The sequence below is a fragment of the Lysinibacillus sp. G1-3 genome (assembly GCF_056322905.1).
On record NZ_JBWHYQ010000002.1, the window covers coordinates 173014 to 230684 of the forward strand.

The following is a 57671-nucleotide window of genomic DNA, read 5'->3' on the forward strand; positions in this document are numbered from 1 at the left end:
ATACACAACCCTTTGATTTAATTCTACTTGATGTCATGATGCCAAACCTTAATGGATTTGAAGTTGCCAAAATGATCCGAAGTCAGTCAAACATACCCATTATTATGTTGACGGCTTTAGAAGAAGAACAAGATCAAATGAAAGGCTTTGATATAGGGATTGATGATTATATAACGAAACCCTTTTCATTTCATGTGCTGATCAGACGAGTACAAGCAGTTCTAAGAAGAAGTTGTAATCAAAATAGCGATAATCATTTAAATTTTAATGAACTGAATGTCGATTGCGACGGATATAAAGCTTATGTAAATAAAGTTGAAATACCGTTAACAACAAAAGAATTCGAAATTTTACAACTACTACTTCATAATGAAAAAAAGGTGCTTACTAGAGAAATTATTGTAGAAAAAATTTGGGGATATGAATATTCAGGAGAAACAAGGATGATTGATACACATATAAAAAATTTAAGAAAAAAGTTAAATATACCTTATATTAAAACGGTAAAGGGTATTGGATACAAAATCGATGAATAGGATTGTAAACATCATGAAGATGAAACGAATAACGTATAAGCTCTTTATGATCACTTCGCTCATATTGTTATCTTTTGCAGTCTTGATTTATTTAACGTTATACTTCTTCCTTCCAACATTTTATCAACAATATAAAACGAATCAACTCCAATCTGGAATTGAGGAAATAATTGATGAATCTAAAAATCTAACATTACAAAGTGCGAAACCACTTTTGGATGAGTACACAAAAGAAAACAATGCCATCATTTACTTACAAACTAAAGAAGGAACTTATATATATTCGCCTTCTTTTTTTATTCAGGGGAATTCGCAACGATCAATGCTTACTGCAAAAACAGCACCAATACAAAGTGCAGAAAGCTTTAATAATGCATTTAATGTTACTTTGCCCATTCAATTCCTAGATAAAGATAATTTAATGGTTACTGTATTTGCGACATTTCAACCTATTGATGAAGCGTCGCAGGTCTTAGTACGTTTTCTACCTTTTATAAGTATCATTGTAGTGATTATTGGATTGGGGAGTGCCTATTTATATTCAAGGTTCATTACAAAACCGCTCATCTATATTAATGAAGGTGCGCAAAAGATGGCCAACTTGGATTTTTCCGAAAACATCGTCGTTCGTTCAAATGATGAATTAGAGGAACTATCCAATAGCTTGAATGAGATGTCGAATAACTTGCAACGAACTATGCTCGATTTACAAAAAGCAAATGAGCAATTAAAAGATGATATTGAAAGAGAGCGAAAAATCGAAACAAAACGCCGAGAATTTTTCGCAACAGTTGCACATGAATTAAAAACTCCGCTTACTGTTATGAAAGGATATATAGAAGGGATGATTTATAATATCGGTCCTTATCAAAATCGTGACCTTTACTTAGAAAAAAACCACAAAATTATCGAAGGAATGGAACAACTAGTTCGAGAGATTTTAAGCATGTCTAAATTAGAACAAGATACCTTTAAATTGCAATTGGAGGAAGTCAACCTTTTAGAATTATTAGATTCAATAACGAAAGATCTCGGTTTTTTTGCTTCTCAAAAAGACATTCGGATTATAAAACAAATTTCTCCTAACATGAATGTACGCACAGATCGAGATTTATTAGAAAAAGCTTTCAAAAACATCATCCATAATGCGATTACGTATTCACCGCATGGAGAAACAGTATGTATAGACGTAACTGATCTCCAAAAAGAAAATCAGATTCAAATACAAGTGATGAATACAGGTGTCACAATTAAAGAAGAGGAAATACAACAATTATTTGAGCCATTTTATAGAATCGAAAAATCTAGAAATCGAAATACTGGTGGGAGCGGACTAGGTCTTTATATTGTAAAGCAAATATTTGAATCACTTTCTATTACCTTTTTAATGAATAATACCCAAAATGGTGTTCAATTTTTAGCTACTATTCCTAAAGGAAGATCATAGTATATATTTGGACTTAAACAACGCCGTCTAGGTAAATAAATATCAGTCAAAAGAGTGTCAAATTGTATAGGTATTTGACACTCTTTTTTATTGTTGTGAAAAAGTATAAAACGAATGTCATTTTGTCAAAAATAAAAATTGACTGGACACTAAATGGTGTCATATAATTAAGACACCATTTAGTGTCCTATTCAAAAAGGGAGAGGAGATTTTGAGCGAGAAAAATCTAGAGCGTGATGTTTATGCTGCGATTGCTGACCCAACAAGACGTCAATTAATACGCTTGTTGGCTGATGCAGAAGAATTACCTCTTCACGAATTAACGGCTCATTTTCAAATGGGGCGTACAGCAGTTTCTAAGCATTTGGCTATCCTGAAAGATGCTGATCTTGTAATTGCTCGAAGGGTTGGTAGAGAAACGAGATATCGATTGAATGCCAATCCGTTAAAGGAAATTCAAGATTGGATATCTTATTACGAAGGATTCTGGAAAGAAAGAATGGCTAAATTAAATCTACTATTGGAGGAAAAAAAATGAAAGCAGATGTATCGTTAGATTACCAATTTACAAGTTCAATCGAGAAAGTTTGGAGCGCATTAACGGATTCAGACACTCTTGAAAAATGGATATGGAAAAATGATTTTAAACCAATCGTAGGGCATAAATTTCAATTCCGAGCTGAGCCAAACGAATGGTGGGATGGAATTGTCAATTGTGAGGTGCTTATAGTGGATGAGCCACATACACTATCTTACACTTGGGCGAGTGCCGGAGAAATCACTACTGTTACGTGGACGTTGACACAAGGTGAAGATGGTACAACTAAACTACATCTTGATCAATCTGGATTTAGTGAAGCAACGAAAGCTCGTCAAGGAGCAATCGAGGGAGCTAAATATGCTTGGATTAACAATGGTAATCAGCTTGAAAAAGTGTTAGCAGAACTATAATTCATTTTTATCGTTTATATAAATAAACCGTTCTTCTACAATTGACGCTTTTCCGAACACGGGAAGCGTCATTTTTAACTTATTTCAGAAGAAGTTGCCACGCATTTATGCCGAGGCTTAATTGATTGGCACTTCACTTCAAAAACACAGCAAATACTTCTGAAGTTATGCTAACATGACAATACTAGATTGAATGGAGAGTATCCGATGAAAATAAATCAATTAATTGCTAACAATATTAACCGATTAAATGTCGACTTACCGGAAGATCAATCATTAGGAATTGCTGGATTGTCTGGATCTGGTAAAACTACATTTTGCCAAGCAATTGGCGAAGAATCCAAAAAACGTCTCGTTTCTTTATTACCAAAGGCTGAATATCAATATTTATTCCCGAATATTATGGAAACGAATTTTAGTGCCATTAAGATGCAAGAAATGCCTTTAGTCCTTTTTCTCGGGAAATCATCCATTTCTGCCAATCCACGTTCGACGGTTGGTACTCATACCGGCGTTTTTAAAGAGATTCGTGAAAAGCTGGCAAATAAATTTGATCTTTCGCCAGAAGTTTTTTCTTTTAATAATGCATTAGGCTGGTGTCCTGCTTGTAAAGGACGTGGTACGACTAAAAATGTCGAATGTAAAAAGTGTGAGGGAAAACGTTATAATCCAGAAGTTGAGCATTATAAGTTTGAATTATGGGGTCAACCACATAGTATTTCCGATATTAACAACTTGAGTATAGAAGCGATTTATTCCCTTTCAGAGGAATTAGCAATTAGCGAAGAAAGACAACGTATTCTCACAAATATTATCCAAATGAATATTGGTTACTTAACGTTAAATCGGATTATGGGGACTTTGTCAGGTGGGGAATTAACACGACTGTACTTAGCAGAATTTATGGCAGCTAGTGAAAATACGGTCATTATTATAGATGAAATTTCTGTTGGTCTTGATCATCAAACGCTGTTGAAAATTTTAGAGCAGATTAAACAATTGGGCTATAAAAACCAAATTTGGCTTATTGATCATTCTGATACAGTGCTAGATACAGCAGATGAGCAGCTGTTCTTTGGACCTGGTAGTGGTAAATACGGCGGTAAAATTGTCGAAGTATCACCACGTCCAGAACCAGTCTATTGGGAACGAAATCAAGCAATGCCTACAGACTATTATCAATTTCATGATCTTTACTGTCGTAACATTGAAATGGCTAACATACAGATTCCAAAAAATAGACTCGTAACCGTTACAGGTGAGTCTGGCTGTGGGAAATCGACTCTGGTCAATGAGTGCATCGCTAAGGATTTCCAAAAACGATATCCGAAAGATAAATTGGTAATGGTAGGACAAGACCGCAACCAATCAATTACTAGTCGATCAACGGTTGCAACGTTTCTTGATATTAAAAAGAAAATGACGAAATACAGTGACGAAATTGATGATATTTTCCAACGTTCCATTGAGGACATTATCGAGGAGCTTCCAAATGAAGATATCGCTCATAAACGTTTAAGTTTATTAATTAAGCTTGGACTTGGTTATTTAACGTTAGAAAGAAAAACACAATCCTTATCGACAGGTGAATTTCAATGTGTTCATTTAGTGTCTGAGCTGTTTTCGAATGCCAGAAACCCCCATACATTATTTATTTTTGATGAACCTTCAAAAGGTTTATCACAAAATATTTTAAACCAATTCATTGATAGTGTTAGGGATATTTTGCGAGATGAATCTGTCTCTATTATGATGATTGAACATAATGCCTATATGATGGAAAGCTCTGATTTCATCGTCGATTTTGGTAAAAGACAGCCAGAACCTGTTAGACATCTTGATGTTGTCAGTCATGATGATTATTTTAGTCAACATAACAAACTAAATAGTGTAGCTCCATTGCATATATCTTCAACACTAAATTCTAAAAATGGCATTCATTACTTAGAAGAGAATCATATTAGCTATTTTAAAAATGCCGAAAACATTTATAAAGGTGGTATTTTAAAAAGCTTATCATCGATGGCCCGATTAATTTATGGTGAATACGAATCCGCAACTATTGCACCTGTCGTCGCCATTGATCTAGAAAGACACTTATATAGTCAATATAGTTTTTTATATGAAATAGGTGGTCTCATCAATCATATTGTGGCGTCACATTCGACGAATAAAGATACAAGAAGCTTCGATTTCTTTAGTCAGGAAAATCATTGCCCAAGCTGTTCTGGACGTCTGCAAATTGAAAAATTTGATTTTGATTTGGTCATTCAGGACAAAACAGTGCCATTTTGGGATGGCTTATTACATCAAGACGTGATGGAAGTATTAAAATATTATCAATATCCTAAATTGCAATTCCTCTTTGATGAGATAAAAAATGAACTGGGTCAAGATATTAGTAAAAGCTACAATGACATGACAGCAGAAGAAAGACATACATTCCTTTATGGTTATTGGGAAAAATCATTTTATGATAAAGCAACGAAGTCTTCGAAAAAATGGGAAGGGTTTAATTTGATCCTTGGACGTTATATGGTGATTTCGAAATCAATTATTAAAGAGCAAATGAAAGCATCGAAAGAGATGATTGCCTGTCCAATCTGTCAAGGAGCGGTGCTAAACCATAAGAAACCACTAACATTTGGGGACACTGATATTCGTGAGCTTATCCATCAACCGATCGATCAGGTCATAAAAACGATTGGCAATTTACCAGAGCTTGAAAAACTAAAAGCAATTGTTGGTGGCGCTATGACACTAACAGAAGATGTCTCCGTACTTCCTAGAGAAACACAAGTGTCGTTAAAAATGCTGGAATTAGAACTCGCAAGCTTTGCTGGGTATGAAATAGTCCTACAAAATGTTTTACCATTTTGGGACAAAATCCAAAATAATATCGAAGCTATAAGCAGCAAAAATCAAATTACAATTTGTGATTTCGCGCATATTGACGAAACGAGAGAAGCTATTATTGATCAGTATTTTACGAATGGAAAATACAAAAAATTAACGTATGTTTATGAAGCATTTGGCTACAAAAAAATTGTTACACAAATTAATAAAATTAAAGCAAGTCATAAATGTCCATTCTGTAATGGGAAGAAGGTCATTTCTGAAGATAATCTCCATGATGGTGTTTATAAATTATCAGTACCATGTGTTCGCTGCTATGAAAGTGGTATCAATGACGAAGGGCGTAAGGAAATTGTCGATGGCATAGGCGTGCAAACATGGCTAACCGGCAAAGTAAGCGATGTTGTTGCTGAAAACTTACGAACGGAGGGTGTTGCTAATATCCCTATTTTCAATCGTATTCGAGAGTTAAATAAACGAGAGATGATGGCGGTTTATCAATGCCTTGAGCAAAATAATTAATTAATGCAAGCTATATTTTAAAAGATTACTACATAAAAACTCATTTGCAATAATAAATGCAAATGAGTTTTTATGTTATCCTGAGAAAGTGCTTGTAAAAAAGTTAGTCGAATAAAAGGGGAAAGATAGGAATGACAGAATTGATGGACTGGAAAAATAATGCTCAATGGCATCGTTTTATTGCTTCATTTAGCGGAGGAAAGGATAGTGTCTTAGCTTTATATAAAGCAATGCAGGTTGGAGAAGCGGTTGGACTAATCGTCATGATGGAAGAAGAAGGAAATCGTTCCAGATCTCATGGCATGCCTCCGGAACTCATACGTGCTCAAGCTAATTCTATAGGTTTACCGGTTTATACTGCAGCAGCAAGCTGGACAGATTATGAAAAAGTATTTATGAGCCTTTTAGAAAAAGCTAAAAATGAAGGTGCAGAAGTTTTAGTCACAGGTGACTTAGATATGCCTGAACATGGTTGCTGGCATGACAAGGTTACGAAGAATGCTGGATTAAAACTAGGCATGCCTTTATGGGAAATGGATCATCGTGAAGCTGTCGATGAATTTATAAACCTAGGATTTGTTACAATCATAGTCACTGTAAATTTATCATTAGGGATGCGAGAGGATGATTTAGGACGAACATTAACCCCTGAATACGTGAAGGAGCTTGAAGCACGCGGTATTGACCCTTGCGGAGAAGGTGGAGAATTCCATACTACAGTATTAGACGGACCAATTTTCAAACATCCTATTCCAGTTCGTAAATGTGATGTTATTAGAAGCGGAGAATATGCTTTTTTGCCTTTGGAACTTGATTAAAATGTAAGAAAAAATTATTTTAAAGTATTAAAAGACTTATAAAGTTGGATTATGGACTGCAGAGAAATCTAAAATAAGAGCCTTACTACATGTTATTGTAGAAAGGCTCTTTCATGTTGTTAATCCATATTAATTTACACAACAGATTAGTTAAAAAACTATTTTTTAAAATTATCTTAATTTATATTTATAACAATGGAGAGTATGATCGATTTAATTCAGTCCTATTCTAAGTATTGGGATTGATTTGATTTATATAGCTACTGATCATATGTTCAAATAGCTGATTATTTAAGTACTGATACACTTAGATTAACTAAACTATTAAAAGGGTCACTGGTGGAAAGTAACCCTTAATGAATGGGAGGTATATCGGATTAGTTTGTATAATCCTAAACATTATGAGCATGAAAGGTGGTTTTCGGTATTAGTAATAACCTATGAAGCTAGTACCAACAATAATCAATAAAATGAATAGAACTACGATTAGCGCAAATGATGAACCATAGCCAGAACCAGAACCATTACCGCAATATTCAGACATAGTAATTTCCCTCCTTTCAATACTCTATAATATGAATTGTTGTTAAAATGATTAGCGATATTTATCTATTAAAACATAAAAATAATAAAATTAAATATCCTGACATTTATAAAAAGATGATTCAATTCTTCATCCGTGAAAATGTATATTTCTTTAGCATCCCCTTAATCAAATTCTAATTTTTTTGTATTAAAGTTATATCATACTGATTCGGTTAAACACTTTCTTCACTCGCTAGTACATTGGCATGAGCAAAATTTGGTGAAACTGTAGATATCAAAGTAAGTATTAAAGCGCAAATAAAACAGTAAACTTTTTAATTGCAACAATTCTCTTTTTGTATTTTTGTAAAATAATATACATACAGATAATAAAAAAGTTGTATTTCCATCATTTTAAATAACCTACACATTAATGCATAATATATATAAATTGAATGTGAGGTGTATTATTTGTATTTCTCGAATATGCAATTTTTAATGTTGATATTTGCTTTTATTATTGTGATTTTAAGCTTTATTAAAGTGTATCAAATAAAAAAAGAGTATTTGATTAAGCATAAGGAACTAGAAGTGGAATTGGAAAGAGTTGAATTAGAAAGACAAAAAATAAACATCGAGGATATAAATGGCAAAATCTGAAGGGATACGTTTGGCAGAGGATGATTTGTTTTTAGTTTAATGCAAGTTTAATTCATGAAAACCAACCATGTATAAAATCTTGTATACACAATAAAAAGTTGTTCAAATGAAAGGCAGTAGTAACAAGGGTTTATCCGTTGTCGTTACTGCCTTGTTCTAATGATCCGAATAATCCTTATGATCATGAATGGTACGAAAATGACGAAGATTATACTTTTTAATATTTCTAGATTTTATCTAGGATCAAGGAATCAAGGATAGCCTTAATCAGTTGTTCTTTTTAAATTGTACAAAAATATTCACCAAAATAATCAATAATGGGTGCAATACAAAGGCTATTGCTATTTGAGCATATGAAGCATTGAAATATTCTGCATCAATCTCGAGAAGATATATGTTCAACAGCATAAATAGAGTCAATGCAGCCATTACAGTGTATCGAATGGCATTTTGAGAATTGATAATTGAGCCACAAATAGTTAACAGTGTAGAAAAAAATAGAAGTACCTGTAGGGTGATGGCTTCATCCACTGCATATAAAACGGGTATATCAGAGGTAATCAATAAACGATAGGCGAAAGCACCCAGTAAAAAAACGTGCCAAATATGAGTAATAAATTAGAAGTAAGGTTTTTTCATTTTTTCACTCTTTTTTAGAATTTAAGTTGTTGTTTTGTTTTGGGAAATGGGTCTTTACTATATTGACGATTGGCCAGATTTTGAGCATACTATCGATGGTCAAATATAGACGAAACGAATTCAATGGGATACACGAGAATTAATAGAAGAAAAATCAAACGAGCCTTTTAGCGAAGTATTTGTTATTTTCATCAATAGGAAACGGTGATTGAATATACATATTATAAACCGGTACTAAACAGAATAGTTTTTAAGTCAGTACAAATTGTATTGAGTTTTTTAGAGGAGGGAGGCATATGAAATGGTATTGCCTAAAACTAAAAGAACGAAAAAAGGCATCTCATCCATAGATGAAACACCTTTTCTTGAAGTTATTGAGCTACTCGTTGAATAAAGGCGTCTAATTGTACTAATGTGACATTATCGTTAACCCCGAAAGTATTGTCACCTTTACCAACCGTAATTTTATTGGAAGCGAGAATAGATACATAATTGTAAGCCCAATGCGCACTTGGAACATCCACGAATTGTACTGCTGATCCTTGTTGTTTTAAATGGAATGCTTCCACTAAAACTTTCGATAATTGACCACGTGTCATCGGAGAACCTGGATTGAATTTTCCATTTTCATCACCCGTAAAAACGCCGATTTTTTTAAGTGCTTCTGCAGCACCCGCATATTTAGACGATGGTGTTATATCTGGAAAACTTGAATTCGTGTTACTAGTATCTAACTTTAACTGCTTAGCTAGTTTAAGAGCTACCTCTCCACGCGATGCATAAACGCTAAAGTCGATTTCTGCATCTTTTACTTCTCCTTCAGAGAAGTTTGCTACGCGTTTTGCCCCTACGTAACGAGATCCCCAGTAATAAGGATCATTAAGTTTGTCAATTTTTACTCCAGAACTTGTAGTAGCTGAAATAAAATTGTTGTCACCTATGTATATGCCAACATGAGAAACGCCGCTTCCCGAAGTATTGAAAAATACAAGATCTCCAGACTTCAACTGAGCTTTCGCAATCGAAGTACCTTGCTGATATTGAGAACTCGATGTACGTTGTAGTGAAATGCCCAATTTAGAAAAAACGATTTGTGTATATGCTGAGCAATCTATACCTGTCTTAATATCCGTTCCTCCATATTGATAAGGTACACCTATATATGATTTTGCTGTATTAGTGATATCTGCTACTGTTGCTGCTTTCGCATCATGAACACCCATGCCTGTGAAAAACATAAACGATGCAAAAATGGGAAGTAACCATTTTTTCTTCATGTAAACTTACTCCTTTCAAAAAGCTTTCAGTTTTTAATAAAGTAAGAATAGCATGAAACAGCCATGAGTTATTTTTCAATCATATTACCGATTACCGTTAAACAGCAAAATTGAAACCTTAATTTTAACTGTGTAAAACTTCTGCAATAATCATGGGCAATTTTACTAAAAAAAATTTAAATAAATGGTTATAGAGGATTTAAAGGGTTAATTTAGTGCTTTCATCCAACATAAAATCTTTAAGTGATTCATTGTTTTTCCACATCTAATCCTAATTAGTGCTTTATGGCATTGTTGGTCCTCTTCAGTTTAACGCCTCGTTTATTAGCTAGATTTTTATACTTATAAACGAAGACTTTCTTTACAAGCTAGTTCACAAAGGGCGAAATAGCACCTTTCATCCCCATTGTATTTTCATAAAGACAACTGGACATTCTCCATACATTTTTCATATTTTTTATTTATACTAAATAATTGAAGTGTTTAATTAGATAAGGAAGGATTGGTGAATGGCTTTGGCAGGAGAATTGAATTTATTTCTTTCCTTTGCAGCGGGGTTATTGTCGTTTATTTCCCCTTGTTCATTACCACTTTACCCAGCATTTCTTTCGTATGTTACGGGGATGTCCTTTAATGAACTAAAGGATGACAAAGGAGTATTTCATCGTAAAGCTTTGATACATACACTTTTATTTTTATTTGGTTTCTCTATTATATTTTTGGCTTTAGGTTTATCTACATCATTTATCGGTTCTCTATTTATTATGCATAAAGATTTACTGAGACAAATTGGTGCTATTATTATCGTGATATTCGGTTTGATCATTTTAGGCGTTTTTAAGTTCGATTTTTTACTTTCAGATAAGAGATTACAGTTTACGAAAAGACCTAAAGGATATTTTGGTTCTATTCTAATCGGTGTTGGCTTTGCTGCTGGATGGACTCCGTGTACTGGTCCAATTCTTGCTGGAGTTATTGCATTAGGCATATCTGATCCTAGTAGAGGAATTTTATATATGCTATTTTATGTACTTGGTTTCTCTATTCCGTTTTTAGTTATGTCACTATTTATTGGGAAAATGAAAATGTTTCAAAAACGAAGTGCTCTCTTTATGAAAATAGGTGGTGTGTTAATGGTGATTATGGGAATCATGTTATATTTTGATATGATGACAAAAGTGATAGCATTTTTAACACCGTTTTTAGGAGGATTTACAGGATTTTAGTCGATATAAAACGCGGGGGAAGGAGGAGTATGCAATAAGGTGAATAAAATCTCTACTAAATTAGCAGCTAGTTTTTTTGTAGTTGTGCTAATCATGGAATTATTTCTTATGTTTTACCTACATCGAAATATTATTAAGTCGAAAGTTGAAGAAGAACTAGCCAGTTTATTAGCAAATGGAGAAAATCATAGAGATGTATTACTCGAGAATTATTCAGAAATGACTATAAAGCATATCGTGTTAATGGAAAAGAATAAAGATCGAGAAGTCATGATCACAGATAAAAATGGGCGTATTATAGGTCGTTCCACTTTAAATAACACAATAGTAGAAGAATACCTGCCTTTAGTAAAAAATCTAAGTAAAACAAAGGATCAAATACTAGTAGCAGACTGGCGAAACTCTCCATATATAGTCAGCGTGCACCCTTATAAAATAAATAAAGATCAATCTGGTTATGTGGTCATGTTTCAAAGTACAAGTGCTATCAAAGAAATGGTTCATAATTTGAATAAACACTTTTTCATATCTGGTATTACTAGCATTGTTGTACTTCTTGCTATATACGCATTATTATCGAAAGTCTTAACGAGACCTTTATTGCGTATGAAAGCGGCTACTGAAAAATTAAGTCATGGCGACTTTAATGTAAGTCTTGCCAATGTAGGAAAAGACGAACTTGGTGAGTTAGCAAGATCGATTCAGAAGTTAGCCGATGATTTAGAAAGGTTACAAAAAGAAAGAAATGAATTTCTGGCATCAATAGCGCATGAATTAAGCACACCCTTAACCTATTTAATTGGGTATTCAAAAGTAGCCATGAGAGAAAATTTGACCGAAAATGATCGAAATCACTATCTTGAAATTATTACTGAAGAGTCAAATCGAATGAAAGAACTTGTAAAAAACTTATTAGAATTAGCAAAAATGGATCAAAACACGTTTAGTGTGTCAAAGGAATATTTTTCTGCACGTCTATTTCTAGATAATATTTGTAAGCGAGTTGCACCTTCTTTTGACATGAATAACATAAAGTTAATTCTTGTTTGCGAAGAGGACTTTGAAATATACGCAGATTCCATACGCCTGGAGCAAATTATGCTAAATTTATTAGATAATGCATTGAAGTATTCAAATAAAAACACAAAAGTTACAGTAGAAGCAATGAAACAAGAAGAAAGAACCGTAATAAACGTAATTGATGAAGGGATCGGTATTCCTTCAGACGATCTGGAATTGATTTTCGAAAAATTATACAGAGTGGAAAAATCACGTTCGCGAACTTTTGGGGGTTCAGGAATAGGACTTGCTGTAGTTAAAGAACTAGTTGAGGCCCATGGCGGTACAATTAAAGTGAAAAGCATTTTAGGCGAAGGCAGTACATTTACAATCACAATATAGAAGGAGATAGGAATATACATGAAAACAATTTTATTAGTTGATGATGAACTAAGAATGTTGGATTTAGTAGAATTATTTCTATTGCCATATGGTTTTAATTGCATAAAGGAAACAAGTGGCATAAACGCAATTGAGCTCGTAAAGAAAGAAGACATAGCTCTTATCATCTTAGATGTTATGATGCCCGAAATGGATGGATGGGACGTTTGTGAAGCAATCCGCGAATTCTCGAATGTTCCAATTATTATGCTAACGGCACGATCTGATAAAGTAGATTTAGCAAAGGGGCTAAATAAAGGAGCGGATGATTATATTTCGAAGCCTTTTGACGAACGAGAGTTGCTTGCAAGAGTAAATGCGATACTACGTCGAACTTATCGTGATGAGAATAAAATTATTAGTTACAAAGATTTTACGTTGGATAAAGAAACGTACTCCTTACACTATCATGATTTAACTGTTCAGCTGACGTTAAAAGAATTTAACATTATAAACACTTTAATTTCCCGACCATCTAAAACGTATACTAGAGAAGAATTATTACGTTCTGCATGGGAATATGATACAGATATCGATACACGAACAATAGACTCTCATATTCGAAATTTAAGAGAAAAATTAGTGAATGCTGGTTTTCCAAGTGATAATTTTATTAATACCGTTTGGGGAATCGGATATAAATGGGGCTAATGAAGCGCAAAGTATTATAAAGTGATATGAATTAGATGTCCAAAGTCAATTTTGACATGGATATCTTTTTTTATTGTCCAAATAGTTATCATGATGTTTTTTTAAGTATGATCTTGTAACTCCATAATTTCTTCATATTTATTTGCTACAGTTAATTTGTATTAAAATGCAAGGAGGAAACATCATGAAGCTTAAATTTTTGATTACTTCTCTACTAGTGAGTAGTGTGATCATTGGGGGATGTAGTGCTAGTAGTTCAAAATCTGATGAAACGATGGACCATTCCAAGATGACAAAAGAAGAAATGTCGAATATGGAGGGGATGGATCATTCCAATATGTCGGGAAAAGATATGGAAGCAATGAATGGACATGAGAGCCATACGAATCCATTAGCATTAAATCATTCGACTGGAGAAAATGAACTGGCTCTCCCACCTTTACTAGAAGCAAAAGATGGCATTTTTACTATTACAGCACAACAAGGAACAAGTGAAATTTTCAAAGGTATTAACACCGAAACATATGGCTATAATGGCTCGTATTTAGGTCCTGTCATTAAAATAAATGAAGGTCAAAAAGTAACGTTTAAAACAAACAATCAACTATCAGAGCCAACGACATTTCATTGGCATGGTGTAGATATACCAGGAGAAGGAGACGGAGGTCCACATCATCTATTACAGCCTGGAGATACGAAAAATGTGAAGTTTACTGTAAAACAAGGAGCATCGACATTATGGTTCCATCCTCATCCTGTAGGAGCGACTGCGGAACAAGTATATAAAGGTTTAGCAGGATTAATATACGTAGAAGATGAACATTCTAAAAAACTAGGCTTACCAAGTGAATATGGTGTGAATGATTTCCCTTTAGTATTCCAAGATAGAAAATTTGACGATAATAAACAATTAAATTTTAAAGCTGCAATGAATGAGGATGGTACTATAGGTGATACTTTGTTAATAAATGGCACAGTTAATCCTAAGCTAACAGTTGGCAAAGAAAAGGTCCGTTTACGTTTATTAAACGGTTCAAATGCCCGTAACTATACATTTAAATTAAATACAGGAGATTCATTTCAACAAATAGCTACTGATGGTGGCTTTTTAAATAAACCAATTTCGATGAATGAACTATCATTAACGCCAGGCGAACGTGCAGAAATTATAATTGATTTTTCAACATACAATGTGTCAACGGATATAGCTTTAATGAATGAAGAAGACACTAAATTACTATCATTTAATATCGTCGATAAAAAATCAGAAACATCTAGTGATTCTCTCAAAAACTTAAATAATTATGTAGTAACCGATGAAGAAAGAAAATTGCCAGTTTCTAAAAAGCTGGAACTTTTCGGAATGGGAAAGATGGTCACTATTAATAATAAACAATTTGATATGAATCGAATCGATTTTACGCAAAAACAAGGAGAGACTGAAATATGGGAAATTTATAATAAACCAGATATGATGGGTGGTATGACACATCCATTCCATATACATGGTACTCAGTTTAAAATTCTCCCCATCGATGGTAAAGAACCTCCGACAAACGAATATGGTTGGAAAGATACTGTCGCAATAGATGCTGGAGAAACAGTAAGATTAGCTGTGAAATTTAACAACAAAGGCATTTACATGTTCCACTGTCATATTCTTGAGCATGAAGAAAATGGTATGATGGGGCAAGTTAAAGTGGAATAGTGATCAATAATATAAAATATTTACTTTACGACAAAATCTGTCCATTTCAATAGTTCTGTTTGAACCCTAATTATATTGTGATTTACAGTTAGAAGTCCTCTACAAAATAACCTGTAGAGGACTTTTCAATTATAGAAATAATCTACGGAAGCAATCATAGAAAATATCTATGGTTATTATAGAAATTATAGAATTGATAAATAGTAATTTGATTCTTATAATTTTTTTATAAGCAATAGTTATTTTTAATGAGGAGGTAATACGGATGACAAATATTGCTGGTATTAAAATACCTGACAGCCGTTTGGCATTGGAAGCTCAAGATATTTTAAAAGAACATGGTTCAGAATTACTTTGGAATCACTCAAATCGTGTTTATTTGTTTGGGGCTCTACAAGGTAAAAAAGCTCAGCGGAAATATGATGAAGAGCTACTATATGTAAGTGCTTTGTTTCATGATTTGGGTTTAACAAAACAATTCAGCAGCCTAGATAAACGATTTGAGGTGGATGGTGCAAATGCTGCACGTCAATTTCTAGCACACCATCATATTGATGATGCTTCAATACAACTCGTTTGGGATGCCATCGCACTACATACTACAATCGGTGTAGCTGAGCATAAAGAAAATGAAGTCGCATTGCTGTATGCTGGAGTAGGTCTTGATGTAATGGGAGACGGTTATCATGATTTAACGAATGAAGAACGAAATGAAATTATACATGCTTTCCCACGTAACCAATTTAAACAAAAAATTTTGCCAGCATTTTTTGAAGGATTCAAACATAAACCCGAAACAACATTTGGCAATATTAAATCTGATGTTTGTGCATTGTTCATTCCAAATTATAAACCTAAGAACTTTTGTGACTGTGTCTTGCACTCACCATGGTTAGAATAAAAATTGATAGTAGATAAGGGGATTCATATATATGTTAAAACTAGCACATAAGAAAATTCGTCATGTTGCATTACAAGATAAAGTTGTATCAGCTCAAGAAGCGGCCTCTTGGATAAAAGATGGAATGTTATTGGGGATGAGTGGCTTTACAAGGGCTGGAGATGCAAAAATAGTACCACTAGCGCTTGTAGAAAAAGCAAAAGTGGAAAAATTCCAAGTTGATGTTTATACAGGAGCTTCACTTGGTCCAGAGGTAGATCAACAGATGGCTGAAGCTGGCGTTATTCGTAAGCGAGCACCTTATCAAGGTGATCCAGCTATTCGTCGTTTGATAAATAGTGGAGAAGTGCTGTATACAGATGCGCATGTTTCGCATAATGCAGAGTTAATTCGTCAAGGAATTGTAGGACCAATTGACTTTGCCATCATTGAAGCTACTGCAATTACGGAAGATGGCTTGCTGATACCTACAACCTCTGTAGGAAACTCTCCAATTATTATGCAAATGGCAAATGAAATCATTATTGAACTAAATGTTTCGCACCCTGACTCTCTAGAGGGAATCCATGATATTTATATACCTGATGTACAAGGGAAGAGAAGTCCTATTCCTTTAAATAGTGCAGGTGAGCGAATTGGAACAGTTGGTATCCCATTAGATATTAGTAAGGTACGTGGCATAGTACTCTCTGAAAAAACAGATGCTCCATCAACAATTGTACAGCCAGACGAGGAAACCGCTAAAATGGCAGAGCATTTACTCAATTTTTTACATGATGAAGTTAAAGCTGGTCGTTTAACAAAAACATTAGCACCGATCCAATCAGGCGTAGGATCAGTAGCAAATGCAGTATTAAATGGTTTTTTAGAATCAGAGTTTGAGGATTTAGAAATATATTCAGAGGTGTTACAGGACGCCGTATTTGAATTAATTGATGCGGGAAAAGTGAAATCCGCTTCAGGCACGTCCATTACACTATCACAGGAACGTGGTAAGCAAGTTTATAGTCAGCTAGAAAACTATAGAGATTGTTTAATTTTACGACCTCAAGAAATATCCAACCATCCAGAAATTATTCGCCGTTTAGGGTTAATTTCCGTCAATACAGCACTTGAAGTAGATATTTACGGAAATGTAAACTCAACACATGTTTCTGGTTCAAAAATGATGAATGGCATTGGAGGATCTGGTGATTTCGCTCGTAATGCGCGTTTAGGAATATTCGTTACAAAATCCTATGCGAAGGGGGGTAACATCTCAAGTATCGTCCCTATGGTATCTCACGTGGACCATACAGAGCATGATGTAGACGTCATTGTTACAGAATTTGGGGTAGCCGATTTACGTGGTTTAGCACCAAAAGAACGCGTGCCTTTGTTAATTAATAATTGTGCACATCCTGATTATCGTCCTCAATTGTGGGCATATTATAATGCTGCTGTAGAGAAGACTGGTAATCATCATACACCTCATTTATTAGAAGAGGCGCTGTCTTGGCATGTTCATCTAGAGAAAGCTAAGACAATGAAAAAATAAGGCAATGTTGGCTAGGCATAGTGTTTAGTCAGTAGAAAAATAGAATCCACTAATCACAGCCATAGTATTACTGTGATTAGTGGATTTATTATTGAGATTTTATCAAAGATTGAATCAATAGTTGACTTTTTTCTGAAATTGAAAAACCAGCTTTTTCAAGTCCCTCAACCATTAAACGAATAAAAGCTTTCGCCGCAAAATTAATGAATTTATCTTTTCTATATAGAAGTACAATTTCTCGCGTTAATGGTGGATTATAGATCGGTCGCTCACAAATAGTATTTGTTTTATATAGGTTACACAGTGTTTTCGAAATAATTGTCGCCCCGACATTTTGTTCAACTAGTTTAAAAATGGCTTGAACACTAGCTGTCTCTATTTTAGGTTTCACATGAAGCTTTTCTATGCGCGCTGCACTATCAATTACTTTCCTACATTGATGGATAGTTGGAAATAATATAAGCGGAAGCTCTAAAACATCTTGCAATGCTATTTTCTCAGATGCTAAAAGTGGATGCTCGATATGTGCAACGAATAGTAATTCTTCAGTAAACAATGGAATTATTTGAAGCTGCTCATCCTCATAATCGAAATACTCTTGTTTATAGGAAATCGCAAAATCTATTTTATTGTCTTTGAACTGTTTTAATAAATCATCTGTGCTATTTATGCAGATTTGTAAATCTGGATATTCAAGATGATAGTCTAACAAATAGTCCGATACTAAGTTGGTTAATTCACCAGGTAGAGTACCTATCACTAATTTCCCGGCTTTTAATTCTTTCAGTTCAATTATCTGATTGCTTGTATTATCTATCGCTCGAAATATATGGGTACATTGTTCATGCAATATTTTGCCTGCTTCTGTAATTGCTATTTTTTTCCCTAGACGATCGAATAGCGGAATGCCCAGTTCATTTTCTAATACTTTAATTTGATGGCTAAGCGTCGGTTGAGAAATATTCAATTTTTCGGCAGCCTTTGTAAAATGAAGCTCACTACACAGTACTAAAAAGTATTCAAGCTGTCGTATCTCCATAAACGTACCTTCTTTAATAAAATTATTTCTTATATTATAACATTATTCTTATAGAGACCCGTATATTTCATCAGAGAATTAATATCAAATTTAGTAATGCGCAGAGGAGCTTTGACAACTACAAGCACGAATGTAGATTTCTTTAAGCTTGTAGAGTGATAATTAGTTGAATATATAATTAACATTAAAGCCGACAACTTAAATTATGCCATATTCACTATTCATTAGTTATTAACACGCAATCACGTTACTAAACTACTATACTCGACTGAAATAATTTTATGGTATAATTTCCTTAAAAAGGAGTGGTAATTTTGGGAAATAGAAATCGTTTTAACGTAATAAAATTTCTAGTAGGCTTATCAGTTATTTTATGCATGATAAATTATCCGGTTATTTCCTTTGCTGAAACACTTGATACTCATTCTAGTGAGAAAAGCAAATCGAATGACATTGATTCGGGTATAGCTAACTTGAACTACAATAATAACGAGGTTTTAGCTATGAAAGGAGATAAGATTGATAGTTTTGTTCCAAGAGAAGGTATTAACTCAAATGATAAATTTATAGTGGTAGAACGTAACAAAAAATCACTTACAACCTCACCAGTGGATATTTCAATTATCGATTCTATGGCGAATCGTACTTATCCAGGAGCATTACAACTTGCAAATCAAGCTTTTGTAGACAATCAACCTAGTTTATTAGTGGCGAAAAGAAAACCGCTAAATATAAGCATAGATTTACCTGGTATGAAAAGAGAAAATACTGCGACTGTGGATAATCCTACATATGGTAATGTTTCTGGTGCAGTAGATGAGCTAGTATCTACTTGGAGTGAAAAATATTCAACAACCCATACTTTACCTGCAAGACTACAATATTCAGAGTCTATGGTTTATAGCAAATCTCAAATAGCAAGTACGCTAAATGTGAACGCCAAAGTTCTTGATAATTCATTAGGAATTGACTTTAATGCAATTGCTAATGGAGAGAAAAAAGTGATGGTTGCGGCATATAAACAAATATTTTATACCGTAAGTGCAGAATTACCTAATAATCCATCAGACCTTTTTGATGACAGTGTGACTTTTGAAGAGTTAACGCGTAAAGGGGTAAGTAATGAAGCTCCTCCTGTTATGGTGTCAAATGTAGCTTATGGCAGAACAATTTATGTGAAATTAGAAACAAGCTCTAAGAGCAAGGATGTACAAGCTGCATTTAAAGCCTTACTTAATAATGTGAATACGAATGTAGAAACTAGTGGACAATATAAAGATATTTTTGAAGAAAGTTCTTTTACTGCAGTAGTATTAGGCGGAGATTCACAACAGCATAATCAAGTTGTCTCAAAAGACTTTAATGATATTAGAAATATAATTAAAGATAATGCAGAGTTTAGTCTTAAAAATCCAGCATACCCAATATCATATACAAGTGTTTTCTTAAAAGACAATTCAATTGCTGCGGTTCATAACAATACAGATTATGTCGAAACGACATCTACAGAATACTCTAAAGGCAGCATTACCCTTGATCATTATGGTGCATATGTTGCTCAATTTGAAGTAGCATGGGATGAATTTTCATATGATGAAAATGGCAATGAAGTGCTATCCCATAAAACTTGGAATGGAAACTGGAAAGACAAAACGGCTCATTTCTCAACTGTAATACCACTACCGCCTAATTCAAAAAATATAAGAATTTATGCGAGAGAATGTACAGGTCTCGCATGGGATTGGTGGAGAACAATTATTGATGAATACAATGTTCCATTATCTAAAGAAATAAAAGTTTCAATTGGAGGAACTACATTACACCCAACAGGTACTATTAATTAAATACCTATCATGATCCAATCTAAGCTAGGGCTCGAAGCGGATAAATACGATCATGCATCCTGGTTAAACAAACGGCTGAGACTCTTGTTATTCAAGAACTCAGCCGTTTCTATTTTCACAAACATCTCTCCGAATAGAAAGAACACCTAAAGACTGGGCCAAGTGTTATAGGAAGAAATTCTATTTTTACGACATAAAATGGAAACTGTTTTGTAACTTAGTTTAAACGTGTTCGTCGAATGGTAAGGGGGGGACGTTCATGAAGAAATGTTTTTTATATGTAGTAGCTCTTTTAGGGCTTACATTTATAACCGGGTGTTCAAATACTGGTGGATTGTCGGGAGAAAAGCCTCCTAAAGCGTTTATAGAGATTGAAAATAAAAAATTTGAAACTACACTCGGTACTTATTGTTGGCAAAATGGATGCGTTGATACTGCTGGACCAGTTGAACTTTTAGAAGGCCAAAAGCCTATAAAAGTTAAATCAGGTGAAACCATAACGCTTGAATTGGACTATGAAACAAAACCAAATGAATTTCATGTTGCGCAAATAAGTGGTAATAAGGAAACTGAGGTCGCGGTCAAAAACAATCGTTTTACGGTACCTACACAACGTGGCGTTTATTATTACTCTTTTGGCGTTTGGTGGATGGATGAAAAGGAAGCGAATGTATCTAATGGCGACGCTTTCTATGCCTTTGTATTAGAAGTAGAATAGCTATTACCTGATAAAGTGCGATATGGATCAACTACAGGTGAAAAAATTGTGGGTATTGTTTTTCTTTGTGAATATGAATGGGGAACCGATGAGCTCGAAGTGGTATTATGGTTAATTACTGAAGAACTATATGCCACCCCCAAGGCATTGATTCATATTCATTTGTCATCACTGCTTACAATTTATCATAGATGTAAAGTAGTTATACATAAATGGAGGGCTTTGTATGAATAAACGGATATATATTGTAAGGCACTGTGAAGCACAGGGGCAATCTTCGGAGTCACTACTTACGGAAAAAGGATTGATACAAGCAAACTATTTATCTAGATTTTTCTCCAATTGTGAAATTGATCGAATTATATCCAGTCCTTTTTTACGTGCAATTCAGTCAGTAGAACCGATTAGTGAGGAAACAAACATAATCATAGAGATTGATGAACGTTTATCAGAACGTACACTTAGTACTACGGATTTACCTGATTGGCTTGAAAAACTTAAAGCCACATTCAATGATTTGGAGCTGAAATTTCAAGGTGGAGAGTCAAGTAAAGAAGCTATGAATCGAATAGTAGCAGTTGTAGATGAAGTTTTTAAAAGTGAATCTGAAAACACAATAATCGTTACTCATGGAAATGTAATGTCTCTACTACTAAAGAATTATGATAACAGCTTTGATTTTGATTGCTGGAAGAGTCTTAGTAATCCAGATGTGTTTGTATTATATAACTTAAACAATGAAGTAAATATGGATCGATTATGGCAAGAAGAACTAATAGGAAAATAGTAAAATTTCTTAAATAAGAGGCCAACTTTAGGGATGTCTCCACTCATCAAAGCTTAAAACAAAAAAGCAGATTTACTCTACAAAACGGGTAGAATAAATCTGCTTTTTAATGGCCTTTGGGAAAGGTGGCTTTCTCAATCCTTCAACTAAACACCTGCTAGTTCAACAGTTTCTTTAAATTAATTCTTGTATACGTTTTATTATAGGTCGTACCATCATCATTATAAAATATCGCTTTTTTAAAATATGGGTTAGAGATAGGTTCGTAACCATGTTTGCTAATTAACTGTATCATTTGGGGATTTTCTATTGGGTCGACACTTACAAATATCTCAGAATACCCTAGATTCATTGCAATATTTTCTCTATACCTAATTAAATCTGAACCTATACCATTACCACGATAATCCTCTTTTACATATAAGTCGCTTAATTTAGGAAACAAAGGGCCTTTTAATTTAAGAACCGCAAAACCAAATACATGTGAGTCTTGTTCAGCGATTGCTAAAAATACTTCCCTTTTTACATAGTGCTTTAAATAATTCGTAAATAAATCTTTATTATTTCTAATAACACATAAACCCGGTAAGTCGTTTTCATTCGCTAATCTTATTTTGTAGTTCATTGTTACTCCTGCTTCCTTATTCTTCCATAAAAGTATCTAAAGCCTTCGAACCGCTTTCCTTCTCTGTTCGATTTTTCGAAATACCAAAGAAATCATCGTTAGTACAAAATAAAGTATGACAAAATTAAAAATTACACTATTTTCACTTTTGCTCGCTATATAAACGTATAGCCCGACCACCAAAGCAAAAATTAGTGGTTTGAACATTGAATTCATAATCAATCCACCTTTTCTTAATACTTAAAATGATTTTAAATGATGTTACATATCAATATGTAATAAATTAGCATATTGAGTACGAAATTGGAATTGATGATCTTTTCGAATGCACAGGAGCCAGTGCAAAAAGTGAACGACTTTATAAGGCTCATTTAGTTCGGTGAAATGTCTATTTTCGCAAATCCTTTAATTTGATTAATTTTGGTCTGAGGCAACTTATTTTTACGCTCGAATTTTATTTAGTAATGGTAAAAAAGATTGTTGTAGACCCACACGATATTCGTCTGATATCATAGTTGAGTATTAATTGGAGGAAGAAGAATATAGAGTATTTGAGAAGAATTCTTCCCACATTTTTTATGGATAAAACTCTTACTCGGAGGAGATATAAATGGTTAGTGAGAGAGAGCAAATTAGCAAAAAAGTTGCATGGATTGCACTTATTTCCAACATAATTCTTATGGTAGGTAAACTCTTCTTTGGTCTTTTTGGAGGTAGTGAGGCCGTTTTTGCAGATGGGATTCACTCAGGTGCAGATGTAGTTGCTTCGATTGCTGTGCTAGCGGTGGTCGGTATTTCTAATAAACCACCTGATAAGGATCATCCCTTTGGACATGGTAAGGCGGAGGTTATTAGTGAAGCAATCGTTGGAATTATTTTAATATTAGTTGCACTATATATTTTAGTAGAAGCAATTTTAGCATTTTTTGAAAAACCTAGTGTACCACAATACAGTGCATTGATTGCAGCTATCATTTCTTACATAGCGAAAGAAATACTATATAGATACTCTATAAAACAAGGAAAAAAATGGAATAGTAAGGCGATTATAGCGATTGCATTAGATCATAAAGGTGATATTGTTGCTTCACTTGCTGCCTCTATTGGTGTCCTCTTAGCGATAATAGGAAATGCCATTGGATGGACATTTTTGTTATACGCTGACGCTATTGCCAGTGCTTTAGTAGCTTATTTTATTTTTAGAATCGCAATGGAATTAGTTAAACCTTCTGTTGATGTGTTAATGGAAAAAAGTGTGGATCAGGAACTTTTAGACGAATATGAAGTTACTATTCATGAATTTAATCAAGTGCAACGAATAGACAAAATTCGTGCAAGAGAACACGGTCACTATAAACTTCTAGACATTCGTTTATCGCTTAATCATGATTTAACAATTAAACAAGGCCATGATATAGCTCGTGACATAAAAAATGCGATATTAAAAAAATACCCTGATGTCGGGGAAGTACTTATCCATGTAAATCCATACTATATGGAACCTAATCAAGAGTAGTACTACTGAGTTGTGCAGCTTGAACCGGTGGCGTTACTATCTATGCAGCTATTGCTTGTTTTATAGCTTAAATAAATGTTGCGTTCATATATTTTGATAAAAACAAGAAGCCTTCGAATAAAAGGCTTCTTGTTTTTTGCTAATCCTGATGATAATACAATTGTAGAGCGCAGTTAGGGAGGTTATAACGAGTATGGAAAGTTTCCTTTTAGGTGAAACATTGGAGATTAGCGGCTCTTATGTACGTAACAAAGGTAAAAACGAGAAGATATGCAAAAATAGCAACAATCTTTGAGAAATGCTATTTCTTATAGATTGTTGCTATATTAGAAATAAGATCATTTCTAGACATCCAAATAGCCTTGATCAAGTTTTTTAGAAGTAATTTATTTTTGTTGTTCTTGATAATTAATGGCCTTTTTAAATTCTTCGGTAGTGTAGATATTATAAAACATATTTCTACTATTTACGTTTGCTATTGTCCCTGTATATGTATTGTCTATCCATAAATAGTATTCATCATCGTTTAATTTGATCTTATATTGCGGAACTACTTTGTTATCTACTTCACCAAATTCTCTAGCTTTTTTAAACGTTTTCTCTATAATTTTAATATCCTTTGGATCGGATATTAACTGTAATGTGTCAGATTTTTCTTCTTCGAAATTAATTAATTCTCGAATTTCTACTATTTTTGTTGTTTCTTCATTACTGTTACAAGCCACTAACCACATAGAACAAATAATCAAAAACAATATTGTTTTTATTTTCACCTTATCTACACCTCTTATATACTATTTCTTCGCCATAATTGTTGAATTAAAATATCCCCATTTAAGTACTTCTTCACATTGTAAAAAAACACCTTTTTTATCCGATAATTAAAAATTCTAATTAGAAACATCAATTGAAAATAAGATAGAAGATAGAAAGAGAGAAGGGAGTGGTGGAGCCATTCATTAACAAAAGATTTAAACACAATCGCATATACATTCAGCAGAATAGCAGGATAAGATCAGGCGCTCCTAAAAGTGAGTACCTGCTCTTTTTGTGTTAAATGTATCAGACAGCCGAGTGATAAGCCGTCCAGATCACCACCTGCCTAGATTAAAGGACACAGAGAGAGTTTAGGTCTTAGTACAACAAAAAACCCCAGTTTAAAACTGGGGAGAACGGTTTGTAAGTGAGATTATTTTACTTTTCTGGATAATCTACATGTAATGGCGGTGGAACTAACCAACCTTTAGTTTTATTAAGACGTAAAAGTTTTACTCCAAGTTGAGCTTTCGCTGTATGGAATTGACCATACATTAATCCAATATCTTCTCTAATGGACATACCTATAACTTGACTACATGTAACCAACCCAGCAGAAAGGTCACCGGCTAGAGCAGCACTAATTTCTGGATCATTAAATTTCGCACCAGGAGGGATATTCTCAATTCTTGCAACTGGTCTTTCTGGTGGTGCAGGCGGTAGAGCAATACCGTTAGTTTTTAATACTTTTTCTAACTGTTTTCCTTCTTCTCTTAAAACATCGATGATATCTTCAATTATTTTTCTTAGATCTTCATCGCCTGTATGATTGTAAAACGTTTGATAACCCGCTATGAAGCCATAATTTACAGTGAGATGTGTCCAAATACTAAATACTTCTCCGTAGTGTAATGGCTCGTCTTTAGGATTTCCACTAAGTATTCCCATACTCGCACTTCCTTTCTTATTTGAATATTTTCAAACAAGTATAGTATGGGTGAAAAAAGAAATTAAATTCGTTTTTAAGAAATTAAAAAGGATCAGAAAGTGATCAATTAATAAAGGATCTTTAAGAGAAATAGAAACTCGAAGTAAAATCATCTCATTAGTTAACAATTATTTATCAAATTTAGGGAGTTACACCATTTTGAAATTAAGCCTACGATAAAAAGTATAAATTACCGTAAAACGGACAATTTAATACTTATTGGAGGTGAGTACATTGGCAAAAGAAAAGCAAAAGAAAGAAATAGAGCAAGAAGAATTCGCCCTGGAGTTTAGTCCAGAAGAATTAGAAGTACCTGAAGAGAAAGAAAAAAAGCAAGAACAAAATGAAAATAAAGAAAAGCAGTAAATCACACTAAAGCTATAACACGGTCGTTATAGCTTTAGGTATTGCTCGTATTACGATATATATTATTTTATATGGATTATAGTTTATTTTATTAGGTATGAAGGATTGCGGGATAGTAAAGTGCATTATCAACTTGGGGCGATGCATGCAACAGATTGCTATCCCAAAACAAGTGTATGCACTTGTTTTTAAAAACATTACAACCATGAAAATATAAGAAAAGAAATTCGAGCTTTTACTTAAAAAGAGCCACTTTCTAAAAAGAAAGTGACCAATCTAATTAAACACTCGCCATCTAGTTTTTCAATTTAAAAAAATCCTTATGAACAATGTTATACAAATTATAACCAACAGAATTAAAGTTATAATAATTGTAAGCAGCCCTCTAATAATAGTAGTTAAATTTTTCACATTCTTCAATCCATAGTTGGCAAGAAAAAAAGTTATTATTGTTGCTACTAATAAAAAAATCAAGGGATCAAAGTGAAAGTAAGATACAAAAAATAGTGTGAATTGAGTAGAGTTAATTGTGATAAAGAAAACTATTAGCCAGCATAATGACAGTAGGAATGACAATAAATTTAGATGTATAACTGTGGATTCCTCCTTTTGTTAAGTGAATTGAAGAAGGAAAAGCAAACTGCTTAATCTTAACACTACTATTTATATGATTTAATAACTAAGGTTGATTAGTTCATGGCCTTAAGAGATGAAAAAAGCGACTGTTCTATAGCTCCTTATACCAGTTATGAAAGCAAAGAAAAAAGCAGCATAGAATAATCTATTCTGCCTCCGGTTTTTCGCTTTTTTCCATTTCCTCTTTTTTACTTCTAAGTAGTAAGGTAATGAATAAAAAACTTGCTACCCAAAAGGAAAAGAAAAAATTTTCAAGTAAAGACAAATTATTATTTTCCGAATAATCCCAAACTGTTGTTAATAAAAACAATGTTACAAAAAAAACGATGTATAAACATTTTCCGAATGTAGTCATTTAAAGCACCTCGATATGTAATATAAGTAAATTTTTACGTATAAAGGGTCATTGAATGGAATGACCCACAAATTGGGGAGGTCGCGGCGGTCAACTAGCGCCACAACCTAAGTGCGTGCGATACACTTAATAATAATTTGTGCAGTTTTAAGTTTTTTATACATAAAAGCCGCGGCGTTGTCACACGCTACAGCTCAGAATCGGTTTAAACTCTTTTTATAAAGGTTGTTCGTTTGAGCATTAACATACAAAGGAAGGCAAAAACAAAACAATGATCAATTATTCGCTCACATAATTGCATTCAGAATAGATTTGGTGCTTATGCCTTTTAAAAAGGAACGTTGTAGTGTTAGGAATTTTCTAATACCTAATGTGAACCTATAAGTGGATATTCAACATGTATAACTGGAGCTGTGGTCAGTACTTTAGCTATATTTAATATTATAGAAATACTATTTTCAGGTATTGAAGCTGCTCGTTTGAGTAGTGTCGTAATCCATATCTATTCACTTATGTATAAACACGATATGATTGTACGTATAAGTGATTGCGACTCTTTAGGACGCGTAAACATTGCCAATTATTTTACTTACTTTGAAAAACCAGAAAGAAGGTAGTATTGTGAAAACAACAGAAAATTTTACCGACAAGGCAGATATATATGCGAAATATCGCCCTAGTTATCCTAATGAATATATCGATTATTTGTTTTCAGCTAACCAACTAAAAGGGGATCAGATTGTGGCCGATATTGGTTCAGGTACGGGGATATTTAGCCGCCAGCTACTTGAAAGAGGTATAAATGTTATTGGCGTTGAGCCAAATGATGACATGAGAAAGATGGCTGAGCAATCGTTAACACTATATTCTCGTTTTAAATCAATTAAAGCAACTGCTGAAAACACCTCTTTAAATGGGAATAGTGTGGATTTAGTAACTGTTGCCCAGGCATTTCATTGGTTTGATAAAAAAGCATTCAAAATCGAATGTCAACGGATTTTAAAACAAAAGGCAAATGTTGCTCTTGTTTGGAATAGCAGAGATTTAACTAGTCCGATTATTAAAGCAAATGCAGAAATTTGCCAAAAGACCTGTTCAAATTTCAAAGGATTTAGCGGTGGAATAGAGGAAACTCCAGAATTATTTAACAGCTTTTTTAAGGATGGAAAGTATGAGTTTAAAAAGTATCAAAATGATTTGATTTTTGATTATGAAGGTTTTTTGGGGAGAAACTTGTCAGCGTCCTATGCTCCGAAAGAAAAGGACGAAGAGTATAAACGTTTTGTTTTTCTCCTGTCAGAGTTATTCGAAAAATACAGTAAGGATGGAAAAATTGTTCTCCCAAACATAACGCGAAGCTATCTAGGCAATATCTGAACATCCGAACATAAAGGTTTAGTATAGTGAAGTATCTTTCATTCAAAATTTTTTAACCCCGTCCTAAATTTAGAACGGGGTTATGTTTGTTTGAGGCTTTAAACTTAACTTTACAAACTACATCGCTTGTTTTGAGATAAATCGTTTCATCAATATGCCAAAAGAAAATAGGGATAATCACCAATCATCTGCATTTTCTATCTCCTTTAAGTTCATCATGATTGATGCAAAAAAGGGTCACTGTTGAAAGTGACCCTACTAAACAATCGAGGGAGGATGTGACGGTCAACCAACGCCACAACCTAAAATAAGTGCGTGCGATACACTCAATATTAATGTGTGCAAATTTAGGTTACATATACGTCTGCTTACTGGACATTCCATTTAGCAATTCAAATTGATCGGTCTAGCTTTACTGTCGCTCTTTCTGGTTTAGTTATCGAACATAATCTATAACATTGATCTTTTTATCAATCTTTACTAAAAATTATTGAATATTATTTTTAATTCACAGATATTTGAATACACTATCGTTTGTTTGGAAAACATATTTTAAGAACACTAAATATGTACTGGTGAATAATCAAAGTCGAAAGGATTAAAGAAACTACGAATGGCGGAGCTCATTATGGATTTAACATACAGGTGTTCCAGTTGAAGTCCGATGAGGTCTTAGGAAATTTAACTGCCATTTGAAGATTTTTAAAAATTTTTGTAAGTAAAAATCTCTACTCGACTGGTGCAATGTGTGCAAACAAAAATTACAGTAAATTTGGAGGAAGAAAATTATGACAAAAGATTTCTACACTACACTTAAAGAAAGACGTACTTACTACGGAATTAATAAAGAGGTAAACATATCAGATGAAAGAATAAAAGAAATTGTAGAATTTGCTGTGAAATATACCCCATCAGCATTCAACTCTCAAACTGCACGTATTGTTGTATTATCAGGTGAGGCACATAATAAGTTATGGGACATCACAACTGAAACGTTAAGAAAAGTAGTTGGTGATAATGATTTTTCTGGAACTCAACAAAAAATGGATTCCTTTAAAGCAGGTTATGGTACAGTTTTATTTTTAGAAGATGAAACAATTGTTAAATCGCTTCAAGAGCAATTTGCTGCATATGCTGAGAACTTTCCAATTTGGTCAAATCAAGCATCAGGTATGCACCAATTAGTTGTATGGGCAGGATTGGAAGCAGAAGGATTAGGAGCTTCTTTACAACATTATAATCCATTAATTGATGATGAAGTGAAAAAAGAATGGAGTATCCCTAATAATTGGAAGCTCATTGCGCAAATGCCTTTTGGCAATCCAACGGTATCACCAGGTGAAAAAGAATTTCAACCACTTGAAGAGAGAATGAAATTTTACAAATAATTTATGTATACTATACCAAACCAGTACCTTCACGGAACTGGTTTTTTCATGGAGAAAATTTTGTAGAAACAGTAGCATAAATAAAAACAGACATTGGAACCAAACGAGCATATAAACCTTTTCCAATGTCTTATTTATTTTTCTTAATTAATTATCTATCTGCGTATTTATATGCCAAAAATCTGGTTTGGATAAAATTTTTAGTCAAACTTTATTTCAAAGCTCCAAAAAGGTGATATCAAAATACCAAAGGTCATAACCTTAAATGTCAAAGACTAACGCGAAAGGGCGTGGCTATTATGTGGGTTTATCCAAATAATTGGATCCCAACTAAATCACTGGAGCAAATGGCCAATACAAACTATGATGTTCTAATCGTCGGAAGTGGTGCAGGTGGAGGGGCAACGCTTTACCGTTTATGCGAAATGTGGAAGAATCAAGGGGCTAAGCGAATCGGTATTTTAGAGAAAGGGGAGAAGCTATTTCATTCACATGCGCTGAATATCCCCACTATGAATGTCGATCGAATGCGCGACCAGCTATGGCCTGACAATTCTACTCCTGTAGGAGAAAACTTACCAGAATTCTCAGGCGCAAGATTAACATTCGCACTTGGTGGCAGGACATTATTTTGGAATGCTGCCTGTCCGAGACCTGCTCAGTTTCAACTTCAGAATTGGCCTGTTCATCCAGATGAATTAGATGTATATTTCAGAATGGCAGAACGTGTCTTGAATTGTACAACAACCTATGCAGAAGGTTCTTCAATGCAACGGATTCTTATGAATCGGCTTCACGCTGGTGGTATTTTAGAAGCAACGAATATGCCTCTTGCCATCGATATGAGAGGACCACGCATGGGGGAAATTCACTCTAACGCATGGTTTAGTTCAATCAAATTTCTTGCTTATGCCTTAAATGATAAACCATTTGATCTTGCGTTAAATGCTTATACGACGCGAGTGTTGGTTCAAAACGGAAGAACTGTTGGAGTAAGTGTTGTATCAACACAAGACAAAAAAACTTACACTATTCGTGCAAAAAATGTAGTTGTTTCTGCAAGTACATTAGAGACACCTCGAATTTTGCTAAATTCCGGGATTAGTGGTCCAGCTATAGGACGCTATTTAACTAATCATTCTTTTGTATTAGGTACGGGAAAAATAAGTCGGAGGCAATTCTCAGATAATATCGGTAATTTAGCCATTTTGAAACGTGAAACAAGTCAATTCCCTTATCAAATACAAATATTAGGTCCCAATCAATATTTTTCTTACCAACAGTTTGAAGATAAAGTACTTCCAGACCAAGTAAGTGTTGTCTATGCAACTTTCGGTTTGGTAGAGCCTCGGAGAGAGAACAGGGTTTTCTTAGATCCTAACCAACGGGATGAATATGGTGTTCCTCTGAGGCAAGTAGATTTTTCTTATAGTGAAAGGGATAGGGCTGTTATTAATCAAATGCGCGAGGGAATCATTCGATCTGCTGAGGCGATGGGAGTTACATTGGATGGTGAGCCTACCTTAATGCCACCGGGAAGTGACGTGCATGAATCCTGTACATGTCGTATGGGTACCGATCCATCTATTTCGGCAACAAATCCGTATGGAGAAATTCATGGTGTTTCAGGTCTGTATGTAGCAGACAACAGTGTAATACCTTTTCTTGCTGCGGCAAATCCGACAAACTCAACGGTTGCACTTGCGATACGAATGGCAGATAATATCATTCGAAGAAATCCGTAATGGGATAGCGCGGACATTTCGCAGTTATCAACACTATAGAAAGTCAGTAGTTTATAAAGTTTTCTAAAACCGGCTGGGAAGTGAAAGCTGTAAAGGGTGATGTCATAGTTGATGTTTTCAACCTCGATCAGACGTCTGTAAAAAATTTTGAACACTTGATGTTATGTTACTTAAGCAAATTTAAATAATTTAGCTTAAAAACGCGGATATCTTAAAGCCCGCGTTTTTAACTTTTCTCTAAATTTGTGATATAGAATAATTCATCTTTTTAAGTTTGAATTAATCGATTCTAGGTTAATCTGCTGGTCTTGGACCTCTATCGCCCTGTGTATTTTCCAAGGTTAAAATAGGCCGAACTGTAATGTCTCCTATTACACGAATTTGACAAGATAGCCGCAAACAGTCATCATATAAATTCTCATCAATATTTTTTGTAGCGAAAGCGTTTTTTTCAATTTTAGAAATATCCTTATATTCACCAGCTAGTACCTCCACTCTACAAGTGGTACATTTTGCTATTCCGCCACACTGATGAAAAATATTTATATCATTATCTTCAAGAGCTAATACTAATTTTTTTCCTTCTTCTACTTCAAAGGTTTGTCCTCCAAATACGGTGATAAATGGCATCTATCAATACTCCCTTCATACTTTCCTAATTATAACGAAGCACCTGTTATTATCAGTTTGTATTGATCCGACTAGTCTCATACTTAGAAATCATTCATTTAGTGAGAATTTAACAAATTTTTACCTAGCGAAGAACTCTGTATGCCAAGTAGCCGTATGAAGAATAACAAGCCATAGGAAGTTAGAACACCATTGAATTTGCTCTTCAATATAAAACCATGACTTGGCGTACCACTGTATGGGTATGGATGAGCGATGGAAAACGGCAATTTGGGCAACTCTTTATTTTTATGCAAATTACATCGTAGGTATATATGAAGGCGGTGGTGATGGACTCGAATTTGTAATTCCAGCTTTAAATCAGGATGTTTTACTTCGTTATTGGCCAATTGTTATAGTTGTCATCGCTCTTGAAATTGGTTTAGCTCTCTACAAATTCCTTAAAGGACAATGGACGAAAAAGATAGCAAGCTTTAATACTACTGTTGAGCTTTTCGCAACCGTTGTATTCATTGTTATAGTAAGTAATCCGAATTTAATGAACCAAGAATTTATAACGTACATGAGTAAATTACTTACCACAACAACTAAGCAATTTGAAATATGGATAGTTGGCGGTGCAATAATCATCTTTGTTTTATTTGCGGCAATCAGTATATTCGATGATTTCCGTAAAGCTCGAATCCGTTAATTCATATTTGTTTATAAAAGAGTAGTACTTGTTCAGTATATTAGTATTGTGATTAAGAATAAAGCGAACTTGGAAGATAGAATTTCCAAATTCGCTTCTTTTTGTATAAGTTAATTATATTTATCATATGTACAGTTACTAAAGAATTCTCATAAGATGTAGCACCAAAATTGTATTGAATTTGAGTTGTCTAATAGTGGCAATTTATCATGAAGGTGAATTACTTCCTGAAGATGAACAGGATAAATTGTTAGCCGTAAATCATTTCTTCGTCAGTAAGGCTTACTATTCAAATAAATTAAGTAGTAACGCATAACTCAGTACCCAAAAGAATTTCTTTCGACAGAGCTATGCGTAACTTATTATTATCAGATCTTTTAATAGTTCAGTTTTATTCCCTTATGCTAAATTTAATGATTTCTCCAATATAGCAATACGTTTGGTAACCTCTTCGTGAGAAATGTCATGAATTTTTATATAACGATTGTGTATATGTTTTGTACATTCAATCGTACAACCACCTAAGTGTTTTGCCTCGTTTTCTTCTGAACTTAATATCTGTTTATTACATTCTGGATTTGCACAGTTAATGTAACGTTCACACGGAGTCCCATCAAAATGATCCTTACCGACAATAGTTGGGTTTACTTGATTTATTGGAACAACAAGGCGTTCGTCAAATACATAACATTGCCCATTCCAAAGTTGACCTTTTGCGATTGGATCTTTACCATAGGTTACAATTCCACCGTGTAATTGACCAACATCTTCATATCCTTCTCTTATAAGCCAACCAGAAAATTTTTCGCAACGTACGCCACCTGTACAGTACGTTAAAATACGTTTACCCTCTAATAATTCACTATTGTCTTCGATCCATTTAGGTAATTCACGAAACGATTGAATATCTGGTCGAATTGCGCCTTCAAAGTGACCTACATCAAATTCATAAGTGTTTCGAGCATCAATAACAATTGTGTCCTGTTGCTGCATTTGTTCATAAAAATCAGCAGGTGCAACGTAACGACCTGTCATTTCAAGTGGGTCAATATCATTTTCTAAGCTTAAATTAACCAGCTCAGGTTTTGGACGCACATGCATTTTTTTGAATGCATGACCGTCTGCCTCATCAATTTTAAACACAATGCCCTTAAATAACGGATCATTTTTCATCATTTCTATATAAGCGTTTGTTTCTTCAATTGATCCAGAAAGTGTACCGTTGATGCCCTCAGAAGCAACTAAAATACGACCTTTTAAGTTCATTTTTTTACATATTTGCAAATGCTCCTTAGCGAATTCCTCAGGAGATTGAATATTTGCATAATGGTAATACAGTAAAACTCGATAGTTCAATTTATTTTCCACCTATCATTTATATTTTCAGGATACACTGATAGCTAATACCATCAAAAAACGTGGTATGTTAAAAAGAATATACAAACAAAACTGATAATCGTGATCTAAGCCTCGATAATGATTAAGTGTAAGTAAAATTGCCGAAATAAATTCAGAAGGCAATTCGTCCTCTTACTAAAAAATCTATATAAACTAAAAAGTATAATTAATATAATGCACTAATTCATATCAATATTCTTCAGCTAAAATCAGTCAATGGCATGATGAAGTACTATATAGCACTTGGCTAAAAAGACATCAAAAAACACCCTTGTACTAAAGATGTACAAGATGCTGCTTGCATATTCGTGCCATATAACAAACGCATTACGTAGTATTTAAAAATTATTAATGAAATTGAATGTATTAGTAGCAGTAATTTTTAAACTACGTAATGGTTGTCTAGAATTTCTCCTAAATACTTTTATAACTAAAAAGTATAAATGAAATAATACAACTTTTATTTGTTTCCTGTCTTCAGACTTAGGTCTGAATTATTATTCAAATAGTAATGTCGTCGTTATGAGTTTATTTGTAAATAGATACAATTAATTCAATCAAGCGATTAATAAAATTGCTATTCTAAGAAATCGCCTATTATAAAAATTTATAAGTTTGAATAAAAAGCCCAGATAATTTTACTGTCCGTTAAAATTTTCTGGGCTTCTTGGTTATCTATAGAGAATTGCGTACAAAGAATGAAGTATTGAAGTCAACTTTACTATTGGTTTTACACCGTTAAGGAAATTAAAAATATTAATGAGACCGATTTTTCAGTATAAAAATTTGCCATAACGTATCTAAATAAGGCTTCCCCTATATGAGAAAAAGTTTATAACTTTTGAATTTTCTTTCGGTTTCAGGTAAAGAAAAAAACAAAAACTAATGGGTTGACAATTTTGTGACAAAGGAATAATATTTGTTTCGGAACAAAACATCTCAAACTCGAGATATACGAAAGGAGTTTTTTTATATGGTTATCGATTGGTCAGTAACAGAAGTCTATAACACCATTATGGCGGTTTCAACCGGCATTGGTTTATTATTAATTCTTCAATTTGCTTCCCATATAGCTAAAGAAAAAGTTGGACAATTAGAAGGGTGGGCAATAGGCTTTGGTATACCAGGGTTTATATTAACAATAACAGGAGCTCATATGAGCTTTACCTGGCCATTGTCGAAGATTGGATTCCCATTTGATGATATTATATTTGGCGAGCCATCACTCGCATTTGGTATTCTGCTTATGGCTGTATCTATCTTATTATGGAGAAAATCTAATCTCTATTTAAAACAAGGTATTAATATGGACGATTCGAAAGTAGTTTCAAATACTTTAAAGAAAGAATTGCCATACTTGATAAAACCTTTATCTTATTTTGCTGCAGCAATGGGATTAGCACTTATTTCTATCGCGTGTGCAGGTATTAAATATCAATTATTTGCAGCACCGCCAGAAGAACCAATTTCAGGAGCTTTTGCTGATTATCCAATGTTGGAAGCAACTTTTATGTCTGCATTATTCGCTATTATAGGGATTGGAGCAGTATTATTACCTTTTGCCTTAAACAAAAACGCCAATCCGAATTTTGCTAAAGTTATTAAATTCCTTTGGACAATTGCAGGTATTACCTTTGTTCTATTTGGAGCTATGAATTACTTTACACATATCGGATTGATTGTTAATACAATGCCAAAATAGCCCGATCATTATCTACAAATAAAAAAACCATTTGAACAAATGTTCAAATGGTTTTTTTATTTTCTTTGCTGTTGAGTGATAAAAAAGTTATTCAAAATAAAGTAGTTTATAAAACTAAACCTCTTACCCCCGCTTCCAAGGTCTGTTGTTTTAAAGTTCAATCCGTTCTATTCGTAATCTTTAGAAAAATAAGAAAAACAGGGTAATTGTATGCTTGCGAAAGTAAGTAAAACAAAAAAGAATAAGCATTTATAAAAAGATTAGGCTTGTTCCTTTCCTTAAAATAATAAGTTTTTTTATAGGAACTTTAAAGTGCCTAAATCACTTTTTTATTCCTATAAAACTTTAAAGTGCGTACTTACTTTTATAAAGTATACTTCTTATAATACATTTGTAGATATCTTCTGACAGGGTTTTTAAACGACAAAAGAATGGTGAAAGATCCATAGTCTTTATGCTTTAGCTATAAGAGTAATTTATAAATAACGGTTTATTTCCCTTTTAAAACTTAGTTTTCTTATATGTATTAAAGGAAACGGGGGACTTTCCTTATTAGTCGAAGTATGGCTTTAGGGATAAAGGACAAAATAGTGAAGATTGTACGGAGGTTAAAGATATGAGTACTTCAAGTTTAGACAAAACAAAAAGAATTTTAATAGAGGAGGAAACGCTTCAATTTTCTACATTTACAAATGAAGATGCCTTTAAATTAGGTTTATTAATTGTTGAAGCAGCGAAGCAAAATGGCAAATTAATAGCTGTTGATATCACTAAAAATGGTGTGCAGTTGTTTCATTTCAAGATGTCGGGGATGACAGAGGAAAATACTATATGGATTGAGCGCAAAAAACAGGTCGTTTCGTTGCATAATCATAGCTCCTATTATATGCAGATACAAAGTGAATTAAGTGGAATTCCGCATCATGTAGAATACCGTTTAGATCCTTCAAAGTACGCTGCATTCGGTGGAGCATTTCCCATCAAAATAAAAAACGTAGGGGCCATCGGAGTAATAACGGTATCAGGATTAACACCTGAAGAAGATCATGAATTGGTGATAAAAGCAATTAAAAATTATTTAAATAAATAGTTTTAGAGGAGGATACTATGCCATTAATTGAACTAAAAACTTGGCCAACTATGTCAAATGAAGAAAAAAAGGAAAACATTTTTTCCGTAACTGAACTTACAACAAAATTATTAAAGATTGTTCCTGACAAAATTCAAATAGTAATACATGAACTTGCTAAAGAAAATTGGGGAAAAGCTGGGGCAGTAGCAAATGATGCTAACTTTGCTGAGAAAAGTAGAGTTGTCAATTGGGAAACTAAAGAGTCTTATCAAAAACAGGCAACTAATGTAGATGGAATGGCTATAATCGCGATTGATATATGGGATACATTTGATCAAGTGATAAAGGATAAGTGGGTTAATCAGCTTACACAAATAACATCTAAATTTACCCATGCCCCAATGGATAAGGTACTAATCGTCATTCGTGAAATGATTCCAGGTAACTGGGGACAAAGCGGGATAACGGGAGCAGATAAAGACTTTCTTTCAAAAAGTCGAACATATTAAAAAAATCTATTCGAAAATTTTAAGTAAGTAGAAAGGAGAATAGTTATGAGTGAATTTTCTAATTACCGTAGCTATAATCGAATGTATAAAGAAGGTGAACTAACACTAGGCCTCCACATTCCATTAGAAAATTATCGGTTTGACACGCCGACAATGGAAAAGCAAGTAGAATTATCGCAATTAGCCGAGAATTACGGATTTACCAGTTTATGGTTTCGTGATGTAATATTAGAGGATCCTTCCTTTGGTGACCCAGCAGTAGGTCAAATTTATGATATGCTTATTTATTTAACTTATTTAGCAAGCCAAACAAAAGAAATTGCTTTAGGAACGTCTGCGATTGTTCTTTCTTTACGTCATCCTTTACGAGTGGCTAAGGAAATAGCGACGATTGATCAATTATTCCCAGAACGCTTAATTATGGGCGTTTCATCTGGCGACCGAAGAGCTGATTTCCATGGATTAAATATTCAACATGAAGATCGAGGTCGACGATTCATTGAAGCATTTCAGTATTTAAATCAAGTGCTATATGAAGAGTTTCCTTCTATTCGTTCATCATTAGGCGATATTCAAGGAAGTAATTTAGTACCGAAACCAACGAAGCGAATCCCAACGATGATTACAGGATACGCACAGCAATCAATGGAATGGTTCGCGAAAAATGGAGACGGATGGATGTATTATCCTAGAAGTCCCTATCTTCAAGCCGAGACGATTCGACAATGGAGAGAGCTTGTAGAACAGTATTGCCCTGGAGTTTTCAAGCCATTTACTCAGCCTATGCATTTGGATTTGTCAGAAGATCCCAATGAAATGCCTACACCAATTCGTTTGGGTTTCCGAGTAGGTCGAAATCGGTTAATAGAACTACTAAACATTTATAAGGAAATCGGTGTTAATCATCTGTTCTTTGCGTTATTTGACAGTAAACGACCGGCCGAAGAAGTTATTCATGAGCTTGGTCAAGAGGTATTGCCTCATTTTCCAGCAATCAAGTAGAGAATGAAACAACGGAGTGGAGTGTTAGGAGAAATTTCCTTATCCACTCCTTATTTATTCATAAACTGTTTAAAAGAATGAGGGAACCCCATACTATTAAGCGTATATTGCAATTAATTATTTACAAAACTACATTGGGAGGGATTTATTATGTTTTTGAATTTGAAAGGGAGAACGGCACTAGTTACGGGGTCTGCAGCAGGAATTGGTAAAGCTATTGCAAAGTCATTAGTAGCTGAGGGTGTTACTGTCATTATTAATGGACGCCATGAAGAAAAAGTTCATCAAACAATGCAAGAAATTCAAGAACAATATCCCGAAGCCAACCTTCAATCATTAGTATCTGATTTAGGAACAGCTCAAGGATGTCAAAAGGCTATAGAGGAGTTCCAAGAAGTAGATATTCTAATTAACAACCTTGGGATTTTTAAGCCTAGAGAGTATTTTAATATCTCTGATGAAGAATGGTTGAAGATGTTTGAGGTCAACATTATGAGTGGAGTTCGACTTACGCGATGGTACCTCAAACAAATGATTCAAAAAAAGGAAGGAAGAGTTATATTTATTGCGAGTGAAGCAGCCATTATGCCGTCACAAGAAATGGCTCATTATAGCGCGACGAAGACGATGCAGCTTTCTCTTTCTCGTAGTTTAGCGGAGCTAACGAAAGAAACGAATGTTACTGTCAATACGATTATGCCAGGTTCTACTTTAACTGAAGGCGTAGAAACGATGCTAAATACTCTTTATCCTAATGAAAATTTGTCAATGGCAGAAGCCGAAGTACGATTCATGAAAGAAAATCGTCCTACTTCTATCATACAGCGACTTATTCGCCCTGAGGAAATTGCTAATTTTGTTACCTTTTTAAGTAGTCCACTTTCTTCTGCTATTAATGGGTCTGCGTTGAGAATTGATGGGGGATTAGTACGTAGTGTCTTTTAAGAGGGTTTCAAATGCTATCAGTGGATCAAAATGAAAAAGCAATCAAGAAAATAAACAATTGGAGGAATAAAAATGGTCAATCATTTGCAAGATACAATCACATTAAATAACGGCCTACAAATGCCTGGTATGGGTTTGGGTGTTTTTCAAGTAGCGAATGATGCTACTGCTGAGATGGTTAAAAACGCTATTGAAGTTGGCTATCGAAGCATTGATACTGCGGCTATTTACGGAAACGAAGCAGGTGTAGGAGAAGGTATTAAACTAGCGCTAGCATCTACTGGCTTACGACGTGAAGACTTGTTTATTACATCAAAAGTATGGAACGACGGATTAAGCTATGAGGAAACTATCGCTGCCTATGAAGAGAGCCTAGAAAAACTAGGGTTAGATTATTTAGATCTTTATCTTATTCATTGGCCTGGGAAAGATAAATATGCTGAATCTTGGAAAGCTCTTGAAGACCTATATGATCAAGGCAAGATCAAAGCAATTGGTGTATGTAACTTTACTGTTGCACACTTAGAAAACTTATTATCATTTGCTCGTATTAAACCTGTTGTGAATCAAGTGGAATTCCACCCACGTTTACAACAAGTGGAGCTTCGTTCATTCTGTGACAAGCACCAAATTCAACTTGAAGCATGGGCACCTTTAATGCAAGGTGGACTTCTTGAAGATGAAACGATTTCAAAAATCGCAAAAAAATATGGAAAATCAAATTCTCAAGTTATTTTACGTTGGGATGTACAAAATGGAGTCATCACTATCCCAAAATCTGTACGTAGAGAACGCATGATGCAAAATGCCGATATTTTTGACTTTACTTTAACAACCGAAGAAATGGCTATCATCGATGCGATGAATCTTGAACAACGTGTTGGACCAAATCCAGATGAATACGATTTTGCTCTATAAGCAATAAAAGGAAAAGAGACTGTCTTGTGTTTGACAGTCTCTTTTTCCTTCATTAAGATGTTTGCTGCATAGCTATATCATCATCACGGTGTTTTAAAATTACATCTTCGCCTTTATCCTGTAATACTTCAACATGATTTTCGCCCCAAGTACAAAGCATGTTCAGAATAGGTTCCATTCCCTGTCCATAAGGCGTTAAGGAATATTCAACTTTCGGCGGTACTTGATTGAAAACTTTTCGAAGGATTAACCCATCTTGCTCTAATTCTCTTAATTGACTTGTAAGCATTTTTTGTGAAATTCCTGGAATTAATCGACGAAATTCATTTGTTCGAATTTTACCATGGTGGTTTAAATGACAAAGAATGACCGGTTTCCATTTACCACCAATGACTTCAAGCGTAGCTTCAACACCAATATTATAAATTTTTTGCATTGTAAACCTCCTGTAACATTAAAAGTAACTAAAAGTATCCTACATATCTTTTAGGCATGTATGTATATTACTACACATGATAATAAAAATCAAAGGATATATTAGTAGTATGTCACATTCAAAAAAGCAAAGTGTTAAAAACATTGGTTTTTATGATGATATTAAAAATGTATAAATAGAATTTTCAATCCTAATTCCAGAGTATGAATTTTATATTTTGGCGGATTCATAGGCTGTTAAACGTGTAATTGAAAATGTAATTTCCAATGCGATTAAACATTCGAGTGAAGATGTTACTATTCAACTTGTTAAAAATTCACCATCTGTTCAACTTACTATATTGAATCTCGCCAAAGAATTAAAAGAATACGATCTTCATTTTCTTTGTGATCGTTTTATAAAGTTAATCAACCAAGAACAAAAAAAGTACAGGTTTAGGATTATATATTGCGAAAAGTCTAATGACAAAGATGGATGAGAATTTATCAGCAGAATTAAATGGAGATCAATTGCAAATGAATTGCGAATGGAGAAATTAGCAAGAGCGAATAATCTAAATTAACAGGTGCTCTTAAAATAATGATTTTATTTATGAGCTGTGAGAGCAATCGGGATGGGCCGACGGTACGTTTTACTGAATCTCGATGCGTCTCATAGCTTTTATTTGCAGGTAAGCAGTTTCTGTACCACTAGGTGACGCTTAAATGCTTTAATATTGTGCAGCTTTCCTCGGATGAATCCTCATCATTTGGTATAATAACAAATAGATTTTTTAGAACGGAGCGATTGATATGAATGGAGCGCAAAAAGCGTTTTTTGAGGAAAAGGAGCGTTCACTTGGCGTTCGTCTAAATGATGTGCAGACGCAGGCGGTGCTACAAACGAATGGCCCGCTGTTACTATTAGCATCTCCCGGTTCAGGAAAAACGACAACGATTATTATGCGTATTGGCTATATGATTGAGGCACTTGGTGTGAATCCTTCTCGCATAAAGGCTGTCACATTTAGTAAGGCATCGGCAGGTGATATGAAGGCGCGGTTTGCAAAGTTTTTCCCGCATTTGCCACCGGTTGATTTTTCGACGATTCATAGTTTAGCATTTCAAGTTGTGCGGCAGACACTTGAACGACAGGGCATTACATACGGCATCATCGAAGAATCGGACAAGCCTGGTATTGTTTCAAAAAAACGAGTGCTTCGCGAGATTTTTGAACAATTAAATGGCTCAAAAATTACTGAAGATCAGTTAGACGAGCTACTGACGTACATAACGTTTATCAAAAATAAAATGCTGCCAGAACAGGAATGGGAAATTGCAGAAGTAAAGGTGCCTAGAAAAATCGAGATTTTACAGCGTTATGAGGAATATAAACGCACAGGTAGTGACCGTTTGTTAATTGATTTTGACGATATGCTATTAATGGCGAATGATATTTTCACGAATAATCGAGAGGTGTTGGCGCAATACCAACGCCGTTACGATTATTATTTAACGGATGAAAGTCAAGATACATCGCCTGTTCAACATGCAATCATCGCCAAGCTCGTCGCAGTCCATCAAAATTTATGCGTCGTTGCGGATGAGGATCAAGCCATATATAGCTGGCGAGGTGCAGAGCCAGATTATTTGTTGAATTTCCAAAAGATATATCCGGAGGCTCAAGTGTTACTTATGACGCAAAACTATCGTTCATCTGTAACGATTGTAGAGCCAGCCAATATATTTATTCAGCGTAATAAAAAGCGTTTCAACAAACAAATGTTTACGGAAAATCCTGCAGCAGAGCCAATCTCGTTTAAAATCTTAGAGAATTACAATTTACAGGCCAAATATTTAGTGGATCAGTTGAAAAATCAGTCTAAGCGCGGCTCAACGGCTATTTTATATAGAAATAATATGTCAGCCATTCCGCTTATGGACGCGTTTGACAGAGCAGGTTTGCCTTTCTATATGAAAGATTCCACGATTCGCTTTTTCACGCATTGGGTCGTGGAGGATATTATGAACTTCATGCGTTTAGCGTACAATACGAAAAATATCACGGTATTTGAAAAAGTTTACAGAAAAATGAATGCTTATATTACACCCACGCAATTGAAGGCGCTACAGAAAGTACCGACAGATGGCTGTGTATTCACACAGTTATTAGAGCATGTTGAGTTAAAGGATTATCAGCATGAATATATTAAGCGGATTCGCAAAACGTATGATAGCATTCAATTTGATAAAACGACGCCAACAGCTATGCTAGAGCATATCCGTTATGACATTGGATATGAGCGTACTTTAAAGAATATGAGTGAGAACCTCGGTTTTAATTATGAAAATTTACTAGATATTGTGAATGTACTTGGCTCAATTGCTCGTCATACGTCGACGATGACCGAATTTGCGGGTCGTTTGATGCAACTTGAAAATTTAGCACGTTCGTCTCATATGAAAAATGAATTGAATGCAATTACACTGACAACATTGCACAGTTCAAAAGGCTTGGAATTTGAACGTGTGTATTTGATTGACTTGATTGAGGGGATTATACCTAGTGAGGCAGAAGAAGAAAGCGAGGAAGAAGCACGACTCTTTTATGTCGGTATTACGCGTGCGATTCGCCATTTGGAATTAATTTCGTATAATAAACGCTTTAAAACAAGCGTAGTGCCATCGATTTTCATGAAGTCATTAAAACAAATCGTCTCACCGCAGGAATTGCCAAAGAAAGCGCCAAAAAATACGAGTAAAGTACTGAAGCAATACCGTAATGAGCGTACGATTACAACCGATTCATCGTTAATCGTCGGCTCAAAAGTAAAGCATATGATTTTTGGTGAAGGGGTAATATTAGCTGTTACGAGTAGCACAATTGAATTGTCATTTGCTTCGGGGATTAAGAAGTTTTTGACGGATACATGTTTACAGCAAGGCTATTTAGAAAAGATGGAAGATTAAATGAAGCGTATTCGGGATTTTTTCGAATACGCTTTTATTATCATACATACGTAAACTAATAAATTTCTCACCTAAATATTCCATTGACAGTGATAATCTTTACTGCTATTCTTCTTGAGAATGATTATCATTCTTGATTAAAAAGGGTAAACGTTTCGAAAAGTAGTTGTGGCATGTACATAAAAACCTGGAAAAATGGCTATACCCTTATAGGAAAAGAGGGAAGATCTTTGAACTCTTCAAGTTGAAAATGTGAAAGAGTTTAAAAACCAATAAAGTAAAGTTTGAAGGAAGAAAAATTAATAGTAAGCAAGAATTTTACAGAGAAGGGCGAACCTTCTCAAATAAACTGTAGAGGACAATTAAGCATATGAAATTAATATCAACACGATTTGGAGAACAAGCCTTTCAATCATTAGTTACTTTAATGCGGCTGCTTTTTGGGATTGGCTGGCTTTTTGCTGGTATAACGAAAATTACAAAGAAAAATTGGTTTAGTGAACCAGGAATATTTATTAAAAATTACTTAATGATGGCACTAGACAAACCGAATGTACCGGAATTTTATAAGTATTTTATTGAACACTTCGCATTAAAGCATATTATGTTTTTTAATTACACGATTCCAATCGTTCAAATTAGTATTGGGATTGTTCTGATCGTAGGATTAATGATCATTCCCTCAGTTCTTATTTGTCTGTTTATGCATGTAAATTTTATTCTTTCTGGGAATATGAATTTAATTAGTTTAACTCTTTATACTAGTGCATTTTGTATATTGCTATTTATAAACAAAAGTTATGTTTTAAGTTTAGATCGTTACCTTGGGATTGAACATCGATTTAAAAACATAAAACAAAAGGTTAGAAAAAACAATACGTATACACCATCAAAGGCTTCTTAGAGTAAACTGCTAAAACGTTTTTAGTAATGTCCTACCTATATTTTTGGAAGCCAGAAGTAGGAGTATGTGATGAAGTACATTCTGCAACTTCACACTTAGTAACAGAAGAAATAAGTAGTAACCTGCATAATTTTAATGCCCAGGTCTCAATTAATATTGAGCCTGGGCATTTGTGTTGATTATAACTTCTCTAAAATTTTTATTAGGGCTGTTAAAAGAAGCGTAGTGATAGCTGCAATTATTAAAATTCCAATAGTAGATAACTCAACAGAAGTGAAGTGGAGCGTTTTCATCCAATAATATCCTACAACTATAGAGATAAATGACGTCAAAACAGAGATAACAAAACCTAGAAAGCCTAATTCTACTATTTTTTGTTCAGTTAAACCTACAAGGCTCAATACTTTAGTGAAAATATCAGCAATTATAAATAGCGCAATTGATAATATAAATAATGACATTATTCCTGAATGAGTAATTTCATTAGGCATGAAATTAACTAGGGCAATCATTATAAATGCAGGTAGAAAGATTGGTAATAGTAAACCAGCAATAATAGTTAATGAAGCTAAATTTTTATTTTTATTTGGGTTGCTCATAAATCCTCCGAAAAAATAATATAAAAATGCTGGTTCATTATATCAAATTGAAGCAACTATCTGGATTTTATTATTTTCTGATAAGAGTCTCAATTCTTATGTATATTGGGTTAAATGAAATAATGCAATATTTCATTTTTTTCTAGGCAATTCACAATCTGTAGTTAGTCAGCACTGCTTATTCGATAAAATGAGTACGATTACAGCAGAAGCCATTGCTATTAACAAGAAGTTGGTTTTATTCAAATATAAGATTGAAATCCTTGTATCAAAATTCGGCATTTCGGCTTATTAGAAAATGTAATTGTTTTGGCTGCAACTTTTCTATTCCTATTAGCAATGAGAATTAGCGAAACAAAAGATGAATACACTTTAAAAGTGATCATTAAACAATGTTAAAATTCCTTGAGTAACCTTTGAAAAGAGAGAGATTGAAGTAATATATAGTTAGAGACGATTGATTGCAAAAATTCCTAACAAACGTTAATTAACGGACGTTTGTCAATAAAACTACATCGAACATTCGTGTTTGTATAATAAAAGTGCCATTTGTCTATCAGCTGGAACCTTCATCAATCGAATAAAACGCGAATATTCTCTTTCGGGAAAAGTCACGATGAAACTTTTTATGATCTGAGCGTAATCCATGTAACCAAATACCCGTCAAAATGATTTTCGATTCGTCTGAGCGCTGATCTGTGGATCACTAAAAAATATAACCAGTTTCATACGGGACAGATTTTATCGGAAACAGTTCTTGAGACTGTAGCTTTCTACTCGAATGGAATTTAAAATATGCTAACCAAATGGAGGAGAGAAATTTATGGTTAAACAATTGATTGTTGGCGACACAACGAATGAATTGGCTACTACGCGTCGCATTTTGGAACGCTTATCCGAGGAGCATATGTCATGGAAACCACATGAGAAATCGATGACGCTTGGCGAGCTGGCCACGCACCTGATCAATGTGCTGAATTGGCAAATCGCGATTCTTCAGTACTCAGAGTTTGACCTTTCAACCGTGCCGCTGCGACGAAAGCCTTTGGAAAAACAATCTGACGTTCTGGATGAGTTTGACGCAAACATCGGTAAATTGAAAAATTTGCTGGCCAAATGTGACGAGAAAACGCTCGGAGAGGAATGGACGCTGCGCCACGGTGACCAAATCATCCGCAGTGAGCCAAGAGCAATTGCGTTCCGCATCTTCGGATTAAACCACATGGTCCACCATCGGGCACAGCTCGGGGTATACTTGCGTCTACTTGATATTTCGGTCCCAGGCATCTATGGTCCCTCGGCCGACGAGGAAGCCCAATGAACTAAGTTTTTCGACAATAAGTGCAGCTACTAATTAATGACTGTTCTTCAACGATAACATTAACAACTACTGATAACAGAAACAACACAATGCGAGGAGTATAATGAAAAAACGAATTTCTGATGATGGAAATCGTTTTTTTATTTTATAGAGGAATAATGCAATTTTTGTTGGAGTCTAAAACATGGTATTTAAAACAGAAATAGAACGTTTGAAAATTGCCCAAGAAAATCTTGAAATGTTTGATACCGTTATACTTAACGGCGATATTATTCAGTCACTGAGTTGTACCTAGTATTATGATTTTAACTATTATAATCAAAGTTTAGATAATAACTATTACTGTAAAATATACATTAAAGTGGAATAATGGTATTGTGTAAATAGATAGACTTTTCATTCAATTCAAAAAAAGGAGGAGTTTTTATTATGCTATCTTTTTCTAAACCAGATGTAGAACAGTTTTTACGAACATTTTCGATTGGGGATTTTGCGGTTAGTCCGGATGAAAAACAACTAGTTTTCAGTACTAATTTAAGTGGTAAGTATAATTTATGGGCCATGAATTTACCAAATACGTTCCCGACGCCGCTTACTTTTATTGATCAGAGCTGTCAAGGACTACTCTATGATAAACAAGGACGGTTCATCATTGCCGGTTTTGACCAGAATGGGGATGAAAATACGCAATTTTATGGACTTCCACTTCAAGGTGGGACAATGAAGAAAATTATTTATGAAGAAGGAACTCGCAATGCTAAGCCAATTTTATCAGAAGATGGGAACAAGCTTTATTATACATCTTCGAAAGGAAATCCTACGTATTTAAATGCATATGTCTATGACTTGGTGACTGGTGAGGAAGAAACAGTTCTTGAGGGAAAAGATGCACCCACTTTTTTAATCGATTTTAGCCCGAATGAAAAGGTAACCCTCTACTATAAACATTTTGCAAATACGTATACACTCCTATACGCCAAACGAGGAGAGGAACATATTCTCCTAACACCGCCAACAGATCAGCAACATACGGTCAGTGACGCAGTTTTTGTATCCAATGAGCTCATCTATTTATTAACGAATTACGATGCTGATTTTACGTATTTAGCTTCGTATAATATAGAGACAAATGAGTTTGTAAAATTGAAAGATTTGGAGAATGAAAGCTTTACTTCGTTGAAATATAACAAAGAAAAGCAGTGCCTGTATGTAGTTAGTGAAAAAGGTGTAGAAGATCATTTATACATGCATGATTTGCTATCGAATAATTGGAAAGAACTAGATTCACCATGCAGTGTCATCGAAAAACTTATAGTCACAAAATCTGGTAGTTTGTATTTATTAGGAAGAGGGGCTACGAAACCGCATAATATTTATCAATTTAAGGAAAATGGCTGGACATCTTTAACGGGGTACACAGTTCCAGGTGTAGATCAAAGCGAATTAGTTGAGCCGGATGTGATTACTTATTCTTCCTTTGACGGACTTGAAATAGAGTCCTTATTTTTCAAAGCTAAAAAGGAAATTGATAATGGCGAAATCATCTTTTGGCCGCATGGTGGTCCGCAAGCTGCAGAGCGTAAATTTTTTAGAGCTTCCTTCCAATTCTTTTTAAATCATGGCTATAGCATCTTTGCTCCGAATTTCCGTGGTTCGACAGGTTATGGATTGGCTTTCATGAAAATGGTAGAAGGAGATTGGGGACACGGCCCACGCCTTGATAATGTAGCTGGTCTCGACTGGCTCATTGATAATAACTACGCGGAAAAAGGCAATATTTTATTGATGGGCGGAAGTTATGGAGGATACATGGCCTTATTGCTTCACGGTAGACATTCTGAATATTTCAAAGCCGTAGTGGATATATTTGGTCCATCTGATTTGTTCTCATTTATCAACTCGGTTCCTGAAGACTGGAAGCCAATTATGGATCAATGGGTAGGAAATCCTGAAAGAGACAAGCAAAAACTCATTGAATACTCACCATTAACGTATTTAGAAACTATGGTCAAACCAATGCTCGTTATCCAAGGAGCGAATGACCCACGTGTTGTGAAAGAGGAATCTGATCAAATCGTGCAAGCTTTAAAAGATAAAGGTCGTGATGTCGAGTACATGCTTCTTGAAGACGAAGGACATGGATTCTCTAAAAAAGAAAATGAAATTGCTGTTTATCAAAAAATCCTCTCATTTTTTAATCAATTCGTTGGATCTAAAGTGAAAGCATAACGATACGGATCATTGAAAAAAGAATCCCGACTGGGAAGAAAACCATTCTTTACGTAATGAGTGAGTAAGTTGATGGAAATACTGTTTGAAATTAAATGAAAAAGACTAGGTTCTACTATGATAGAACCTAGTCTTTTTCATAAACCAACCAACATCCCTAGTGTTACTACATAAACTCCACCACATGTGCTAGTAAGGGATCAAATCCACTAGAAGATATTCCAACAAATCATATCTAGTTGAGTTACTCTCCCTGATATTAATACAGTTCAAGTAAATTCAGTTCTGCAAAAATACAAGTAAGTGCTGATTTGTTTGCAAAAATTCCTGACGACTACAATTAACGAACATTTTGAGTTTAATCATTTTGAATGTTCGTGTTTGAATAGTAGAAATGCCATTCGTCCATCGGCTGGATACAATATAAATCGGTTAAAACACGAATTTTATCTTTTAAAAAAAGTCACGAATGAAACCTTTTTATGACCTTACGATAACTTAAATGAAACTAGGTTTATTCGGTAAAATTAATACAAGAAATTGAAATATTAATTGGTGATAAAGTGAAATAAGAGTTTTTACTTTTTTTAACCAATCAAGGATATTGAGGTGATTAGTGATGACACTTAAATGGTTGTGGATATTGGTTATTGCGTTTAGCTTACTAGAATGGATTTCAATCCCATTCATAGGTGCATTCACAGGAAAATTAATATCAATTAGTTGATGGTGTATTAATAATTACTTTTATTATTTACCCATTATTTTTCATAACTTCTCTTTTACTATTACAAAAGGAAATTAAAAAAATTGGTGCAGTAATTTTGCTTATTCCACTAATCGTGTATGCACCATTGCTAATAGGTCTTCAACCGTTGCTTAAATAATGTACTGATTGAGCTAACTGAACAGTAAGGACGGGGTAAAATTTAAATATTTTAGTTGTCTGTTTATGATGTTGCTCTTGCTGCTTGTAATACTAGATTAGAACCAAAGGAACATTTACGAGAAATATATACAATTGTATTGGACTCTATTATGGAACGAGATGAAGTATTAAGTAGTAATATGAAATTCATAACTATTGATATGAATAATTTTGAGGAAGTAGAGGAATACAATGTCTAAAAGCTTGTCCATATACAATACAAATACAGAGGGTAACGTATTCTAATTTTAGTTTACATAAAATAAATACCTTAGTGGGACAGTCTGTGATGCACGTGGTCTTACTTAACATGTGAGCTAATAATAATAAGTGTTATTCCCGTAAATAGGCAAATGATTCTCGTCACAGGAATTTTGTCAGCTAGTCCAAATAATGCAATTGCTGTCGTTACGATTAACACTGTTGGACCAACCAATGCAAGCATTGTATTAATATAGAATGCTTTTTCTAAATTATTCAACTTTAGCATCAACAATCCAGCACTTACTTCAATACTTCCAGACAATACACGTAAAATAACCATAGCAAGAACCGATTTTTCAATAATTGTCATCATCCTATCTTTATAGATAATTTTCACTTATATTATAATTCCATCATTAGGATAATTATAGAGTTCTGTTTTAATGAAATATTAAAACCAATATATGTATTATTCGTATCAAATATTCAATTATGCTTTATGGTGTTAATTTTAAAGGTAATTTTCTAGTTAAAAATTCAAAGAAGTTATTAATGGAATCAGTTTTATAAATCCATTTTCTTTTTTAAAAGGGAAATTGGATAGGTGCATATAATAAAATGCTAAAGATTTATAGGAAAGTATATAGAGAAGAACGCCCTTTAAGAAAATACGAATATAACAAGAGTAAAGACAACATTATCCTGTTCTTATACTGCCATCAATCCCTGATAAATATGAAATGGATACAAGAAAGCTTGTTTCTTTAGTTAAATAAAAATGACTGGTGTGCTAAAAACAGCTAGTTAATCATACCACTAATTATAACCATTGAAAGGTGAATGTGGAATGTGGCTACTAGGTTTTTTATGTACTTCTTCAGGGATATTGTTAGGTGGAACGATAGCTTGGCTTTTTAAGGGGTTGCAACAGAAGGTAGATATCATTTATGGACTCTGTGCAGGTATTATCTTGGGCTTAATTAGTTTCGAAATTTTCCCAGAAGCAATTGAAACTGGTGGTTGGTTAAGTACCTTTATTGGATTTACTATAGGGATGCTTATATTCGAAGTATTGCATAATCGGTTGCACAATAAACAAGGTATAAAGAGTACTTCAATGAAAAAACTGTATATTCGTACTGGTTTAATATTAGTGTTTAGTTTCTCGGTTCACAATATACCTATGGGAATTGTTTTAGGTGCAAATCAAGAACCCGAATTTACAATGACTTTATTACAAACACTCATATTCCATAGTATCCCAGAAGGAATTATTTTATTTATTCCTATGATTTTAGCAGGTTCAAATATCTTGATTGGTTTTTTAATTTCCCTTATTGTATCTTTTCCAGTTTCTATAGGCGTTTTTATTGGTGGATTTTTAAGATTTGAACACGAGTCAATAAACACAATCTTAATTAGTATTACAATAGGCATAATTTTCATGGTTACAGTATCAGAAATTTTATACCCAGCATTCATCAAATCTTCAACATTAAAAGTTTTAATTTGTATTCTAGTTGGACTAGGGATAATAGGATTCTATCTGAAGTTATTATAATTAAATGTTTGTACTTTTTGGATTGATATTCTTTGTTCAATCCTTTTTTTTGTGTCTCCTTAATTTTGAAAACAAACCTATGAAAATATGGCTATATATTTCAGTCAACTGAAATATAACAGGTTAGAAAGAAAACTTTCTAGAATTGAAATTGTAATGTTTGTGATTACAGGGATAGCAGCTTTACTGTGTAAACAAAAAACTTATATTTTATCTAAAGACAACATCCTCGGTAAGTAAATATTCGACTTTAGGTGGAACATTGTAACCTTAAGAAGAATTACATCATCTTCTTCCTTTACGATATTGTATTAATATGTTTTGAGCTATATCAGGTATAAACTTTTTAATTCAAGCTGTTTAAGTTTCTTTATTTTTATAAAGGAAATATAGGGTACTTTTTTGTTTCTACAGCACTTTGAAGTACGTACTTTTCATCGTGTTAAATATATTTCATAATGATACTTGTAAGACGGAAATGAGTAATAAGGTATTAAACGATTTATCATGTCAGGTGATGAAATATCATTCAGTCATTGTTTTTTAATCTATTCACACTATTCAATCCAATTCTTAATATAAATTTTTAGGAGGATCTTTAAATGAGAGATATACTGCAAGGAAAACTAGGTTTTGGTACTGCGCCGCTTGGTAATATGTACCGTAACATCCCCGAAGAAGAAGCTATAGCAACTGTAGGTGCGGCATGGGAGAGTGGTATTCGTTACTTTGACACAGCTCCGCTTTATGGCTCTGGCTTAGCGGAGATTCGTCTTGGTGAAGCATTATCGAAAAGAAATCGTGATGAGTACGTTTTAAGTACAAAGATAGGTCGAATTATTTCAGATGAATTGGAAGATCCATCTGCACGTGATTTAGGTGAGAAAGGTGGACTTTTTGAATTCGGCCGTAAGAATAAAATTATCAATGATTATAGTGCTGATGCAACTCTTCGTTCTATCGAGGATAGCTTGAAACGTTTACAAACAGATCGTCTAGACTTTGTTTTTATTCATGATTTAGCGCAAGACTTTTATGGCGATGAATGGATTGCACAATTTGAAACTGCTCGAACAGGGGCATTTCGTGTTCTCACACGTTTACGTGATGAAGGAGTCATTAAAGGCTGGGGACTTGGCGTAAACCGAGTAGAGTCAATTGAACTCATGCTGGACCTGGAAGAAGCAAAGCCCAATGTATCCTTGCTGGCTGGTCGTTACACTTTATTAGACCATGAACGTGCGCTACAACGAGTAATGCCAAAAGCTAAAAAAAATAACATGGACATTATCGTTGGTGGCCCATATAGTTCAGGTGTTCTTGCGGGAGGTACTCACTTCGAATATCAAAAAGCGTCACCAGAAATTATGGCGAAAGTGGAGAAAATCAAACATATTGCAGATCGTCATCAAATCAGCATCAAGGCGGCTGCTTTACAATTTTCATTGGCGAACCCATCAGTTGCTGCTGTCATTCCTGGTGCAAGTAAACCAGAGCGGATTGCAGAAGACAAAGTTGCATTGAACACGGTAATTCCGGCAGCATTCTGGGAAGAAATGCGTATACAAAAACTAGTAGCACCTAATGCACCACTTCCAATCGATGTAAAATAAAAAGAGTAATGAAAATGCATATACACATCTATTAAAACTTAAGCTTCACCTGAGCAGACATGGAAATTAACAGGGGGATTCGACTCCCTTCAGAACTGGTTACTTTATATACCCAGCAGTGAGGTAAGCAGCAGCCAAGCGCTTTTTCAAAAAAGGCTTGGCTGTTCGTTTTTGGGCGTATTTTATTGATATTAAGAACGATCTGATATCGGTAGGTAACAAACTAAGTTCGTACACCGTGGGGGTATTGTTGCTTGCAAGCACTAAAGAGGAGGATTATTCTCAGTGTTGATTCGGGTGATCAATGACCTTTTAGGCCTATTGCGAAAAATCGTACTTGGCTTAAAGGGTCTTTTTATATTTAGGCGAGTGATGATACGGAATGAATTGAAAAATCTTAAGGAGTGAAGTATATGTCAACAATCATATTAGTAAACCCTATGGAACCCAGCTTTGAAAGCGTAGATGTCAATATAGGAGATTTAGCAAATATTGCAGAATGGGATCACATCGAAGCTTAAGGAATTGTAACGGAACTATTTGATGGTTTTTATCAGGAATTGGAATATTCAGCATACGAAAATCAAACAGTGTTCTCACTTGATTTAGAAAATGTTGCAAGTATTAAAGTAGCAGCTTTGAGAGAGTTACAACATTAAAGCTTATTTCCGAAGCAATGGGGGAAAAACTTTTGTGGTTCTGAAAAAATAATAATATCACCAATGATGTTTGAAAAATATCGTCGATACGTTCGCAATTCTGAAATGCAATATCTAGGCATTCAGAAATAAACGAATCGTTAAAAGAACTGTATGTATATGCTGTCCCAAATGTAGAGTCAATTAAACACCTTAAAAAACCAAAGAAATATACCATGTTGTATATTTAATAAAAGGTGATAAAGGTAAGTATGAACGGATCTGTACGCATGAGCGTGAAGGTAGGAAGGTGGGAGGCCTGCCTTTTTCAACACATCTTTAAAGATGACATGTAACCCCCGCGGATCTATGCTTTACGATTTTTATTTAGAAAAACAGGTTATGTTAGATAAATTCGACAGATACTTAAAGAAGCTTTATAGGATGCCAGAAGCGGCATTAAGTGTGAATGAAGGGGCAACATATGTTCTTTTTTCCCTTTTCCATCAATTCGAATCGTTTCATTTACCAAATCAATTTGTTCCCAAGTTAATGAAACAAGTTCAGAACGTCTCAGACCTGTTGTTATAAACATTATCCCATTCCGCATCGAAAAACATGATTGGACGCGTTCTAAATACTCAAATAGCTGTTTTAGATCCGTTAATGTCAAATAGACAGGGAGTTTATCAGCTGACTTTGGTGATTCAATCCCGTGCGTAAAATCATTAGCAAGGTATCGTTCTATTAAACAATATTTGGCGAACGATTTTAAGGAAGTAATTTTTCGATCCACCGAACTCTTCCTGAATATATATTTGTTTCTTAACAGTTTCTTTTAATAGATCTTTTCTGTACTTAATTTCAATATAAGCTTCTTCATTACTTTTATATTTCACCCACATATCAACAATTGATGAGTATGTTTTTTCATTTTCAATCATCTCCATTTTAATGGGTTGCTCACAAAAATCGATAATATCCGGATCAGTTTCTACCTGTAGCCAATGCTCATATTCCAAATCACTAAGTTTACCAGCTTCACTCAACATCGGATCAATCAGTAATCATTTTCCATTTATTGAGATAATTGATGTAGCATGTCGAATATGCTGTACTGAAATGGGCATAAAAGCATCTCCTCTAAACAATTTAGTGATTACAAAAATAAATTCGTATGTATCTTCCCGAAAAAACATATTTGTTTTTTTCAAAAATATATGAACCTAGCGTTAAAAACACAAGGTGAAAAATTGCAAGCCATCCAAAACAGTTTTGTGCTTCAGTTCAACTTTGTTCAAAATGAGATTCATTTTTAGCAGTAAAATCAATTAAAGTATAGCTTTTTTGATTAATTTTTTTATTAAACTAACAAAAAACTTGCAACACCTATTATAGTACTGTACAGTACTAATTATGACAAAGGTAAAATTAATGAATCAAAAACGTGTGATTGAAGTAGCTGCAACATTATTTTTAGAAAAAGGGTTTGCTTATACAAGCATGGATGAATTAGTTCGTGTAAGCAAAGTTTCAAAGTCTAATGTGTATTATCACTTCTCTAATAAGGAAGAATTGTTGGAAGGGGTCGTTGATTATTGGATTGAAATGTATCAAACTGCAGTTGATGGCTTACTATCTCAAAACCAATTATTAGTTAAAGATCGTATCCAACTGTTTTTAAAGCAATTATCACAAGGAGTTCAGACGAGAGAATATAAGGGGAGCTGTCCATTTATTACGCTTTATATTCAAAGCCCTACAAATGCCACAAAAGTAAAAGAAAAAATAGGTCTTTTTTTTGTAGGATTACAAACGAAAGTTTCTCTATTACTTAAACAAGGGGTAGAGAATGGTGAATTTAGAAAGACAATAAATATTGACGAGGTTGCATCTCTTTTTATTACAAATCTTGAAGGAGCGCTATTTATTTCAGAAACACTGGAGGATGCAACTGTAATCATAAAAACAGTAGATCATTTGTTTAACTTGCTTCGGTAAAAGAAGCATTTTTTTTACATCAAATTAGTACTACACAGTACTACAAGGAGGATTTTTATGAGAACAGTATTTTTAACGGGTGGAACAGGTTTTATTGGAAAGCAATTAGTGAATGAATTAGCCAAAGAGGATGTGAACATTCTTCTTTTAGTGAGGTCGAAAAGTAAAGCAACACACATTTTTCAGGAAAGAGGCATCTTAAAAAAGGCAGTTATGCAGTTTATTGAAGGTGATTTAACGAAAATAGACTTAGGTCTAAGTGCTGAAGATAAGGAGTTGGTATTGAAAACGGATGTGATTATTCACGCAGGAGGCCCCATGAATATTCAAGCGACAAGCAAAGAGGCAGCTTCTGTATTTTTGAATGGCGCCAAACATATTAGTGAATTCGCTAAAAGTATTCACCGATTGAAGGGCTTGCAGCAATTTATTCATGTTGTAGGTTATATGAGTCCCTTTGATGATAAAAATAGCAAGATTGCAATTGATGTGTTTAAAGAAGGAAACAATTATTTGAAAATAAAAAATCCATATGAGAAAACAAAATTTTTAGCAGATCTTTATATCCGTCAACAGGCATCAGCAGTAGGTTATCCGCTGTCTGTCATTAATCCGCCAACTGTGGTCGGTAGTAGTAAAACAGGGAGTACAGAGCAGATAGCAGGATTAGGTTTGCTTGTGACAAGTATGCGAAGAGGGCTCATGCCAGTGATTCCTGGAGGTAAGGGATATAGGTTGCCACTGATTTCAAACGATGAGTTTGCGAAGTTTATTGTGCAGGTTTTCAAATTGGAGCAGCCGGCTATTCAAACATATACACTTGTTGATGACAAAGAGAACGATCCGAACATTGCTGAATTATTAAGTGTTATGTCGGAAAGTATGAATATGAGGGCACCAAAAATTTCTGTTCCAATGCCGCTTATGAAAACAATAATGAAAAGTGGAGTAAGTAAAATAACAAACATTCCTTCTGATGGACTGAATTTTATGACAAAACGAACATTTTCAAATGTTTCGGTGAAAAACATGAAGGGGGGGGATTGGTTTAAGAAGATGAGTGTCATGAACTTTTTCCCTGCCGTAGTAGCTGATCTGGATTATCGATTGATGTATCAAAATGGTGAACATCATCATTTATTTGAGCGAACATTATGCGATAACAATACCCTTTACCAATTACAAGGAGAGGGTAAACCGTTTATTTTATTGCATGGTTTATTAAGTGATGGAGAGGATTTATTCCCTTTAGGGAAAGAGCTTCATGAAAAAACGGGTCGACCTGTATGGATCATGGACCTTCCAGGTTTGGGACGTTCTCCTTTTAAACGAGAGAAAAATCTTTTAAATATCTATTTGAATGTATTGAAAAAGTTATTGGAGAAAGCTACTAATGGTGCCCATCTAATTGGCCATTCATTTGGTGCGTATATTCTTATGGAAGCATTAGTACAAAAGTACATAGATAAGAAGTATACAATTACTTTACTTCAGCCACCTGTTGCTAAAAAAAATGCTAAATCAATAAATGTTCCTCAATTTATGAACAAATGGACATTGAAATTGGCAACTACTAATTTGATAGAGC

At 34.2% G+C, this 57671-nt stretch carries 48 protein-coding genes and 1 pseudogene (2 of these 49 only partly in view); 36 read left to right on the forward strand and 13 right to left on the reverse strand.

Annotated elements, in window-relative coordinates; all coding sequences use genetic code 11:
- The 6 genes from ACVYAD_RS02850 to ACVYAD_RS02875 all read left to right on the forward strand — a co-directional run.
- Nucleotides 1-536, forward strand: the 3' portion of a protein-coding gene (locus tag ACVYAD_RS02850; protein WP_349657916.1) for a response regulator transcription factor. Its footprint begins 151 nt before the window's first position; 536 of the gene's 687 nt are visible here — the last part of the coding sequence; the start codon falls outside the window, past its left edge; it ends in the stop codon at nucleotides 534-536.
- A complete protein-coding gene (locus ACVYAD_RS02855; RefSeq protein WP_476424452.1) occupies nucleotides 529-1983 on the forward strand; it encodes a sensor histidine kinase in 1455 nt (484 codons plus the stop codon). Before ACVYAD_RS02850 ends, ACVYAD_RS02855 begins: the two co-directional genes overlap by 8 nt.
- Nucleotides 1984-2194: 211 nt before the next feature.
- Entirely contained in the window at nucleotides 2195-2521 is a 327-nt protein-coding gene (locus tag ACVYAD_RS02860; protein WP_349657918.1) for an ArsR/SmtB family transcription factor, read from the forward strand.
- Nucleotides 2518-2934, forward strand: a complete 417-nt coding sequence (locus ACVYAD_RS02865; RefSeq protein ID WP_476424454.1) for an SRPBCC family protein — start codon at nucleotides 2518-2520, stop codon at nucleotides 2932-2934. Before ACVYAD_RS02860 ends, ACVYAD_RS02865 begins: the two co-directional genes overlap by 4 nt.
- A gap of 207 nt (nucleotides 2935-3141) precedes the next feature.
- Entirely contained in the window at nucleotides 3142-6312 is a 3171-nt protein-coding gene (locus ACVYAD_RS02870; protein ID WP_476424455.1) for an ATP-binding cassette domain-containing protein, read from the forward strand.
- 131 nt (nucleotides 6313-6443) lie between these two features.
- On the forward strand, nucleotides 6444-7130 hold the full coding sequence (locus ACVYAD_RS02875) for a Dph6-related ATP pyrophosphatase (RefSeq protein WP_476424457.1): 687 nt from the start codon (nucleotides 6444-6446) through the stop codon (nucleotides 7128-7130).
- A 427-nt stretch (nucleotides 7131-7557) separates the two neighbouring features.
- Here ACVYAD_RS02875 and ACVYAD_RS02880 read toward each other — a convergent pair whose 3' ends face one another.
- Together ACVYAD_RS02880 and ACVYAD_RS02885 are read right to left on the reverse strand one after the other, a co-directional pair.
- Nucleotides 7558-7674, reverse strand: a complete 117-nt coding sequence (locus ACVYAD_RS02880) for a YjcZ family sporulation protein (protein ID WP_349657922.1) — start codon at nucleotides 7672-7674, stop codon at nucleotides 7558-7560.
- A 1651-nt stretch (nucleotides 7675-9325) separates the two neighbouring features.
- Nucleotides 9326-10231 carry a C40 family peptidase gene (locus ACVYAD_RS02885; RefSeq protein ID WP_476424460.1) on the reverse strand — a complete coding sequence of 302 codons (906 nt, stop codon included), beginning with the start codon at nucleotides 10229-10231 and terminating at the stop codon, nucleotides 9326-9328.
- 509 nt (nucleotides 10232-10740) lie between these two features.
- Here ACVYAD_RS02885 and ACVYAD_RS02890 point away from each other — a divergent pair.
- The 6 genes from ACVYAD_RS02890 (at nucleotide 10741) to ACVYAD_RS02915 (ending at nucleotide 17694) form a co-directional block, all read left to right on the forward strand.
- Nucleotides 10741-11457 (forward strand): cytochrome c biogenesis CcdA family protein, encoded by a 717-nt coding sequence (locus ACVYAD_RS02890; protein WP_476424462.1) that lies wholly within the window; start codon nucleotides 10741-10743, stop codon nucleotides 11455-11457.
- Between the two features lie 39 nt (nucleotides 11458-11496).
- Nucleotides 11497-12858 carry a HAMP domain-containing sensor histidine kinase gene (locus ACVYAD_RS02895; RefSeq protein WP_476424463.1) on the forward strand — a complete coding sequence of 454 codons (1362 nt, stop codon included), beginning with the start codon at nucleotides 11497-11499 and terminating at the stop codon, nucleotides 12856-12858.
- An 18-nt stretch (nucleotides 12859-12876) separates the two neighbouring features.
- Complete coding sequence (locus ACVYAD_RS02900) at nucleotides 12877-13548, forward strand: response regulator transcription factor (protein ID WP_349657927.1); 672 nt, start codon at nucleotides 12877-12879, stop codon at nucleotides 13546-13548.
- A gap of 184 nt (nucleotides 13549-13732) precedes the next feature.
- Complete coding sequence (locus tag ACVYAD_RS02905) at nucleotides 13733-15256, forward strand: multicopper oxidase family protein (RefSeq protein ID WP_476424465.1); 1524 nt, start codon at nucleotides 13733-13735, stop codon at nucleotides 15254-15256.
- 265 nt (nucleotides 15257-15521) lie between these two features.
- On the forward strand, nucleotides 15522-16157 hold the full coding sequence (locus ACVYAD_RS02910) for an HD domain-containing protein (RefSeq protein ID WP_476424466.1): 636 nt from the start codon (nucleotides 15522-15524) through the stop codon (nucleotides 16155-16157).
- Nucleotides 16158-16188: 31 nt separating this feature from the next.
- Nucleotides 16189-17694, forward strand: coding sequence for a succinate CoA transferase (locus ACVYAD_RS02915; protein ID WP_476424467.1), 1506 nt, complete (start codon nucleotides 16189-16191; stop codon nucleotides 17692-17694).
- An 88-nt stretch (nucleotides 17695-17782) separates the two neighbouring features.
- Here ACVYAD_RS02915 and ACVYAD_RS02920 read toward each other — a convergent pair whose 3' ends face one another.
- On the reverse strand, nucleotides 17783-18733 hold the full coding sequence (locus ACVYAD_RS02920; protein ID WP_476424469.1) for a LysR family transcriptional regulator: 951 nt from the start codon (nucleotides 18731-18733) through the stop codon (nucleotides 17783-17785).
- 377 nt (nucleotides 18734-19110) lie between these two features.
- Between ACVYAD_RS02920 and ACVYAD_RS02925 the strand changes: the two genes are divergently transcribed.
- The 3 genes from ACVYAD_RS02925 (at nucleotide 19111) to ACVYAD_RS02935 (ending at nucleotide 22082) form a co-directional block, all read left to right on the forward strand.
- The gene (locus tag ACVYAD_RS02925; RefSeq protein ID WP_476424592.1) at nucleotides 19111-20577 is read left to right on the forward strand and encodes a thiol-activated cytolysin family protein; all 1467 of its coding nucleotides are present in this window, start codon (nucleotides 19111-19113) and stop codon (nucleotides 20575-20577) included.
- A 259-nt stretch (nucleotides 20578-20836) separates the two neighbouring features.
- Entirely contained in the window at nucleotides 20837-21295 is a 459-nt protein-coding gene (locus tag ACVYAD_RS02930; RefSeq protein ID WP_476424471.1) for a hypothetical protein, read from the forward strand.
- A 226-nt stretch (nucleotides 21296-21521) separates the two neighbouring features.
- Nucleotides 21522-22082: a histidine phosphatase family protein gene (locus ACVYAD_RS02935; protein ID WP_476424473.1), complete on the forward strand. Its 561-nt coding sequence runs from the start codon at nucleotides 21522-21524 to the stop codon at nucleotides 22080-22082.
- 157 nt (nucleotides 22083-22239) lie between these two features.
- Here the strand turns inward: ACVYAD_RS02935 and ACVYAD_RS02940 are convergent, their stop codons facing one another.
- Nucleotides 22240-22707: a GNAT family N-acetyltransferase gene (locus ACVYAD_RS02940; protein ID WP_476424475.1), complete on the reverse strand. Its 468-nt coding sequence runs from the start codon at nucleotides 22705-22707 to the stop codon at nucleotides 22240-22242.
- A 610-nt stretch (nucleotides 22708-23317) separates the two neighbouring features.
- Between ACVYAD_RS02940 and ACVYAD_RS02945 the strand changes: the two genes are divergently transcribed.
- Nucleotides 23318-24223, forward strand: a complete 906-nt coding sequence (locus tag ACVYAD_RS02945; protein WP_476424476.1) for a cation diffusion facilitator family transporter — start codon at nucleotides 23318-23320, stop codon at nucleotides 24221-24223.
- 386 nt (nucleotides 24224-24609) lie between these two features.
- On the opposite strand, the gene ACVYAD_RS02950 is transcribed toward ACVYAD_RS02945, so the two are convergent.
- A complete protein-coding gene (locus ACVYAD_RS02950; RefSeq protein WP_476424478.1) occupies nucleotides 24610-24996 on the reverse strand; it encodes a hypothetical protein in 387 nt (128 codons plus the stop codon).
- Between the two features lie 421 nt (nucleotides 24997-25417).
- The gene (locus ACVYAD_RS02955; RefSeq protein ID WP_349657942.1) at nucleotides 25418-25927 is read right to left on the reverse strand and encodes a DUF3231 family protein; all 510 of its coding nucleotides are present in this window, start codon (nucleotides 25925-25927) and stop codon (nucleotides 25418-25420) included.
- A 274-nt stretch (nucleotides 25928-26201) separates the two neighbouring features.
- On the opposite strand from ACVYAD_RS02955, the gene ACVYAD_RS02960 reads away from it, so the two are divergent.
- The 4 genes from ACVYAD_RS02960 to ACVYAD_RS02975 all read left to right on the forward strand — a co-directional run bounded on the left by ACVYAD_RS02960 (nucleotide 26202) and on the right by ACVYAD_RS02975 (nucleotide 31834).
- The gene (locus ACVYAD_RS02960) at nucleotides 26202-26333 is read left to right on the forward strand and encodes a hypothetical protein (protein WP_476424480.1); all 132 of its coding nucleotides are present in this window, start codon (nucleotides 26202-26204) and stop codon (nucleotides 26331-26333) included.
- Nucleotides 26334-27945: 1612 nt separating this feature from the next.
- Nucleotides 27946-28701 carry a class I SAM-dependent methyltransferase gene (locus ACVYAD_RS02965; protein WP_476424482.1) on the forward strand — a complete coding sequence of 252 codons (756 nt, stop codon included), beginning with the start codon at nucleotides 27946-27948 and terminating at the stop codon, nucleotides 28699-28701.
- 788 nt (nucleotides 28702-29489) lie between these two features.
- Entirely contained in the window at nucleotides 29490-30089 is a 600-nt protein-coding gene (locus ACVYAD_RS02970; protein ID WP_476424484.1) for a nitroreductase family protein, read from the forward strand.
- Nucleotides 30090-30388: 299 nt separating this feature from the next.
- Complete coding sequence (locus ACVYAD_RS02975; protein ID WP_476424486.1) at nucleotides 30389-31834, forward strand: GMC oxidoreductase; 1446 nt, start codon at nucleotides 30389-30391, stop codon at nucleotides 31832-31834.
- Nucleotides 31835-32128: 294 nt separating this feature from the next.
- Here the strand turns inward: ACVYAD_RS02975 and ACVYAD_RS02980 are convergent, their stop codons facing one another.
- Nucleotides 32129-32464: a 2Fe-2S iron-sulfur cluster-binding protein gene (locus ACVYAD_RS02980; protein ID WP_349657947.1), complete on the reverse strand. Its 336-nt coding sequence runs from the start codon at nucleotides 32462-32464 to the stop codon at nucleotides 32129-32131.
- A 262-nt stretch (nucleotides 32465-32726) separates the two neighbouring features.
- Between ACVYAD_RS02980 and ACVYAD_RS02985 the strand changes: the two are divergent.
- Nucleotides 32727-33155: pseudogene (locus ACVYAD_RS02985) on the forward strand (hypothetical protein); the annotation flags it as partial.
- 399 nt (nucleotides 33156-33554) lie between these two features.
- Here the strand turns inward: ACVYAD_RS02985 and trhO are convergent.
- Nucleotides 33555-34511 carry an oxygen-dependent tRNA uridine(34) hydroxylase TrhO gene (trhO, locus tag ACVYAD_RS02990; protein ID WP_476424487.1) on the reverse strand — a complete coding sequence of 319 codons (957 nt, stop codon included), beginning with the start codon at nucleotides 34509-34511 and terminating at the stop codon, nucleotides 33555-33557.
- Between the two features lie 1015 nt (nucleotides 34512-35526).
- Here trhO and ACVYAD_RS02995 point away from each other — a divergent pair.
- From ACVYAD_RS02995 to ACVYAD_RS03020, 6 genes are all read left to right on the forward strand, one after another.
- Entirely contained in the window at nucleotides 35527-36255 is a 729-nt protein-coding gene (locus ACVYAD_RS02995) for a DUF981 family protein (protein ID WP_349657949.1), read from the forward strand.
- 616 nt (nucleotides 36256-36871) lie between these two features.
- Entirely contained in the window at nucleotides 36872-37345 is a 474-nt protein-coding gene (locus ACVYAD_RS03000; protein ID WP_476424488.1) for a heme-degrading domain-containing protein, read from the forward strand.
- A gap of 17 nt (nucleotides 37346-37362) precedes the next feature.
- On the forward strand, nucleotides 37363-37836 hold the full coding sequence (locus tag ACVYAD_RS03005) for a tautomerase family protein (protein WP_476424490.1): 474 nt from the start codon (nucleotides 37363-37365) through the stop codon (nucleotides 37834-37836).
- Between the two features lie 45 nt (nucleotides 37837-37881).
- The gene (locus ACVYAD_RS03010; protein ID WP_349657952.1) at nucleotides 37882-38838 is read left to right on the forward strand and encodes an LLM class oxidoreductase; all 957 of its coding nucleotides are present in this window, start codon (nucleotides 37882-37884) and stop codon (nucleotides 38836-38838) included.
- Between the two features lie 150 nt (nucleotides 38839-38988).
- Nucleotides 38989-39783, forward strand: coding sequence for an SDR family NAD(P)-dependent oxidoreductase (locus tag ACVYAD_RS03015; protein WP_476424491.1), 795 nt, complete (start codon nucleotides 38989-38991; stop codon nucleotides 39781-39783).
- A gap of 72 nt (nucleotides 39784-39855) precedes the next feature.
- The gene (locus tag ACVYAD_RS03020) at nucleotides 39856-40701 is read left to right on the forward strand and encodes an aldo/keto reductase (protein WP_476424492.1); all 846 of its coding nucleotides are present in this window, start codon (nucleotides 39856-39858) and stop codon (nucleotides 40699-40701) included.
- Between the two features lie 52 nt (nucleotides 40702-40753).
- On the opposite strand, the gene ACVYAD_RS03025 is transcribed toward ACVYAD_RS03020, so the two are convergent.
- Nucleotides 40754-41137 carry a winged helix-turn-helix transcriptional regulator gene (locus tag ACVYAD_RS03025; RefSeq protein ID WP_349657955.1) on the reverse strand — a complete coding sequence of 128 codons (384 nt, stop codon included), beginning with the start codon at nucleotides 41135-41137 and terminating at the stop codon, nucleotides 40754-40756.
- A 791-nt stretch (nucleotides 41138-41928) separates the two neighbouring features.
- On the opposite strand from ACVYAD_RS03025, the gene ACVYAD_RS03030 reads away from it, so the two are divergent.
- Together ACVYAD_RS03030 and ACVYAD_RS03035 are read left to right on the forward strand one after the other, a co-directional pair.
- Nucleotides 41929-44085 carry an ATP-dependent helicase gene (locus ACVYAD_RS03030; RefSeq protein ID WP_476424494.1) on the forward strand — a complete coding sequence of 719 codons (2157 nt, stop codon included), beginning with the start codon at nucleotides 41929-41931 and terminating at the stop codon, nucleotides 44083-44085.
- Between the two features lie 370 nt (nucleotides 44086-44455).
- Nucleotides 44456-44989 (forward strand): hypothetical protein, encoded by a 534-nt coding sequence (locus tag ACVYAD_RS03035; protein ID WP_476424496.1) that lies wholly within the window; start codon nucleotides 44456-44458, stop codon nucleotides 44987-44989.
- A gap of 179 nt (nucleotides 44990-45168) precedes the next feature.
- On the opposite strand, the gene ACVYAD_RS03040 is transcribed toward ACVYAD_RS03035, so the two are convergent.
- Complete coding sequence (locus tag ACVYAD_RS03040) at nucleotides 45169-45588, reverse strand: epimerase (protein ID WP_476424498.1); 420 nt, start codon at nucleotides 45586-45588, stop codon at nucleotides 45169-45171.
- Between the two features lie 823 nt (nucleotides 45589-46411).
- On the opposite strand from ACVYAD_RS03040, the gene ACVYAD_RS03045 reads away from it, so the two are divergent.
- From ACVYAD_RS03045 to ACVYAD_RS03055, 3 genes are all read left to right on the forward strand, one after another.
- The gene (locus ACVYAD_RS03045) at nucleotides 46412-46909 is read left to right on the forward strand and encodes a DinB family protein (RefSeq protein WP_476424500.1); all 498 of its coding nucleotides are present in this window, start codon (nucleotides 46412-46414) and stop codon (nucleotides 46907-46909) included.
- Between the two features lie 429 nt (nucleotides 46910-47338).
- Complete coding sequence (locus tag ACVYAD_RS03050) at nucleotides 47339-49138, forward strand: S9 family peptidase (protein WP_476424501.1); 1800 nt, start codon at nucleotides 47339-47341, stop codon at nucleotides 49136-49138.
- A gap of 942 nt (nucleotides 49139-50080) precedes the next feature.
- Nucleotides 50081-50266, forward strand: coding sequence for a hypothetical protein (locus ACVYAD_RS03055; protein ID WP_476424502.1), 186 nt, complete (start codon nucleotides 50081-50083; stop codon nucleotides 50264-50266).
- Nucleotides 50267-50367: 101 nt separating this feature from the next.
- On the opposite strand, the gene ACVYAD_RS03060 is transcribed toward ACVYAD_RS03055, so the two are convergent.
- Nucleotides 50368-50643: a YqhV family protein gene (locus ACVYAD_RS03060; RefSeq protein ID WP_054611762.1), complete on the reverse strand. Its 276-nt coding sequence runs from the start codon at nucleotides 50641-50643 to the stop codon at nucleotides 50368-50370.
- 474 nt (nucleotides 50644-51117) lie between these two features.
- Here ACVYAD_RS03060 and ACVYAD_RS03065 point away from each other — a divergent pair, with 474 nt between their 5' ends.
- Both ACVYAD_RS03065 and ACVYAD_RS03070 read left to right on the forward strand, forming a co-directional pair.
- Nucleotides 51118-51831 (forward strand): ZIP family metal transporter, encoded by a 714-nt coding sequence (locus tag ACVYAD_RS03065; protein ID WP_476424504.1) that lies wholly within the window; start codon nucleotides 51118-51120, stop codon nucleotides 51829-51831.
- Between the two features lie 602 nt (nucleotides 51832-52433).
- On the forward strand, nucleotides 52434-53444 hold the full coding sequence (locus ACVYAD_RS03070) for an aldo/keto reductase (protein WP_476424505.1): 1011 nt from the start codon (nucleotides 52434-52436) through the stop codon (nucleotides 53442-53444).
- A gap of 1038 nt (nucleotides 53445-54482) precedes the next feature.
- On the opposite strand, the gene ACVYAD_RS03075 is transcribed toward ACVYAD_RS03070, so the two are convergent.
- Together ACVYAD_RS03075 and ACVYAD_RS03080 are read right to left on the reverse strand one after the other, a co-directional pair.
- The gene (locus ACVYAD_RS03075; RefSeq protein ID WP_476424507.1) at nucleotides 54483-54878 is read right to left on the reverse strand and encodes a tyrosine-type recombinase/integrase; all 396 of its coding nucleotides are present in this window, start codon (nucleotides 54876-54878) and stop codon (nucleotides 54483-54485) included.
- Nucleotides 54811-55134: a TnsA endonuclease N-terminal domain-containing protein gene (locus tag ACVYAD_RS03080; protein ID WP_476424508.1), complete on the reverse strand. Its 324-nt coding sequence runs from the start codon at nucleotides 55132-55134 to the stop codon at nucleotides 54811-54813. Before ACVYAD_RS03080 ends, ACVYAD_RS03075 begins: the two co-directional genes overlap by 68 nt.
- 382 nt (nucleotides 55135-55516) lie before the next feature.
- On the opposite strand from ACVYAD_RS03080, the gene ACVYAD_RS03085 reads away from it, so the two are divergent.
- Nucleotides 55517-56083, forward strand: a complete 567-nt coding sequence (locus ACVYAD_RS03085; RefSeq protein ID WP_476424509.1) for a TetR/AcrR family transcriptional regulator — start codon at nucleotides 55517-55519, stop codon at nucleotides 56081-56083.
- 57 nt (nucleotides 56084-56140) lie between these two features.
- Nucleotides 56141-57671, forward strand: partial view of an alpha/beta fold hydrolase gene (locus tag ACVYAD_RS03090; RefSeq protein WP_476424510.1) — the 5' portion only. 326 nt of this gene lie beyond the right edge of the window; the window shows 1531 of its 1857 coding nt (coding positions 1-1531); it begins with the start codon at nucleotides 56141-56143; its stop codon lies beyond the right edge, outside the window.

Bases quoted from the DNA above. Each gene is read 5' to 3' on its own strand.
- ACVYAD_RS02855 (WP_476424452.1), top strand. From the start codon at position 529: ATGAATAGGATTGTAAACATCATGAAGATGAAACGAATAACGTATAAG.
- ACVYAD_RS02865 (WP_476424454.1), top strand. From the start codon at position 2,518: ATGAAAGCAGATGTATCGTTAGATTACCAATTTACAAGTTCAATCGAG.
- ACVYAD_RS02870 (WP_476424455.1), top strand. From the start codon at position 3,142: ATGAAAATAAATCAATTAATTGCTAACAATATTAACCGATTAAATGTC.
- ACVYAD_RS02875 (WP_476424457.1), top strand. From the start codon at position 6,444: ATGACAGAATTGATGGACTGGAAAAATAATGCTCAATGGCATCGTTTT.
- ACVYAD_RS02880 (WP_349657922.1), bottom strand. From the start codon at position 7,674: ATGTCTGAATATTGCGGTAATGGTTCTGGTTCTGGCTATGGTTCATCA.
- ACVYAD_RS02885 (WP_476424460.1), bottom strand. From the start codon at position 10,231: ATGAAGAAAAAATGGTTACTTCCCATTTTTGCATCGTTTATGTTTTTC.
- ACVYAD_RS02890 (WP_476424462.1), top strand. From the start codon at position 10,741: ATGGCTTTGGCAGGAGAATTGAATTTATTTCTTTCCTTTGCAGCGGGG.
- ACVYAD_RS02900 (WP_349657927.1), top strand. From the start codon at position 12,877: ATGAAAACAATTTTATTAGTTGATGATGAACTAAGAATGTTGGATTTA.
- ACVYAD_RS02905 (WP_476424465.1), top strand. From the start codon at position 13,733: ATGAAGCTTAAATTTTTGATTACTTCTCTACTAGTGAGTAGTGTGATC.
- ACVYAD_RS02910 (WP_476424466.1), top strand. From the start codon at position 15,522: ATGACAAATATTGCTGGTATTAAAATACCTGACAGCCGTTTGGCATTG.
- ACVYAD_RS02915 (WP_476424467.1), top strand. From the start codon at position 16,189: ATGTTAAAACTAGCACATAAGAAAATTCGTCATGTTGCATTACAAGAT.
- ACVYAD_RS02920 (WP_476424469.1), bottom strand. From the start codon at position 18,733: ATGGAGATACGACAGCTTGAATACTTTTTAGTACTGTGTAGTGAGCTT.
- ACVYAD_RS02925 (WP_476424592.1), top strand. From the start codon at position 19,111: ATGATAAATTATCCGGTTATTTCCTTTGCTGAAACACTTGATACTCAT.
- ACVYAD_RS02930 (WP_476424471.1), top strand. From the start codon at position 20,837: ATGAAGAAATGTTTTTTATATGTAGTAGCTCTTTTAGGGCTTACATTT.
- ACVYAD_RS02935 (WP_476424473.1), top strand. From the start codon at position 21,522: ATGAATAAACGGATATATATTGTAAGGCACTGTGAAGCACAGGGGCAA.
- ACVYAD_RS02940 (WP_476424475.1), bottom strand. From the start codon at position 22,707: ATGAACTACAAAATAAGATTAGCGAATGAAAACGACTTACCGGGTTTA.
- ACVYAD_RS02945 (WP_476424476.1), top strand. From the start codon at position 23,318: ATGGTTAGTGAGAGAGAGCAAATTAGCAAAAAAGTTGCATGGATTGCA.
- ACVYAD_RS02955 (WP_349657942.1), bottom strand. From the start codon at position 25,927: ATGGGAATACTTAGTGGAAATCCTAAAGACGAGCCATTACACTACGGA.
- ACVYAD_RS02970 (WP_476424484.1), top strand. From the start codon at position 29,490: ATGACAAAAGATTTCTACACTACACTTAAAGAAAGACGTACTTACTAC.
- ACVYAD_RS02975 (WP_476424486.1), top strand. From the start codon at position 30,389: ATGTGGGTTTATCCAAATAATTGGATCCCAACTAAATCACTGGAGCAA.
- ACVYAD_RS02980 (WP_349657947.1), bottom strand. From the start codon at position 32,464: ATGCCATTTATCACCGTATTTGGAGGACAAACCTTTGAAGTAGAAGAA.
- ACVYAD_RS02995 (WP_349657949.1), top strand. From the start codon at position 35,527: ATGGTTATCGATTGGTCAGTAACAGAAGTCTATAACACCATTATGGCG.
- ACVYAD_RS03000 (WP_476424488.1), top strand. From the start codon at position 36,872: ATGAGTACTTCAAGTTTAGACAAAACAAAAAGAATTTTAATAGAGGAG.
- ACVYAD_RS03005 (WP_476424490.1), top strand. From the start codon at position 37,363: ATGCCATTAATTGAACTAAAAACTTGGCCAACTATGTCAAATGAAGAA.
- ACVYAD_RS03010 (WP_349657952.1), top strand. From the start codon at position 37,882: ATGAGTGAATTTTCTAATTACCGTAGCTATAATCGAATGTATAAAGAA.
- ACVYAD_RS03015 (WP_476424491.1), top strand. From the start codon at position 38,989: ATGTTTTTGAATTTGAAAGGGAGAACGGCACTAGTTACGGGGTCTGCA.
- ACVYAD_RS03020 (WP_476424492.1), top strand. From the start codon at position 39,856: ATGGTCAATCATTTGCAAGATACAATCACATTAAATAACGGCCTACAA.
- ACVYAD_RS03025 (WP_349657955.1), bottom strand. From the start codon at position 41,137: ATGCAAAAAATTTATAATATTGGTGTTGAAGCTACGCTTGAAGTCATT.
- ACVYAD_RS03030 (WP_476424494.1), top strand. From the start codon at position 41,929: ATGAATGGAGCGCAAAAAGCGTTTTTTGAGGAAAAGGAGCGTTCACTT.
- ACVYAD_RS03035 (WP_476424496.1), top strand. From the start codon at position 44,456: ATGAAATTAATATCAACACGATTTGGAGAACAAGCCTTTCAATCATTA.
- ACVYAD_RS03040 (WP_476424498.1), bottom strand. From the start codon at position 45,588: ATGAGCAACCCAAATAAAAATAAAAATTTAGCTTCATTAACTATTATT.
- ACVYAD_RS03045 (WP_476424500.1), top strand. From the start codon at position 46,412: ATGGTTAAACAATTGATTGTTGGCGACACAACGAATGAATTGGCTACT.
- ACVYAD_RS03050 (WP_476424501.1), top strand. From the start codon at position 47,339: ATGCTATCTTTTTCTAAACCAGATGTAGAACAGTTTTTACGAACATTT.
- ACVYAD_RS03060 (WP_054611762.1), bottom strand. From the start codon at position 50,643: ATGATGACAATTATTGAAAAATCGGTTCTTGCTATGGTTATTTTACGT.
- ACVYAD_RS03065 (WP_476424504.1), top strand. From the start codon at position 51,118: ATGTGGCTACTAGGTTTTTTATGTACTTCTTCAGGGATATTGTTAGGT.
- ACVYAD_RS03070 (WP_476424505.1), top strand. From the start codon at position 52,434: ATGAGAGATATACTGCAAGGAAAACTAGGTTTTGGTACTGCGCCGCTT.
- ACVYAD_RS03080 (WP_476424508.1), bottom strand. From the start codon at position 55,134: ATGTTGAGTGAAGCTGGTAAACTTAGTGATTTGGAATATGAGCATTGG.
- ACVYAD_RS03085 (WP_476424509.1), top strand. From the start codon at position 55,517: ATGAATCAAAAACGTGTGATTGAAGTAGCTGCAACATTATTTTTAGAA.